The sequence below is a fragment of the Burkholderia sp. MSMB1498 genome (assembly GCF_001526245.1).
Lineage (GTDB): Bacteria > Pseudomonadota > Gammaproteobacteria > Burkholderiales > Burkholderiaceae > Burkholderia > Burkholderia savannae.
This window is the reverse complement of sequence record NZ_LOYJ01000053.1, coordinates 1-57,671: the sequence shown is the minus strand read 5'-3', so window position 1 is coordinate 57,671 and position 57,671 is coordinate 1. Positions and strand designations below refer to the sequence as shown.

The 57,671-nt window shown below is 67.4% G+C and carries 48 protein-coding genes and 2 pseudogenes (1 of these 50 running past the window's edge); 23 read left to right on the top strand and 27 right to left on the bottom strand.

Annotation, left to right across the window (positions count from 1 at the left end; translation table 11 throughout):
- Positions 1 to 105 carry the start of a DUF1840 domain-containing protein gene (locus WS91_RS09365; protein ID WP_038747120.1) on the bottom strand. It extends 219 nt beyond the left edge of the window, so the window shows 105 of its 324 coding nt (coding positions 1-105); the start codon lies at positions 103 to 105; its stop codon lies off the left edge, out of view.
- Between the two features lie 202 nt (positions 106 to 307).
- Between WS91_RS09365 and argS the strand changes: the two genes are divergently transcribed.
- From argS to WS91_RS09345, 4 genes are all read left to right on the top strand, one after another.
- Positions 308 to 2,092, top strand: coding sequence for an arginine--tRNA ligase (gene argS / locus WS91_RS09360; RefSeq protein ID WP_038747117.1), 1,785 nt, complete (start codon positions 308 to 310; stop codon positions 2,090 to 2,092).
- Between the two features lie 78 nt (positions 2,093 to 2,170).
- A complete protein-coding gene (locus tag WS91_RS09355) occupies positions 2,171 to 3,016 on the top strand; it encodes an SPOR domain-containing protein (RefSeq protein WP_059670162.1) in 846 nt (281 codons plus the stop codon).
- A gap of 52 nt (positions 3,017 to 3,068) precedes the next feature.
- Complete coding sequence (dsbA, locus tag WS91_RS09350; protein ID WP_038747112.1) at positions 3,069 to 3,707, top strand: thiol:disulfide interchange protein DsbA; 639 nt, start codon at positions 3,069 to 3,071, stop codon at positions 3,705 to 3,707.
- 19 nt (positions 3,708 to 3,726) lie between these two features.
- Positions 3,727 to 4,506, top strand: a complete 780-nt coding sequence (locus WS91_RS09345) for an SDR family oxidoreductase (RefSeq protein ID WP_038747110.1) — start codon at positions 3,727 to 3,729, stop codon at positions 4,504 to 4,506.
- Positions 4,507 to 4,742: 236 nt separating this feature from the next.
- On the opposite strand, the gene WS91_RS09340 is transcribed toward WS91_RS09345, so the two are convergent.
- Positions 4,743 to 5,456 carry an SDR family oxidoreductase gene (locus tag WS91_RS09340; protein ID WP_038747107.1) on the bottom strand — a complete coding sequence of 238 codons (714 nt, stop codon included), beginning with the start codon at positions 5,454 to 5,456 and terminating at the stop codon, positions 4,743 to 4,745.
- Between the two features lie 282 nt (positions 5,457 to 5,738).
- On the opposite strand from WS91_RS09340, the gene WS91_RS09335 reads away from it, so the two are divergent.
- The 4 genes and pseudogenes from WS91_RS09335 to WS91_RS32670 all read left to right on the top strand — a co-directional run.
- Positions 5,739 to 6,155 carry a MarR family winged helix-turn-helix transcriptional regulator gene (locus tag WS91_RS09335; RefSeq protein WP_038747104.1) on the top strand — a complete coding sequence of 139 codons (417 nt, stop codon included), beginning with the start codon at positions 5,739 to 5,741 and terminating at the stop codon, positions 6,153 to 6,155.
- Positions 6,156 to 6,388: 233 nt separating this feature from the next.
- Entirely contained in the window at positions 6,389 to 7,579 is a 1,191-nt protein-coding gene (locus WS91_RS09330) for an acetyl-CoA C-acyltransferase (protein WP_059670193.1), read from the top strand.
- A 174-nt stretch (positions 7,580 to 7,753) separates the two neighbouring features.
- Positions 7,754 to 9,343 (top strand): ABC transporter substrate-binding protein, encoded by a 1,590-nt coding sequence (locus WS91_RS09325; RefSeq protein WP_038747101.1) that lies wholly within the window; start codon positions 7,754 to 7,756, stop codon positions 9,341 to 9,343.
- A gap of 223 nt (positions 9,344 to 9,566) precedes the next feature.
- Positions 9,567 to 10,188, top strand: a pseudogene (locus tag WS91_RS32670) (ATP-binding cassette domain-containing protein); the annotation flags it as partial.
- A gap of 149 nt (positions 10,189 to 10,337) precedes the next feature.
- Here WS91_RS32670 and WS91_RS09315 read toward each other — a convergent pair.
- Positions 10,338 to 11,417, bottom strand: a complete 1,080-nt coding sequence (locus WS91_RS09315; RefSeq protein WP_059670160.1) for an MBL fold metallo-hydrolase — start codon at positions 11,415 to 11,417, stop codon at positions 10,338 to 10,340.
- A gap of 287 nt (positions 11,418 to 11,704) precedes the next feature.
- On the opposite strand from WS91_RS09315, the gene aceK reads away from it, so the two are divergent.
- The 10 genes from aceK to bioB all read left to right on the top strand — a co-directional run bounded on the left by aceK (position 11,705) and on the right by bioB (position 22,942).
- On the top strand, positions 11,705 to 13,516 hold the full coding sequence (gene aceK, locus WS91_RS09310; RefSeq protein WP_059670159.1) for a bifunctional isocitrate dehydrogenase kinase/phosphatase: 1,812 nt from the start codon (positions 11,705 to 11,707) through the stop codon (positions 13,514 to 13,516).
- A 34-nt stretch (positions 13,517 to 13,550) separates the two neighbouring features.
- Complete coding sequence (gene can, locus WS91_RS09305) at positions 13,551 to 14,321, top strand: carbonate dehydratase (RefSeq protein WP_038747093.1); 771 nt, start codon at positions 13,551 to 13,553, stop codon at positions 14,319 to 14,321.
- Complete coding sequence (locus WS91_RS09300) at positions 14,308 to 15,501, top strand: acetyl-CoA C-acetyltransferase (RefSeq protein WP_038747090.1); 1,194 nt, start codon at positions 14,308 to 14,310, stop codon at positions 15,499 to 15,501. The genes can and WS91_RS09300 overlap by 14 nt, the downstream gene beginning before the upstream one ends.
- Before the next feature lie 34 nt (positions 15,502 to 15,535).
- On the top strand, positions 15,536 to 16,213 hold the full coding sequence (locus WS91_RS09295) for an SDR family oxidoreductase (RefSeq protein ID WP_038747087.1): 678 nt from the start codon (positions 15,536 to 15,538) through the stop codon (positions 16,211 to 16,213).
- Positions 16,214 to 16,246: 33 nt separating this feature from the next.
- Positions 16,247 to 16,699, top strand: a complete 453-nt coding sequence (locus WS91_RS09290) for a YchJ family protein (RefSeq protein WP_038747084.1) — start codon at positions 16,247 to 16,249, stop codon at positions 16,697 to 16,699.
- A 135-nt stretch (positions 16,700 to 16,834) separates the two neighbouring features.
- Entirely contained in the window at positions 16,835 to 18,106 is a 1,272-nt protein-coding gene (locus WS91_RS09285; protein WP_231752008.1) for a dienelactone hydrolase family protein, read from the top strand.
- Between the two features lie 519 nt (positions 18,107 to 18,625).
- The gene (gene bioA, locus WS91_RS09280) at positions 18,626 to 19,972 is read left to right on the top strand and encodes an adenosylmethionine--8-amino-7-oxononanoate transaminase (RefSeq protein WP_038747078.1); all 1,347 of its coding nucleotides are present in this window, start codon (positions 18,626 to 18,628) and stop codon (positions 19,970 to 19,972) included.
- A complete protein-coding gene (gene bioF, locus WS91_RS09275; protein WP_038747174.1) occupies positions 19,969 to 21,153 on the top strand; it encodes an 8-amino-7-oxononanoate synthase in 1,185 nt (394 codons plus the stop codon). The genes bioA and bioF overlap by 4 nt, the downstream gene beginning before the upstream one ends.
- The gene (gene bioD, locus WS91_RS09270) at positions 21,150 to 21,872 is read left to right on the top strand and encodes a dethiobiotin synthase (protein ID WP_038747075.1); all 723 of its coding nucleotides are present in this window, start codon (positions 21,150 to 21,152) and stop codon (positions 21,870 to 21,872) included. Before bioF ends, bioD begins: the two co-directional genes overlap by 4 nt.
- A gap of 59 nt (positions 21,873 to 21,931) precedes the next feature.
- Positions 21,932 to 22,942 (top strand): biotin synthase BioB, encoded by a 1,011-nt coding sequence (bioB, locus tag WS91_RS09265; protein WP_059670192.1) that lies wholly within the window; start codon positions 21,932 to 21,934, stop codon positions 22,940 to 22,942.
- Positions 22,943 to 23,455: 513 nt separating this feature from the next.
- Here bioB and WS91_RS09260 read toward each other — a convergent pair.
- From WS91_RS09260 to WS91_RS09240, 5 genes are all read right to left on the bottom strand, one after another.
- Entirely contained in the window at positions 23,456 to 24,169 is a 714-nt protein-coding gene (locus WS91_RS09260) for a copper homeostasis protein CutC (protein WP_059670157.1), read from the bottom strand.
- 348 nt (positions 24,170 to 24,517) lie between these two features.
- The gene (locus tag WS91_RS09255) at positions 24,518 to 25,327 is read right to left on the bottom strand and encodes a hypothetical protein (RefSeq protein ID WP_059670156.1); all 810 of its coding nucleotides are present in this window, start codon (positions 25,325 to 25,327) and stop codon (positions 24,518 to 24,520) included.
- Between the two features lie 14 nt (positions 25,328 to 25,341).
- Positions 25,342 to 26,745 (bottom strand): alkaline phosphatase, encoded by a 1,404-nt coding sequence (locus WS91_RS09250; RefSeq protein WP_059670191.1) that lies wholly within the window; start codon positions 26,743 to 26,745, stop codon positions 25,342 to 25,344.
- A 65-nt stretch (positions 26,746 to 26,810) separates the two neighbouring features.
- Positions 26,811 to 27,191, bottom strand: coding sequence for a hypothetical protein (locus WS91_RS09245; RefSeq protein WP_059584389.1), 381 nt, complete (start codon positions 27,189 to 27,191; stop codon positions 26,811 to 26,813).
- A 381-nt stretch (positions 27,192 to 27,572) separates the two neighbouring features.
- A complete protein-coding gene (locus tag WS91_RS09240) occupies positions 27,573 to 28,865 on the bottom strand; it encodes an EAL domain-containing protein (RefSeq protein ID WP_038747058.1) in 1,293 nt (430 codons plus the stop codon).
- 312 nt (positions 28,866 to 29,177) lie between these two features.
- Here WS91_RS09240 and WS91_RS09235 point away from each other — a divergent pair, with 312 nt between their 5' ends.
- Entirely contained in the window at positions 29,178 to 30,845 is a 1,668-nt protein-coding gene (locus tag WS91_RS09235; RefSeq protein WP_059670155.1) for a Na+/H+ antiporter, read from the top strand.
- A 270-nt stretch (positions 30,846 to 31,115) separates the two neighbouring features.
- Here WS91_RS09235 and WS91_RS09230 read toward each other — a convergent pair whose 3' ends face one another.
- The 6 genes from WS91_RS09230 to WS91_RS32660 all read right to left on the bottom strand — a co-directional run bounded on the left by WS91_RS09230 (position 31,116) and on the right by WS91_RS32660 (position 40,777).
- Complete coding sequence (locus tag WS91_RS09230; protein ID WP_059670154.1) at positions 31,116 to 34,691, bottom strand: indolepyruvate ferredoxin oxidoreductase family protein; 3,576 nt, start codon at positions 34,689 to 34,691, stop codon at positions 31,116 to 31,118.
- A gap of 236 nt (positions 34,692 to 34,927) precedes the next feature.
- Positions 34,928 to 35,944: an ion channel gene (locus WS91_RS09225; RefSeq protein ID WP_059584261.1), complete on the bottom strand. Its 1,017-nt coding sequence runs from the start codon at positions 35,942 to 35,944 to the stop codon at positions 34,928 to 34,930.
- Between the two features lie 98 nt (positions 35,945 to 36,042).
- Entirely contained in the window at positions 36,043 to 36,447 is a 405-nt protein-coding gene (locus WS91_RS09220; protein WP_038747047.1) for a hypothetical protein, read from the bottom strand.
- Between the two features lie 67 nt (positions 36,448 to 36,514).
- Positions 36,515 to 38,212, bottom strand: a complete 1,698-nt coding sequence (locus tag WS91_RS09215; protein ID WP_059584256.1) for a S10 family serine carboxypeptidase-like protein — start codon at positions 38,210 to 38,212, stop codon at positions 36,515 to 36,517.
- Positions 38,213 to 38,736: 524 nt separating this feature from the next.
- Positions 38,737 to 39,750: a sulfate ABC transporter substrate-binding protein gene (locus WS91_RS09210; RefSeq protein ID WP_038747042.1), complete on the bottom strand. Its 1,014-nt coding sequence runs from the start codon at positions 39,748 to 39,750 to the stop codon at positions 38,737 to 38,739.
- 646 nt (positions 39,751 to 40,396) lie between these two features.
- Positions 40,397 to 40,777 carry a GtrA family protein gene (locus WS91_RS32660; RefSeq protein WP_197422228.1) on the bottom strand — a complete coding sequence of 127 codons (381 nt, stop codon included), beginning with the start codon at positions 40,775 to 40,777 and terminating at the stop codon, positions 40,397 to 40,399.
- Between the two features lie 396 nt (positions 40,778 to 41,173).
- On the opposite strand from WS91_RS32660, the gene WS91_RS09205 reads away from it, so the two are divergent.
- A complete protein-coding gene (locus WS91_RS09205) occupies positions 41,174 to 42,268 on the top strand; it encodes a glycosyltransferase family 2 protein (protein WP_038747039.1) in 1,095 nt (364 codons plus the stop codon).
- Positions 42,269 to 42,304: 36 nt separating this feature from the next.
- Entirely contained in the window at positions 42,305 to 43,537 is a 1,233-nt protein-coding gene (locus tag WS91_RS09200; protein WP_231752007.1) for a glycosyltransferase family 87 protein, read from the top strand.
- Here WS91_RS09200 and WS91_RS09195 read toward each other — a convergent pair.
- From WS91_RS09195 to WS91_RS09140, 12 genes are all read right to left on the bottom strand, one after another.
- Positions 43,510 to 44,523, bottom strand: coding sequence for a pilus assembly protein TadG-related protein (locus WS91_RS09195; protein ID WP_059670152.1), 1,014 nt, complete (start codon positions 44,521 to 44,523; stop codon positions 43,510 to 43,512). The two genes, WS91_RS09200 and WS91_RS09195, sit on opposite strands and share 28 nt — an antisense overlap.
- 62 nt (positions 44,524 to 44,585) lie before the next feature.
- Positions 44,586 to 45,014 (bottom strand): TadE/TadG family type IV pilus assembly protein, encoded by a 429-nt coding sequence (locus WS91_RS09190; protein ID WP_059584247.1) that lies wholly within the window; start codon positions 45,012 to 45,014, stop codon positions 44,586 to 44,588.
- On the bottom strand, positions 45,011 to 45,865 hold the full coding sequence (locus WS91_RS09185; RefSeq protein ID WP_038747030.1) for a tetratricopeptide repeat protein: 855 nt from the start codon (positions 45,863 to 45,865) through the stop codon (positions 45,011 to 45,013). Before WS91_RS09185 ends, WS91_RS09190 begins: the two co-directional genes overlap by 4 nt.
- Positions 45,862 to 46,824 (bottom strand): type II secretion system F family protein, encoded by a 963-nt coding sequence (locus WS91_RS09180; RefSeq protein ID WP_081989503.1) that lies wholly within the window; start codon positions 46,822 to 46,824, stop codon positions 45,862 to 45,864. The genes WS91_RS09185 and WS91_RS09180 overlap by 4 nt, the downstream gene beginning before the upstream one ends.
- Positions 46,821 to 47,795 carry a type II secretion system F family protein gene (locus WS91_RS09175; protein WP_059584244.1) on the bottom strand — a complete coding sequence of 325 codons (975 nt, stop codon included), beginning with the start codon at positions 47,793 to 47,795 and terminating at the stop codon, positions 46,821 to 46,823. The genes WS91_RS09180 and WS91_RS09175 overlap by 4 nt, the downstream gene beginning before the upstream one ends.
- A complete protein-coding gene (locus WS91_RS09170) occupies positions 47,792 to 49,165 on the bottom strand; it encodes a CpaF family protein (protein ID WP_059670190.1) in 1,374 nt (457 codons plus the stop codon). Before WS91_RS09170 ends, WS91_RS09175 begins: the two co-directional genes overlap by 4 nt.
- Positions 49,162 to 50,376 carry an AAA family ATPase gene (locus tag WS91_RS09165; protein ID WP_038747025.1) on the bottom strand — a complete coding sequence of 405 codons (1,215 nt, stop codon included), beginning with the start codon at positions 50,374 to 50,376 and terminating at the stop codon, positions 49,162 to 49,164. The genes WS91_RS09170 and WS91_RS09165 overlap by 4 nt, the downstream gene beginning before the upstream one ends.
- A 27-nt stretch (positions 50,377 to 50,403) precedes the next feature.
- The gene (locus tag WS91_RS09160; protein ID WP_038747022.1) at positions 50,404 to 50,781 is read right to left on the bottom strand and encodes a CpaD family pilus assembly lipoprotein; all 378 of its coding nucleotides are present in this window, start codon (positions 50,779 to 50,781) and stop codon (positions 50,404 to 50,406) included.
- A 16-nt stretch (positions 50,782 to 50,797) separates the two neighbouring features.
- Entirely contained in the window at positions 50,798 to 52,174 is a 1,377-nt protein-coding gene (locus WS91_RS09155) for a type II and III secretion system protein family protein (RefSeq protein ID WP_038747019.1), read from the bottom strand.
- A 48-nt stretch (positions 52,175 to 52,222) separates the two neighbouring features.
- The gene (gene cpaB / locus WS91_RS09150; protein ID WP_059584238.1) at positions 52,223 to 53,215 is read right to left on the bottom strand and encodes a Flp pilus assembly protein CpaB; all 993 of its coding nucleotides are present in this window, start codon (positions 53,213 to 53,215) and stop codon (positions 52,223 to 52,225) included.
- Between the two features lie 18 nt (positions 53,216 to 53,233).
- Positions 53,234 to 53,713 (bottom strand): prepilin peptidase, encoded by a 480-nt coding sequence (locus WS91_RS09145; RefSeq protein WP_059584235.1) that lies wholly within the window; start codon positions 53,711 to 53,713, stop codon positions 53,234 to 53,236.
- 86 nt (positions 53,714 to 53,799) lie between these two features.
- Positions 53,800 to 53,982, bottom strand: a complete 183-nt coding sequence (locus WS91_RS09140) for a Flp family type IVb pilin (RefSeq protein ID WP_038747161.1) — start codon at positions 53,980 to 53,982, stop codon at positions 53,800 to 53,802.
- 934 nt (positions 53,983 to 54,916) lie between these two features.
- On the opposite strand from WS91_RS09140, the gene WS91_RS09135 reads away from it, so the two are divergent.
- Positions 54,917 to 55,366 carry a hypothetical protein gene (locus WS91_RS09135; RefSeq protein WP_100185324.1) on the top strand — a complete coding sequence of 150 codons (450 nt, stop codon included), beginning with the start codon at positions 54,917 to 54,919 and terminating at the stop codon, positions 55,364 to 55,366.
- A 655-nt stretch (positions 55,367 to 56,021) separates the two neighbouring features.
- On the opposite strand, the gene WS91_RS09130 is transcribed toward WS91_RS09135, so the two are convergent.
- On the bottom strand, positions 56,022 to 56,762 hold the full coding sequence (locus tag WS91_RS09130; protein WP_059670150.1) for a hypothetical protein: 741 nt from the start codon (positions 56,760 to 56,762) through the stop codon (positions 56,022 to 56,024).
- 690 nt (positions 56,763 to 57,452) lie between these two features.
- Between WS91_RS09130 and WS91_RS35685 the strand changes: the two are divergent.
- Positions 57,453 to 57,596: pseudogene (locus tag WS91_RS35685) on the top strand (IS3 family transposase); the annotation flags it as partial.
- Positions 57,597 to 57,671: the final 75 nt, after the last annotated feature.

Here is a 57,671-nt window from a genome sequence, read left to right as displayed (position 1 = left end):
CACGCCGCGCTCGCCGAGCTGCTTGCCGACGACGCCGAGCACATAGACCGCGAAATCCTTCAGCACATCCAGATCCTGTGCCGCCTTGCTTTTGAACGTAATCATGACAACTCCCTTTTCATCTTGTCGTGCTCGCCGTACGTCCGCGACGGACGCCCGGCCGGCGCGCTGAACAAACGTCGGGGGCGCTCAGCACCTGAGGGACATATTAGCACCTGTTAAAATTCAGCGATCCCTGAAACGCGCGCCGTGTGGCGCGACGGCGGCCCGGCCAGGCGGGACGCCGCCAACGATATCTTCGACCAGCATGCTGCCTGCTCAAAAACATACTCTCGAAACCCTGCTCGAAAACAGCGTGAAGCAGGTCGTCCAGGCGTCCAAAGGCGACGCCGACGCCACGTTCATCCTCCCCGCGATCGCGCTCGAGCGCCCGAAGGTCGCCGCGCACGGCGACATCGCGTGCAACGTCGCGCTGCAGCTCGCGAAGCCGCTTTCCGCGAATCCGCGCCAGCTCGCCGAGAAGATCGTCGCCGCGCTCACCGCGCAGCCCGAAGCGGCGGGCCTCGTCGACGCGGCCGAAATCGCCGGCCCCGGCTTCATCAACCTGCGCCTCTCGCCCGCGTCGAAGCAGGCGGTGATCGGCGCGGTGTTCGCCGAAGGCCGCGCGTTCGGCGCGTCCGAGCGCAACCACGGCAAGCGCGTGCTGGTCGAATTCGTGTCCGCGAACCCGACGGGCCCGCTGCACGTCGGCCACGGCCGCCAGGCGGCGCTCGGCGACGCGCTCGCGAACGTGCTCGCGAGCCAGGGCTACGCGGTGCATCGCGAGTTCTACTACAACGACGCGGGCGTGCAGATCGGCAATCTCGCGATCTCGACGCAGGCGCGCGCCCGCGGCCTCAAGCCGGGCGACGCGCTCTGGCCGGAGGCCGCGTACAACGGCGAGTACATCGCCGACATCGCGCGCGACTACCTGAACGGCGAGACCGTCGCGGCGAGCGACGGCGAGCCGGTGACGGGCAAGCGCGACGTCGAGGATCTCGAGGCGATCCGCAAGTTCGCGGTCACGTACCTGCGCCGCGAACAGGACATGGACCTGAAGGCGTTCGGCGTGAAGTTCGACCAGTACTATCTGGAGTCGTCGCTCTACACGGAAGGCCGCGTCGAGAAGACGGTCGATGCGCTGATCCGGGCCGGCATGACCTACGAGCAGGAAGGCGCGCTGTGGCTGCGCACGACCGACGAGGGCGACGACAAGGATCGCGTGATGCGCAAGTCGGACGGCACCTACACGTACTTCGTGCCGGACGTCGCGTACCACGTGACGAAGTGGGAGCGCGGCTTCACGAAGGTCATCAACATCCAGGGCTCGGACCACCACGGCACGATCGCGCGCGTGCGCGCGGGCCTGCAGGGCCTGCACGTCGGGATTCCGAAGGGCTATCCCGACTACGTGCTGCACAAGATGGTCACGGTGATGCGCGACGGCCAGGAAGTGAAGATCTCAAAGCGCGCGGGCAGCTACGTGACGGTGCGCGACCTGATCGAATGGTCGGGCGGCGCGACGCCGGGCTCGGAAGTCTCGCCCGACCTGCTCGACGAGGCGACGATCACGCGCGGCCGCGACGCGGTGCGCTTCTTCCTGATTTCCCGCAAGGCGGACACGGAATTCGTGTTCGACATCGATCTCGCGCTGAAACAGAACGACGAAAACCCGGTCTATTACGTGCAGTACGCGCACGCGCGGATCTGCTCGGTGCTCAACGAGTGGAAATCACGCTATGGCGCCACCGACGCGCTGCTGCCGGGCGCCGACCTGTCGCCGCTCGGCAGCAAGCAGGCGACGGCGCTGATGCAGAAGCTCGCCGAGTATCCGGACGTGCTCGCGCACGCGGCGCACGAGCTCGCGCCGCACGCGGTCGCGTTCTACCTGCGCGACCTCGCGAGCGAGTTTCACTCGTTCTACAATGCGGAGCGCGTTCTCGTCGACGAAGAAGCGCCGCGCACCGCGCGCGTCGCGCTCCTCGCGGCGACGCGCCAGGTGCTCGAAAACGGTCTCGCGATGCTGGGCGTGTCCGCGCCCAGCAAGATGTAACGCCGGGACCATCGGCCAAGCGCCGCGGCGCAGCGCGCCGCGGCTGTTTCACGAAATTTTTCGCAGGTGACTCAAGCAATGGCAAAACCACGCCGCACGTCGAAGCAATCGAAACAAGCCGGAGGAACGTTTCTTGGAATCGTGCTGGGCCTCATCGTCGGCCTGGCCATCGCGGTAGTGGTGGCGCTCTATATCACCCGCGCGCCGTCGCCGTTCGTGTCGAAGGTCGCGCCGCCCGCCGACAGCAACGCGAGCCAGCCGCAGCAGTTCGATCCGAACCGCGCGCTGCAGGGCAAGACGCCGGGCCAGCCGGTCACGCCGCAGGCCGCGCAGCCCGCGCCGCCCAACACGGCGCCCGGCCAGGCCGCGAATCCGAGCCAGCCGCCGCTGCTGCCGGAGCCGCAGATCGTCGAAGTGCCGTCGTCGAACAACAACGGCAACGGCTCGTCGAGCGAATCGAACAACGCCGCCGACAACGGCGTCGCGGTCGCGCCGAAGCCCGCCGACATCACGCCGCCGCCCGCGAAGAAGCCGCAGACGGCCGCGAACGGCAGCTCGGCGCCGCACGTCGCGAACAACAACGCGCAGGCGAACGCCGCGACGCCGCCTAAGGCCGCGCAGGCGCCGAAGGGCGCGTCGTCGGCGACGACGGCCGCCGCGAAGCCGACGTCGGGCGCCGACGCGAACACCGGCTACTTCCTGCAGGTGGGCGCGTACAAGACCGAAGCGGACGCCGAGCAGCAGCGCGCGCGCCTCGGCTTCCAGGGGTTCGAATCGAAGGTGTCCAAGCGCGACGTGAGCGGCGTCACCTACTTCCGTGTGCGGATCGGACCGTTCTCGAAATTCGACGATATGAACTCCGCGCGCCAGCGGCTGTCCGATGCGGGAGTCGATACCGCCGTGATCCGCTTTACGAAGCAGTAAGCCGCGCTGCCGTCCGACATCGTTACCCACGCAACCGATTGAACGTTCGAACATGAAAAAACTGCTTAGCACGCTGTTCCTGTCCCTGAGCCTCGTCGCGGGTTTCGCGCAGGCGTCGCCGGCCGCGCCCGTCGCCGGCAAGGACTTCGAAGTGATGAAGTCGCCGCAGCCGGTGTCCGCGCCGGCCGGCAAGGTCGAGGTGATCGAGTTCTTCTGGTACGGCTGCCCGCACTGCTACGAGTTCGAGCCGACGGTCGAGGCATGGGTGAAGAAGCAAGGCGACAAGATCGCGTTCAAGCGCGTGCCGGTGGCGTTCCGTGACGATTTCATTCCGCACTCGAAGCTGTTCTACGCGCTGGCGGCGCTCGGCATCTCCGAGAAAGTCACGCCCGCCGTGTTCAACGCGATCCACAAGGAGAAGAACTATCTGCTGACGCCGCAGGCGCAGGCCGACTTCCTCGCGACGCAAGGCGTCGACAAGAAGAAGTTCCTCGACGCGTACAACTCGTTCAGCGTGCAGGGCCAGGTGAAGCAATCGGCCGAGCTGCTGAAGAGCTACAACATCGACGGCGTGCCGACGATCGTCGTGCAGGGCAAGTACAAGACGGGCCCGGCGTACACGAACAGCCTGGAAGGCACGGCGCAGGTGCTCGACTACCTCGTCAAGCAAGTGCAGGACAAGAAGCTGTAACCCCCCGCCCCGCGCCGGCATGAACGCCCCTCTCCCGCTCAAGGTCTTCATCACCGGCGCGTCCAGCGGACTCGGCCTCGCGCTCGCCGCCGAATACGCGCGGCAAGGCGCGACGCTCGGCCTCGTTGCCCGGCGCGCCGACGCGCTCGCCGAGTTCGCGCAGCGCTTTCCCAAAGCCGCGATCTCGATCTACCCGGCCGACGTGCGCGACGCCGACGCGCTGGCGCTCGCCGCATCGCGCTTCGTCGCCGCGCACGGGTGTCCCGACATCGTGATCGCGAACGCCGGCATCAGCAAGGGCGCGATCACGGGCGAAGGCGATCTCGCCGCGTTCCGCGAGATCATGGACGTCAACTATTACGGAATGATCGCAACGTTCGAGCCGTTCATCGCACCGATGACGGCCGCTCGACGCGGCACGCTCGTCGGCGTCGCGAGCGTCGCCGGCGTGCGCGGGCTGCCGGGCTCGGGCGCGTACAGCGCGTCGAAAGCGGCGGCGATCAGATATCTCGAGGCGCTGCGGGTCGAGCTGCGGCCCGCGCAGGTCGCGGTCGTGACGATCGCGCCCGGCTACATCCGCACGCCGATGACCGAGCACAATCCGTATCCGATGCCGTTCCTGATGGACGCGGACCGCTTCGCGAAGCGCGCGGCGCTCGCCATTTCGCAGAAGACGGCGTTTCGCGTGATTCCGTGGCAGATGGGCGTCGTCGCGAAGCTGCTGCACGTGATGCCGCGCTGGCTGTACGACCGCCTCTTCGAGAAAGCGCCGCGCAAACCGCGGGCGAAGGCGGGCTGAGGCGCACCGCCGCTGACGGCGGCGGCAATGGCGACGGTGGCGACGGTGGCGACGGTGGCGACGGCAGCACCAACGTCGACGTCGACGGCAACGACGAACGTGAAGGCGAAGGCGACGGCGAAGGCGAAGGCGGCAACGCCAGCGGCGACACATCTTGCGCCGTGCCTTTCACTCATCCGTCACGCATCTCTCGCGCAGCCGTCGCACGGGCGCTTCAGCGGCGCTTCAACGAGCCTTCATGCGCCCGTCGGCGGCTGCGTGTAGACCGCCGGATCGGCCGACAATCCCGCCTTGACGCCGCGCGTCAAATCGTCGACGAGCACCTCGTCGCGGCCGGCGGCGAGCGCGTCGAGCGTCTGCCGGACGACGTCCTCCGGACGGTTCTTCGGCACGCCCTGTGCCTGCGCGACCATGTCGGTGTCGATGTACGCGGAATGCAGCGCGAGAACCCGCGTGCCCTGCTCGCGCAGCTCGTTGCGGAGCGCGTTCGTCGCGGCCCACGCGGCGGCCTTCGAAATGCCGTACGCGCCGGCGTTCGGCACGCCGAGCCACGACAGCACCGACAGCACGTTGACGATCGCGCCGCCGCCGTTCTCGCGCAGCACCGGCGCGAACGCGCGCGCCATCGCGAGCAGCCCGAAGAAATTCGTATCGAGTTGCGCCTGCAGCGCGCCGCCGTCCGCATCCGCGACGAGCGAGCCCGTCCGGTAGATGCCCGCGTTGTTGACGAGCAGATTGACGTCGCGCAGGTCACGCGCGGCGGCGGCGACGTCGTCCGCACGCGTGACGTCGAGCCGCACCGGCTGCACGCCGGGCGTCGTTACGCGCGCCGGATCGCGCGCGGCCGCGTAGATCTTCTTCGCGCCGGCCGCCTTCAGCCCCTCGACGAACGCGCGCCCCAGGCCGCGATTCGCCCCCGTCACCAGTACGACAGCATCATCCAGTTTCATTTCGATTCTCGCTGACAAGACCACGGTTACGCACGGCCGCCGCCGCGCACGCGAGCGCACGCGGTGCCGCCACACCCCGAACGAAGCCGCCTCGCCCCGATCGGCGAGCACAACTTTCCGCTCAACCGATGCATGCACATCGGTTCATCCATCAAAACGGCGATCCACGGCACCGATGCGCCACCGCCGATCGACGCAAAATCATGCATATGCATTTTGTAAGTCATAGAATGTTCACTGTCGACGAACGATTCCGAAGGACCCACGATGAGCGACGCTCCAATGAGACTCCTGTGCCACTGCGGCACGCTGCGCCAGGCCACGCGCGCCATCACGTCGCTCTACGACGCGCACCTCGCGAAGCACGGCATCCGCGTCACGCAGTTTACGATCCTCGCGGCCCTGCACGGCTGCGGCACGCTGCCGACGGGCGAGCTGGCGACGCGCCTGCTGCTGGATCAGACCACGCTGAGCCGCACGCTCGCGACGCTGCAGTCGAATCGGCTCGTGCGCGCCGAATCCGGCGACGACCAGCGCGTACGGCTCTGGAGCCTCACGCCGAAGGGCGCCGCGCTGTACAAGGCGTCGCGCGCCGATTGGGAAGCCGCGCAAAACGACGTGTATCGGCGCGTCGGCAAGCGCAACATGCAGGCGCTCGACGCCGAGATTTTCGCGCTCGCCGAGGCGCTGTCGGACTGAGCCTCGCGGTTCGCCGTCCTTCCGCGCGCGTTTCGCGCGCGGCGCTTTCCTCCGCGCGACGCGACCCGCCGCCGCGCGACACGCGCACACGTCGTACCCGCGGCCTCATTCGCCGTTCCCCAGACGTACTCCTCCCATGAGCGCCGCACCTTGCATCGGCAACGCGCCCGACCATAATATATGCATATGCATTCAAATGCCAGGCCGTCTTTTCCCCACGCATGGAGCGCATCATGTCAGCCGATCCGATCGTGATTCTTTCCGCGGCGCGCACGCCTGTCGGCCGCTATCTGGGCAACCTCTCATCGAAGCGCGCAACCGAGCTCGGCAGCGTCGCGATCCGCGCGGCCGTCGAGCGTGCGCGCATCGATCCGGCGCGCGTCGACGAAGCGTACGTCGGCTGCGTGCTGAGCGCGGGGCTCGGGCAGGCGCCCGCGCGGCAGGCCGTGCTCGGCGCGGGGCTGCCGCGCTCGGTCGCGTGCGCGACCGTCAACAAGGTGTGCGGCTCCGGCATGCAGGCGATCCGCTACGCATTCGACGCGCTCGCGAACGGCAGCGCCGACGTCGTCGTCGCGGGCGGCATGGAGAGCATGTCGAACGGGCCGTATCTCGCGCTCGGCGCGCGCGGCGGCTACCGCTCGGGCCACGCGAGCTTCTACGACCACGTCGCGCTCGACGGCCTCGAGGACGCGTACGATCGCGGCACGCCGATGGGCGAATTCGGCGAGCGCTGCGCGGCGGGCTACGATTTCACGCGCGCGGCGCAAGACGCGTACGCGACCGAATCGCTGCAATGGGCGCAGCATGCGCAGCGAAGCGGCGCGCTCGACTGGGAGATCGCGCCCGTCGACATCCGCACGCGTCAAGGCGCGCAAACCATTTCGATCGACGAGCAGCCGCAAACCGTCGACGCCGCGAAAATCCCGACGCTCAAGCCCGCGTTTCGCGCCGACGGCACGATCACGCCCGCGAATTCGAGCCCGCTGTCGGACGGCGCGGCGGCGCTCGTGCTCGCGCGCGCGTCGGTCGCCGAGACGCTCGGCGTGCAACCGCTCGCGACGATCCGCGCGCACGCCGCGCATGCGCAGGAGCCCGAATGGTTCACGACGGCGCCGATCGGCGCGCTGCGCAAGCTGTTCGCGCGCACCGGCTGGCAGCCGTCGGACGTGGACGTCGACTATTACGAGATCAACGAGGCGTTCGCGGTCGTGCCGATGGCGGTGATGCGCGAATTCGGCCTGCCGCGCGCACGCGTGAACGCCCACGGCGGCGCGTGCGCGATCGGCCATCCGATCGGCGCGTCGGGCGCGCGCATCGTCGTCACGCTGCTCGGCGTGCTGCGCGAGCGCGGCGCGCGGCGCGGCGCGGCGAGCCTGTGCATCGGCGGCGGCGAAGCCACCGCGCTGGCGATCGAGCTGACGTAACGCCGCTGCTCCGCGGCGGCGCGCCGCCGCGGCGTCGGTTCCGGCGCCGCGGCATGATGCGTTCCGGCGCCGATTAACATCGGGCGCATATTGACGGTATGCTATCCCGCTGGCGTGCGGCCGCTGCGGCGTTGCCGCCCGCCGTCATCAGAATTACGCCACGTGGGAGATCTCATGCGCTTCACGCTCATCGCCGCCGCCGCGCTCGTCGCCGCCGCCCCCGCCGTCGCCGCCGCGAAACCGTTGACGGTCTGCACCGAGTCGAGCCCGGACGGCTTCGACGTCGTCCAGTACAACTCGCTCGTCACGACGAACGCGTCCGCCGACGTCGTGTTCAACACGCTCGTGTCGTACGACGAAGCATCGAAGAAGGTCGTGCCCGCGCTCGCGGACAAATGGGACGTCAGCGCCGACGGCCTCGCGTACACGTTCCATTTGCGCCCGAACGTCGCGTTCCAGACCACCGACTACTTCAAGCCGACGCGCGCGCTCGATGCCGACGACGTCGTCTTCACGTTCAGCCGGATGCTCGACGACGCGAATCCGTGGCACAAGGTCGCGGGCGCGAGCGGCTTTCCGCATGCGCAATCGATGGGGCTCGTGAAGCTCGTGAAGGCGGTGACGAAAGTCGACGACTCGACCGTGAAGTTCGAGCTGAACGAGCCGAACGCGACGTTCGTGCCGATCCTGACGATGGGCTTCGCGTCGATCTATTCGGCCGAATACGCGGATCAATTGCTGAAGGCGGGCAAGCAGACCGACCTGAACGCGAAGCCGGTCGGCACCGGCCCGTTCGTGCTGAAGAGCTACACGAAGGACGCGGTGATCCGCTACGAGGCGAACCCGACGTACTGGGGGCCGAAGCCGAAGGTCGAGCGCCTCATCTACGCGATCACGCCCGATCCTTCGGTGCGCGCGCAGAAGGTGAAGGCGGGCGAATGCCAGATCGCGCTGTCGCCGAAGCCGCAGGACGTCGCGGCGGCGAAGGCCGACCGCGCGCTGAAGGTCGTCGAGACGCCCGCGTTCATGACCGCGTTCGTCGCGCTCAACACGCAGAAGAAGCCGCTCGACAACGACAAGGTTCGCGAGGCGCTCAATCTCGCGTTCGATCGCACGACGTACCTGAAGGTCGTGTTCGACAACACCGCGACGCCCGCGACGAACCCGTACCCGCCGAACACGTGGAGCTACGCGAAATCGATCGCGCCGTATCCGCACGATCCGGCGAAGGCGAAGCAACTGCTCGCGGCCGCGGGCTTTCCGAACGGCTTCTCGACGACGATCTGGGTGCGCCCGACGGGCAGCGTGCTGAACCCGAACCCGAAGGCGGGCGCCGAGCTGCTGCAGGCCGACCTCGCGAAGATCGGCGTGAAGGCCGACGTGAAGGTGATCGAATGGGGCGAGCTGATCAAGCAAGCGAAGCTCGGCCAGCACGACCTGCTGTTCATGGGCTTTGCCGGCGACAACGGCGATCCGGACAACATCCTCACGCCGCAATTCAGCTGCAACTCGGTGAAGTCGGGGCTCAACTTCGCGCGCTACTGCGATCCGAAGCTCGACAGGCTGATCGCCGACGGCAAGGAAACGGCCGATCAGGCGAAGCGCGCGAAGCTCTACGAAGCCGCGCAGAAGATCATCCACGACGAGGCGCTGTGGATTCCGCTCGGCTATCCGACCGCCGCGGCGATCACGCGTCCGAACGTCGCCGGCTATCGCGTGAGCCCGTTCGGGCGGCAGCACTTCGACGCGGTGTCGGTGCAGTAGCGCTGCGACGCCGCCGCCGCGGCCCGCGCGCAACGACGCGCGCCGGGCCGCCCTTGTCCGCTTCGCGCGGAGCTTGCTAAACTCCGCGCATCTTTCCTCCGACGAATTCCGAGCCGCCAAGTGAACAACTGAGCCTTCCCCGAATGGTTTCGCCGCCGCGCGTTGCACTTCGTGCATCCCGTGCGCGCCGCGCGAAAGTCGCCACCCATTTTCGGAGGTGCTCATGGCCCGAACCGCACCCGCTACCGCGCTCGTCGCGATCCATCGCATTTCCTTCCGCTTCGACGACGGCGTCACGCTGTTCGATTCGCTCGACCTCACGTTCGATCGCACGCCGACCGCGATCGCCGGCCGCAACGGCGTCGGCAAGAGCGTGCTCGCGCACCTGATCGCGGGCGGGCTCGCGCCGACGGCGGGTGCGATCGACCGGCATGCGTCGATCGCGTTCGTCGCGCAGCACGACGCCGGCGCGACACACGACCCACGTTGCACGGCCGCCGCCGTCGCGCATCTCGACGCGCCGCTCGCGGCGCTCGAGCGCATCGCGCGCGGCGACGCGCGAGAAGACGACTTCGGCACGCTCGACGGGCGCTGGGACCTCGCCGAGCGCTGGCGCGCGGCGCTCGACGACGCCGGCCTGCCGATCGACGCCGGCACGCCCGCGCATGCGCTGAGCGGCGGCCAGCACGCGCGCGTCGCGATGATCGGCGCGCTGCTGTCGGGCGCGGAGCTGCTCGTCGTCGACGAGCCGACGAACCACCTCGACCTCGAATCGGTGCGCGCGTTCGAGGCGGCGCTCGCGGATTTTCCGGGGGCGATCATCGCGGTGTCGCACGATGCGGCGTTCATCGACGCGCTCGCGCCCACGCATTCGATGCGTTGGACGGACGAGGGATGGCGCTTCGAGCCCTCGGCGTGGCGCCGGATCGCCGGCGGGCGCGGCCGGCGCGACGGCGGGAATCGGATGTCGAATGCGGAATCGAGCCCGCGCGCCTCAGCCCGCGTGCCGGAACCGGATCACGCCGTCCGCGCCCGTCTCGCGCGCGAGCTCGCCCGCGAGCCACAGCAGATTCAGGTGAGCGATCGCTTCGCCGAGCGCGAAAGTCATCTGATGAATGTCGAGCCCGCCCCGCTTGAACATGATCGGCACGATGTCGGCCGCGCTCATCGGCCGCTCGCGGCACGCGGCGCGCACCTCGGCGAGCCGAGCGTCGTGATGCGCGCGCAGTTGCGCGATGCGCGTGCGCAGCCCGCGAAACGGCTTGCCGTGCGACGGCAGCACGAGCGTGTCGGCCGCCATCGCTTCGTAGCGGCCGAACGAGCCCAGATAAAGCGCGAGCGGGTTTGCCTCCGGCTCGAGGTCGAATACCGACACGTTCGTCGAGATCCGCGGCAACACCATGTCGCCGGAGATCAGCACGCCGTCCGCCGCGCAGTGGAGCGCGCAATGCTCTGGAGAATGGCCGTAGCCCGTGACGACGCGCCATTCGCGCCCGCCGATCGCGACCGCGTCGCTCTCGCGCAGCCGCCGGTAGCGCGGCGGCACCGCGGGCACGAGATCCGAGAAGTAGCTGCGGCGGCTGCGCAGCTTGTCGAGCGAGGCCGGATCGGTCAGGCCGTGCCGCGCGAAATGGTCGGCGGCGCCCGGTCCGCCCGCGTTCGAACCGTTGCCCGCCGCCATCAGGCAGCCGAACAGGTATTCGCCGAGCGTCATCCACAGCCGCACGTTCCAGCGCGCGCGCTCGCCGCCCTCGCACAGCCAGTTCGCGAGTCCGAGATGATCCGGATGACAGTGCGTGACGATCACGCGCAGCACGGGCAGGCCGTCCAGATGCGCGTCGAAGATCCGCTCCCAGTGCGCCTTGATGTCCGACGACGCGATCCCGCAGTCGACGATCGTCCAGCCCGCCTGCCCGTCGATCTCGTCGCGCAACAGCCAGAGATTGATGTGATCGAGCGCGAACGGCAGCGGCATGCGCAGCCAGCGCACGCCCGGCGCGACCTCGACGAAGCCGCCCGGCTCGGGCAGCGTGTCGGCGAACGGATAATCGAGTTGGTGTTCCAGTGCGTTCATCGGGGGTGTCTCGTTGCGTTGTCGTCGGGCCCGCGGTGCGGCGCGAACCGGAACCGATTCTATCGCTCAACGCGAAACCGCGCGCCGCGAGCCTTCGCGCCCCTGAAAAAAAGATCGCGCCACGATCCCGCGCGAACCCCGAGCGTTGCGGGAAGATCCGCGAAACGTCGGCGAACGTCGCTGAACCGTTCGCGCGGGCCGCCTGCGCCGAATCGCCCCGCGTTGCCTAAAGCGCGCCCGCCGGGCGCTAAAATGGCGTGAGCTTCCCGCCCGTGAGCCCGCGCACGATGAATCATTTTCCCAAACTGCTGTCCTCGCAGATCGGCTTCGACGTCGCGCAGACGATCCTCGAGAACTTCGACCGCCACTACCGGATCTTCCGCGAAGCGGCCGTCGAGGCGAAGGACCTGTTCGAGCGCGAGGACTGGCACGCGCTGCAGCGGCTCGCGCGCGAGCGCATCACGTCGTACGACGATCGCGTGCGCGAATGCGTCGAGCTGCTCGAGGACGAGTACGACGCGGAGAACATCGGCAGCGAAGTCTGGCCGCAGATCAAGCTGCATTACATCGGTCTCCTGACGTCGCACCGTCAACCCGAGTGCGCGGAGACGTTCTTCAATTCGGTGTGCTGCAAGATCCTGCACCGCGCGTACTTCAACAACGATTTCATCTTCGTGCGCCCGGCGATCTCGACCGAATACATCGAGAACGACGAGCCCGCCGCGAAGCCGACGTACCGCGCGTACTATCCGGGCAGCGAAGGGCTCGCGGCGACGCTCGAGCGGATCGTCACGAACTTCCAGCTGAACCCGCCGTTCGAGGATCTCGAGCGCGACATCGCGTGCATCATGCAGGCGATTCACGACGAGTTCGGCGCATTCGACGAAGCGGTGAATTTCCAGATCCACGTGCTCTCGTCGCTGTTCTACCGGAACAAGACCGCGTACGTGGTCGGCCGCATCATCAACGGCGATCGCGTGCTGCCGTTCGCGGTGCCGATCCGCCACGCGCGCGCGGGCGTCCTCGCGCTCGACACGGTGCTGCTGCGGCGCGACCAGCTGAAGATCATCTTCAGCTTCTCGCACTCGTACTTCCTCGTCGACATGAACGTGCCGTCCGCGTACGTGCAGTTCCTGCGCTCGATCATGCCGGGCAAGCCGAAGGCGGAGATCTACACGTCGGTGGGCCTGCAGAAGCAGGGCAAGAACCTGTTCTATCGCGATCTGCTGCATCACCTGTCGCATTCGAGCGACCGCTTCATCGTCGCGCCCGGCATCAAGGGGCTCGTGATGCTCGTGTTCACGCTGCCGTCGTTCCCGTACGTGTTCAAGATGATCAAGGACCACTTCCCGCCGCCGAAGGAAACGACGCGCGAGCAGATCATGGACAAGTACCTGCTCGTCAAGCGTCACGACCGTCTCGGCCGGATGGCCGACACGCTCGAATACTCGAGCGTCGCGCTGCCGCTCGCGCGGCTCGACGACGCGCTCGTGCGCGAGCTCGAAAAGGAAGTGCCGTCGCTCATCGAATACGAGGGCGGCAACCTCGTCATCAAGCACCTGTACATCGAGCGCCGGATGGTGCCGCTCAATCTGTACCTGCAGAACGGCAGCGACGCGGAGATCGAGCACGGCGTGCGCGAATACGGCAACGCGGTGAAGGAGCTGATCCAGGCGAACATCTTCCCCGGCGACATGCTGTACAAGAACTTCGGCGTGACGCGCCACGGGCGCGTCGTGTTCTACGACTACGACGAGATCGAATATCTGACCGACTGCAACGTGCGCCGCGTGCCGCCGCCGCGCAACGAGGAAGACGAGATGTCGGGCGAGCCGTGGTACACGGTCGGCCCGCACGACATCTTCCCCGAAACCTACGCGCCGTTCCTGCTCGGCGATCCGCGCGTGCGCGAGTATTTCATCAGGCATCACGCGGATTTCTTCGATCCGCAGCTCTGGCAGGACAGCAAGGACCGCCTGCTGCGCGGCGAGCTGCCCGACTTCTACGCGTACGAGCCGGCGCTGCGCTTTTGCATCCGCTATCCGGAGCGCTTCGCGCCGAGCGACGCGGCCGACGACGGCAAGCGCGCCGCCGCGTGAGCCCTTTTTTTTCATCCCACGGAACTCACTTGAGATGAACACGAACGACCATCCGCTCTCCCATCTGTTCGACAACAACGACGCCTGGGTCAAGCGCAAGCTCGCCGGCGACCCGCAATACTTCTCGCGCCTCGCCGACCAGCAGGCGCCCGAGTATCTGTGGATCGGCTGCTCCGATTCGCGCGTGCCCGCGAACCAGATCATCGGCCTGCCGCCCGGCGAAGTGTTCGTCCACCGCAACATCGCGAACGTCGTCGTGCACACCGATCTGAACTGTCTGTCGGTGATCCAGTTCGCGGTCGACCTGCTGAAGGTCAAGCACATCATGGTCGTCGGCCACTACGGCTGCTCGGGCGTGAACGCGGCGCTGCACAACCGCCGCGTCGGGCTCGCGGACAACTGGCTGCACCACGTGCAGGACGTGCGCGAGAAGCACGCGGCGCTGCTCGACGAATGGCCGCTCGGCGAAGCGCGCTACCGGCGCCTGATCGAGCTCAACGCGATCGAGCAGGTCGTCAACGTGTGCCGCACGACGATCGTCAACGACGCGTGGGCGCGCGGCCAGCCGCTCACCGTGCACGCGCTCGTCTACGGCGTGCACGACGGCCGGATGCGCGATCTCGGAATGGCCGTGTCGCACTCCGAACAGCTCGATGCGACGTACCGCCGCGCGGTCGGCGCGCTCTCGGCAGGAGGCGCGCATTCGGCGGACAATGACGTCGTGGCGGCCGACGCGGCGCAGCTCGCCGGCGCGGTCGATCTCATTGCCCAAACCATCAAGGAGACGAAACATGACGGCTGTTGATCAGGACCCGATCGTCATCGCATCGGCGGCGCGCACGCCGATCGCGGGCTTCCAGGGCGATTTCGCGTCGCTCGCCGCGCCGCAGCTCGGCGCGGTCGCGATCGCCGCGGCGCTCGAGCGCGCGGGCCTGAAACCCGAGCAGATCGACGAAGCGGTGATGGGCTGCGTGCTGCCGGCGGGGCAGGGACAGGCCCCGGCGCGGCAGGCGGCGCTCGGCGCGAAGCTGCCGCTTTCGGTCGGCTGCACGACGATCAACAAGATGTGCGGCTCGGGCATGCGCGCGGCGATGTTCGCGCACGACATGCTCGTCGCGGGCTCGGCCGACGTGATCGTCGCGGGCGGCATGGAAAGCATGACGAACGCGCCGTACCTGCTGCCGAAGGCGCGCGCGGGGATGCGCATGGGCCACGGCCAGGTGCTCGACCACATGTTCCTCGACGGCCTCGAGGACGCATACGACAAGGGCCGCCTGATGGGCACGTTCGCCGAGGAATGCGCGGGCGAATACGCGTTTTCGCGCGAGGCGCAGGACGCGTTCGCGATCGAATCGCTCGCGCGCGCGAAGCGGGCGAACGAAGACGGCTCGTTCGCGTGGGAAATCGCGCCCGTGACGGTGGCCGGCAAGAAGGGCGAGACGGTGATCGCGCGCGACGAGCAGCCGTTCAAGGCGAGCCCCGAGAAGATCCCGACGCTCAAACCGGCGTTCAGCAAGACGGGCACCGTGACCGCCGCGAATTCGTCGTCGATCTCCGACGGCGCGGCCGCGCTCGTGATGATGCGCGCGTCGACGGCGAGCAGGCTCGGCGTCACGCCGCTCGCGCGCGTCGTCGGCCATTCGACGTTCGCGCAACAGCCGTCGAAGTTCACGACGGCGCCCGTCGGCGCGATCCGGCGCCTCTTCGACAAGAACGGCTGGCGCGCGGCCGAAGTCGATCTGTACGAGATCAACGAGGCGTTCGCGGTCGTCGCGATGGCGGCGATGAAGGAGCACGACCTGCCGCACGACAAAGTCAACGTGAACGGCGGCGCGTGCGCGCTCGGCCATCCGATCGGCGCGTCGGGCGCCCGCATCCTCGTCACGCTGATCGGCGCGCTGCGCGCGCGCGCGGCCAAGCGCGGCGTCGCGAGCCTGTGCATCGGCGGCGGCGAGGCGACCGCGATGGGCATCGAGCTGATCTGATCGATTCGACGCGCACTCGAACAGGAGTCCTCCGATGAAGACCGTATTGATCGTCGGCGCATCGCGCGGCATCGGCCGCGAGTTCGCGCGCCAATATCTGCACGACGGCTGGCGCGTGATCGCCACCGCGCGCGACGAGGCATCGCTCGCGTCGCTTGCGTCGGCGGGCGCGCGCGCGATCGCGCTCGACGTCGCGCGGCCGGGCGACGTCGCGGCGTTCGACCGGCAACTGGGCGACGTCGCGCTCGACGCGGCCGTCGTCGTGTCGGGCGTGTACGGTCCTCGCACGGCGGGCGTCGAGCCCGTCAGCGCGGAGGACTTCGACGACGTAATGCACACGAACGTGCTCGGCCCGATGCTGCTCATGCCGATCCTGCTGCCGCTCGTCGAGGAGAGCCGCGGCGTTCTCGCGGTGCTGTCGAGCAAGATGGGCAGCATCAGCGAGGCGACCGGCACGACGGGCTGGCTCTATCGCGCGAGCAAGGCGGCGGTGAACGACGCGCTGCGGATCGCGTCGCTGCAGGCGCGGCATGCCGCCTGCATCGCGCTGCACCCGGGCTGGGTGCGCACCGACATGGGCGGCGCGCAGGCCGCGCTCGAGCCGCAGGCAAGCGTCGCCGGCATGCGGCGCGTGATCGCGCAGGCGGCGGGCGACCGCGAGCAGGCGAACGGCCGCTTCTTCCAATACGACGGCGTCGAGCTCGGCTGGTGAGCCGGCGAGCCGCCCCCTTTTTTTCGAATCACGATGCAAGCCACGAAGCCCGCCTCCGAGCGCCCGCTCGACTGTCCGTGCGGCGGCGCCGCGCCCGGCGCGTTGGCGAACGCGCGCGCGCCGCGCTACGCGGATTGCTGCGCGCGCCTGATCGACGGGCACGCGCGCGCCGCGACGGCGCTCGAGCTGATGCGTTCGCGCTATAGCGCGTACGTGCTCGGCGCGACCGATTATCTGCGCGCGACCTGGGACCCGCGCACCTGCCCGCCCGATCTCGGCGCCGACGCCGCCCGCGCGGACGCGCCGCGCTGGCTCGGCCTTGCGATCAAGCGCCATGCGCAGCTCGACGATACGCACGCCGAAGTGGAATTCGTCGCACGCTACAAAGTCGGCGGCCGCGCGCACCGGATGCACGAAACGAGCCGTTTCACGCGCGACGCGCAAGGCGCGTGGCGCTACGTCGACGGCGATGTAAGCGAGCGCTGAGTCCACGCGGCCCAAGCCGATACCGCGGGTTGGCGATGCAGCTCGCCATGCCGGGTAATTCCGGCATTGCACAACCGGAATTTGTCAGGCTAGGATGGCCGACGTTTGGTGCAATTCGCGTCGGTGGGCTCTGGCATGGCATTCGGCAAGGTGATGACGGGATGGATCGCGGCATGCGTGCTGTCGGCCGCTCAGGCCGGCCCGCTGCCGCCCGACATTCCGTCCGCGCCTGCCGCCGCGAACGCCCGCCCCGGCGCGCACGCGAACGCCGAGCGCTTCGACTACGGCAATTCGGGCCTGCCGCCCGTCGCCGCGAATCTCAACGAAACGATCATCCGCATTCCGGTCGACGCGGCCGGCGCGATCACGCTCGAGGCGACGGTGTTCAAGCCGGACGGCCCCGGCCCCTTCCCGCTCGTCGTCTTCAATCACGGCAAGAACCCCGGCGACCTGCGCGCGCAGCCGCGCAGCCGGCCGCTGTCGTTCGCGCGCGAGTTCGTGCGGCGCGGCTATGCGGTGGTCGCGCCGAACCGCGAAGGCTTCGCGGGCTCGGGCGGCGCGTATGCCCAGGAAGGCTGCGACGTCGAGCGAAACGGCGTCGCGCAGGCGCGCGACGTCGCCGCGACGATCGGCTACATGTCGAGGCTGCCTTACGTCGATGCGAAGCACGTCGTCGTCGCGGGCACGTCGCACGGCGGGCTCGTATCGCTCGCATACGGCGCCGAGGCCGCGCGCGGCGTGCGCGGGATCATCAACTTCTCGGGCGGGCTGCGCCAGGATCTCTGCGAAGGCTGGCAGAAGAATCTCGTCGACGCGTTCGACACGTACGGCTCGCGCACGCATGTGCCGTCGCTGTGGCTGTACGGCGACAACGATTCCGTATGGTCGCCCGCGCTCGTCGCGCAACTGCGCGACGCGTACGTGTCGCACGGCGCGAGCACGCTCTTCGTCGATTTCGGCCGCTATAAGGACGACGCGCACCGGATCATCGTCGATCGCGACGGCGTGCCGATCTGGTGGCCGCCCGTCGCGTCGTTCCTCGCGCAGCTGAATCTGCCGACGTCGGTCCGCTACGCGGTCGCGAATCCGCACGAGCCGAAAGCGAGCGGCTATGCGGCGATCGACGCGGTCGAAGCGGTGCCGTTCATCGACGAGGCCGGGCGCGCCGCGTATCGCCGCTTCCTCGCGCAGCATCCGAGCCGCGCGTTCGCGGTGTCGAGCGAAGGCGCGTGGTCGTGGGCCGAAGGCGGCGACGATCCGATGGCGCTCGCGCTCGATGGCTGCCGCAAGCAGAGCGCGGGGCAGTGCCAGCTGTACGCGGTCGACGATCGCGTCGTGTGGCGCGACGCGATCGCGCAAACGGCTGACGATTCGCCGAACGCCGCGCGCGCACTCGCAAGCCGCTGATCGCCGAGCAATCGATCCGTCCCGCGCTTGGCCGTTCTCGGCCGCACGCCGGCGCACCGCTGCGGCCGGCTCCTCTTCCGCGTTCTCGCGTTTTCCTCACATCGATGACCGCGCGCCGTCCGCGCGCGCCGCCTGTCGGCGCGGGCGACGCACGCGGGCAGCCATTCGATCTCGCCTGAAAGCGCCCTTTTTTCGGCGCTCGCGCTGTTTCGGCCGCGCGCCGCCCGATTTCCGCCCGACGGGTAGCCACTCTTTGCCGTCGTCTTCTGCGCCGTATGCGAACGAACGGGCCCAAACCGTCGCGAGCGGCCGCGAAATGCGCCGAACTCCGCGTCCGTAAAGGCTCCGGCGTTTTGTAACGGGTACTGCAACGAAGCGCAAAACACGCTAATCTCAGCCCCGGTTTTGATTTTGCACACGCGTTTTTCGCCATCCGATCGAGCGCTTTCTCCGCCATCGATCCCGCATGAGCAAGCGGCGCTTCGCACGCCCTCGACGCGTTTTGGTCCCGGAGCAGTCTTGAGCACACACGCAACCGACGATTGGGTCGCGCGCAGCCTTCGCGCGGTCTGGCATCCTTGCACGCAGATGAAGCACCACGAGCGGCTGCCGCTCATCCCGGTCGCGCGCGGCGAACGCGCGTGGCTCTTCGATCGCGCGGGCAACCGTTATCTCGACGCGATCAGCTCGTGGTGGGTGAACCTGTTCGGCCACGCGAACCCGCGCATCAACGCGGCGCTCAAGCAGCAGCTCGACACGCTCGAGCACGCGATGCTCGCCGGCTGCACGCACGAAAGCGCGATCGAGCTCGCCGAGCGGCTCGCCGCGCGCACGCGGCACACGCTCGGCCACGCGTTCTTCGCGTCGGACGGCGCGTCGGCCGTCGAGATCGCGCTGAAGATGAGCTTCCACGCGTGGCGCAACCGCGGCCGCGGCGACAAGCGCGAATTCGTCTGCATCGCGAACGGTTATCACGGCGAGACGATCGGCGCGCTCGGCGTGACCGACGTCGCGCTGTTCAAGGACGCATACGATCCGCTGATTCGCGCGGCGCACGTCGTCGCGTCGCCGGACGCGCGCGGCGCGCAACCCGGCGAGAGCGCCGCCGACGTCGCCGCGCGCGCGCTCGACGACGTGAAGCGCCTGTTCGCCGAGCGCGGCGAGAAAATCGCCGCGCTGATCGTCGAGCCGCTCGTGCAGTGCGCGGCCGGCTTCGCGATGCACGATCCGTCGTACGTGCGCGGCCTGCGCGCGCTGTGCGACGCGCACGACGTGCATCTGATCGCCGACGAGATCGCGGTGGGATGCGGGCGCACCGGCACGTTCTTCGCGTGCGAGCAGGCGAACGTGTGGCCCGATTTCCTGTGCCTGTCGAAGGGCATCAGCGGCGGCTATCTGCCGCTGTCGCTCGTGCTGTCGCGCGACGCGATCTTCGAGGCGTTCTACGACGACGACGTGACGCGCGGCTTCCTGCATTCGCATTCGTACACGGGCAATCCGCTCGCGTGCCGCGCGGCCGTCGCGACGCTCGATCTGTTCGACACCGACGACGTGCTCGCCGAGAACGCGCGCAAGTCCGCGCTGATGCGCGCCGCGCTCGCGCCGCTCGCATCGCATCCGCAGGTGCGCCACCTGCGCGAGCGCGGCACGATCTTCGCGTTCGACGTCGCGCTCGAAGGCGACGCGGCCCGCACATTCCCGCGCCGCTTCTTCGAGCACGCGCTTGCACGCGAGACGCTGCTGCGCCCGATCGGCACGACGGTCTACCTGATGCCGCCGTACATCCTCGACGACGGCGAAATCGAATGGCTCGCGTCGCGCACGCGCGCGACGCTCGACGCAACGCTCACGGAGGCACGCGCATGAACCTGCTCGCCACGCTCGAACGCGGCCTCGCCGACATCGACGCGCAAGGGCTGCGCCGCCGCCGCCGCATCGCGGACACCGCATGCGGCGCGCACATGACGGTCGACGGCCGCGAGATCGTCGGCTTCGCGAGCAACGACTATCTCGGCCTCGCCGCGCATCCGCGATTGATCGAAGCGTTCGCCGAAGGCGCGCGCCGCTACGGCTCCGGCAGCGGCGGCTCGCATCTGCTCGGCGGCCATTCGCGCGCGCACGCGGCGCTCGAAGACGAGCTCGCGGCATTCTCCGGCGGCTTCTGCGACGCGCCGCGCGCGCTCTACTTCAGCACCGGCTACATGGCGAATCTCGCCGCGCTGACGGCGCTCGCGGGCCGCGGCGCGACGATCTTCTCCGACGCGCTGAACCACGCTTCGCTGATCGACGGCGCGCGGCTGTCGCGCGCCGACGTGCGCATCTATCCGCACGCCGACGCCGACGCGCTCGAAGCGCTCCTCGCCGCGTCCGACGCGCCGACGAAGCTGATCGTCTCCGACACCGTGTTCAGCATGGACGGCGACGTCGCGCCGCTCGCTCGCCTCGTCGCGCTCGCGCAAGCGCACGGCGCATGGCTCGTCGTCGACGACGCGCACGGCTTCGGCGTGCTCGGCCCGCAAGGCCGCGGCGCGCTCGCCGCGCACGGGCTGCGCTCGCCGAACCTCGTCTACGTCGGCACGCTCGGCAAGGCGGCGGGCGTCGCGGGCGCGTTCGTCGTCGCGCACGAGACCGTGATCGAATGGCTCGTGCAGCGCGCGCGCAGCTACATCTTCACGACGGCCGCGCCGCCGTCCGTCGCGTGCGCGGTGTCCGCGAGCCTCGGCGTGATCGCGAGCGACGAAGGCGACGCGCGACGCGCGCATCTCGCCGCGCTGATCGAGCGCACGCGCGCGATCCTGCGCGCGACGCCGTGGCGGCCCGTCGATTCGCACACGGCCGTGCAGCCGCTCGTGATCGGCAGCAACGAAGCGACGCTCGCCGCCATGGCCGCGCTCGACGCGCAGAACCTCTGGGTGCCCGCGATCCGGCCGCCGACGGTGCCGGCCGGCACGTCGCGGCTGCGGATCTCGCTGTCGGCCGCGCATTCGTTCGACGACCTCGCGCGCCTCGAAGCGGCGCTCGTCACGCGGGCCGAGGCCGCCGCATGAGCGCGCCGCTTTCGCTGTTCGTGACGGGCACCGACACCGAGATCGGCAAGACCTTCGTGTCGGCCGCGCTGCTGCGCGGCTTCGCGCGCGCGGGGCTGCGCGCGGCGGCGATGAAGCCGATCGCCGCGGGCGCATACGAGCGCGACGGCATGTGGCGCAACGACGACGCGGACCAGCTCGACGCCGCCGCGAACGTCGCGCTGCCCGCCGAGATCCGCACGCCGTTCCTGCTGAAGGCGCCCGCCGCGCCGCACATCGCCGCCGCGCGCGAAGGCGTCGCGCTCGACATCGACGCGATCGTCGCCGCGCATCGCCGTGCATGCGAGGCGGCGGACGTCGTCGTCGTCGAAGGCGTCGGCGGCTTTCGCGTGCCGCTGACCGGCACGCGCGACACCGCCGATCTCGCGGTCGCGCTGGGCCTGCCCGTCGTGCTCGTCGTCGGCGTGCGGCTCGGCTGCATCAGCCACGCGCTGCTCACCGCCGACGCGATTGCCGCGCGCGGCCTGAGCATCGCCGGCTGGGTCGCGAACCGCATCGACGCCGCGATGAACTTCGCCGACGAAAACGTCGACACGCTGCGCGCGTGGCTCGACCGCGAGCACGGCGCGCCACTCGTCGGCGACGTCGCGCACATGAGCCCGCCGTCGCCCGAGGCGGCGTCGGCGGCGCTCGACGTGAACCTGTTGCTGAAAGCGTTGCGCGCCGCCGCGCCGCGCTGACGTTTTACCCGCTTATCGAAGCATTTCCGAATCGATCCCCGTTCCGAAGGATGACCGACATGACTCAAGCCCAAACCGCTCGCGCGACGACCGAAACGCCGGTGACCGCGCCCGTCGCGCCGCGCTGGCGCGTCGCCGACGTGATCGCGCTCTACGAGCTGCCGTTCAACGATCTGCTGTTCCGCGCGCAGCAGGTGCATCGCGAGCACTTCGACGCGAACGCGATCCAGCTGTCGACGCTGCTGTCGATCAAGACGGGCGGCTGCGAGGAGGATTGCGGCTACTGCTCGCAATCCGCGCATCACGAGACCGGCCTGAAGGCGGAGAAGCTGATGGAAGTGGACGCGGTGCTCGCCGCCGCGCGCACCGCGAAGGAAAACGGCGCGACGCGCTTCTGCATGGGCGCGGCGTGGCGCAGCCCGAAAGATCGGCACATCGAACCGATCAAGGACATGATCCGCGGCGTGAAGGAAATGGGCCTCGAAACGTGCGTGACGCTCGGCATGCTCGAGGAGCATCAGGCGAAGGCGCTCGCCGAAGCGGGCCTCGACTACTACAACCACAACCTCGATACGTCACCCGAGTTTTACGGCCAGGTCATTTCGACGCGCACGTACCAGGATCGGCTCGACACGCTCGAGCGCGTGCGCGACGCGGGCATCAACGTGTGCTGCGGCGGGATCATCGGCATGGGCGAATCGCGCCGCGAGCGCGCGGGCCTCATCGCGCAGCTCGCGAACATGAACCCGTATCCGGAGTCGGTGCCGATCAACAATCTCGTCGCGATCGAAGGCACGCCGCTCGAGAACGCGCAGGCGCTCGATCCGTTCGAATTCGTGCGCACGATCGCGATCGCTCGAATCACGATGCCGAAGGCGATGGTGCGCTTGTCGGCGGGCCGCGAGCAGCTCGACGATTCGATGCAGGCGCTGTGCTTCCTCGCCGGCGCGAACTCGATGTTCTACGGCGACGTGCTGCTCACGACCGGCAATCCGCGCGCGGAAGCCGACCGCAAGCTGCTGGCGCGGCTCGGGATGTCGGCGAGCGAAGCGACGCAATTGAGTGCTTGAACGCTTGAACGCTTGAGTGCCTGAGCGCGCCGCCGCGCGTGGCGAACGGCGGCCGCGCGCTCGCGAACATTCGCCGGTGACGGCCGAGCGCTCCCGGCGCGATGCTTTTCGTTTGAAGCTCGAGCGCTGAAAGAGAAGCCGGGCGTCGGATGTCGGATGTCGGATTTCGAACGTCGGGCGTCGATTGCCGGACGTCCGAGGTTCGGCGGGTAACGTCGGATGTCGAATGCGCGATGTGCGATGTGCGATGCCGGGTGTCGGGTGTCGGGTGTCGGGTGTCGGGTGTCGGGTGTCGGGTGTCGGGTGTCGGGTGTCGGGTGTCGGGTGTCGAACATCAAACAATCGGTGCCGAACGCCGAACGCCGAACGCCGAACGCCGAACGCCGAACGCCGAACGCCGAACGCCGAACGCCGAACGCCTTCAATAGTCAAGCAAAAAGCCGGGACGATGTCCCGGCTTTTTTATCGTCGCGCAGCACCTGCCCACGCGTGCGAGCACATGCCTTCGACGCACTACCCTCGCGCCGCCGCGTCGAGCGTCGCGCGCGCCTTCGCGACGAGCCGCTCGTCGATCGGCGCGAGCACCTCGCCGCGCTCGCGCACGCCCGAGCCGAAATGCACGGCCCGCACACCTGTCGCGCGCACGAAATCGCCGACCGCGTCGACGGTGAGCCCCGCGCCCGCGAGCACCGCGCACGTCGAGCCCTCGGCGCGGCGCACCATCCGCGCGACCACGTCGCGCGCGTCGAGCACCGACGCATGCCCGCCCGACGTCAGCACCGACGTGACCGACGGCACGCGCAGCAGCGTATCGAGCGCGGTATTCAGATCGCGCGCGACGTCGAATGCGCGATGGAACGTGAGATCGCGTCCGTCGGCCGCGTCGGCGACGCGCTGCAACGCGGCAAGATCGACGTCGCCGTGCGCGTCGAGCATCCCGAACACGACGCCGTTCGCGCCCGCGGCGACAGCCGCGCGCACGTCGCGCGCGATCGCCGCAAGCTCGTTCGCGTCGTAATGGAACGAGCGGCTGTGCGGCCGCACGATCACGTTGACGGGAATCGGCACCGCGGCGACAACGGCTTCGATCACGCCGACGCTCGGCGTCAATCCGCCTTCGCTGATGGCGGTCACGAGTTCGAGACGATCGGCGCCCGCGCGGGCGGCGGCATTCGCATCGCCGATCGTCGTCGCGATGACTTCGAGAAGGATCGAGGAAGCTGGCATGGAGGCGGCTCGGGTCGAGTTGAACCAGCCCGCATCGTAACCGACGGCGCGAACGCGCGCGCATGGCGGGCGGAATGCGGCGGCGACGGTCAATGGATGACGGACGACGGGCAACGCGCTGCGCTATGTCGCCCGGCCTTGCGCCACCTTCGCCTTGCTTGCCTGCGCCTTGCTTGCCTGCGTTTGCTCGCCGCGCCGCGCGCGACGTTGCTCCGTGCGGCCATCGCCCGCATCGCATCGCTTCGCTTGTGTTGCTCCGCGCCGTCTCGCGTTACGTTGCGTTGCGTTGCTCGGCTTGTCCCGGCATCGCACGCGGGCGCGAACGCGCCACGCATCACGCATCACGCGTCAATCGAGATAGTCCGCATACTCCTTGCGCGCATACGGCTGCAATTGCTGCCAGGGCGGCACCTTCGCGCGCGACGCCGGTGTGAGCGTCAGCTTGCGCGACGCATGGCCGTCCGCGCTGCGATATTCGACGACGAGCGGCGCCTGCAGCGTGTCGCTCCAGAGAATGCGATTGACGCCCTGCGCGCCGACCGTCTGCTCGTACCAGCGCGTGCCGGACACAGGCCCGGGCGTCGACTTCGCCGCGAGCCGCTTCAACCGCGACGGCGGCGTGATGTAGAACGCGTTGTCCCACGAGCCGTCGAAGCCCGTCGTCTCGTACTCGGCGGGCGGCACCGCGACGACGGTACGCTGCGCCGCATCGACGTACTCGATGCGAACCTTCCCGCCTTCGTTCGTCACGTGCCGCGCGGCCGCATCGAAGTCGAAGTGCTTGTGGCCTGCGTGCGCGTCCGTCGAAGTGGCGGCCGCGCGCACGCCGCCGCGCGACTGCGGCGCGTGCGCGGCGTCGTGCGCGTGGCCGTCGCTCGCTTGCCCGTGCTTCGCGCTCGCGGGCAGCACGCGCTCGATCCACACGTGCCCGTCGCGGCGCACCATCCGCTCGCGATACGTGACGGTGCGCGTCACGCCGTCCGCGCTCACCGACGCGCTCTCGTGCAACAGCACCGCGTCGAGATCGGGCGCGGCGGGCGCGGCGAACGCCGGCGCGCCGGCGAACATGGCCGTCGCGCCGAGCGCCGCGCGCACGCGCCGCGCGACGAGCCTTCCGGCGCGTCTTTCCCCGCGCGTTTGCATCGCGAAGGTGCGCATCGCAACCCTCCCGCTCAGAACCCGAACGCCGACTTCACGAGGCCGAACACCTTCGTGTTGTCGAGCGTGCCCTTGAATGCCTTCGCATCGGCGCCGTCGGCGAACAGCATCACGTCGCCGCCGCCGTGCGTCTCGGAGCCCGCACCGCCCATCCGCACGCCGACTTCCTGCAAGTACGCTTCGTTCGTCGCGCTCGCCGAATCCACCGAGGCCCGCGCGTTCGGCCGGTTCGCGCCGTTGCCGAACACGAGCGTCGTGTACGTGTTGCCGTCCGCATCCTTGTTCGGCTGGCCGTCGCGATAGCCACGGCTGATGTCGAGAATCGGATTGCCGCGCTTCGAATAGCCGTTGATCGTCATCGTGTGGTCGTGGTCGGCCGTCACGACGACGAGCGTGTTCGACAGATCCACTTTCGCGAGCGCCGTGCGGATCGCCTCGTCGAACGCGACGGTATCCTCGAGCGCGCGCTTGGCGTTCGTGCCGTGCAGCGCGTGATCGATGCGCCCGCCTTCGACCATCAGGAAATAGCCGTTCGGATTCTTCGACAACACATCGATCGCCTTGGCCGTCATCTCCGCGAGGCTCGGCTGCGTCGCGCCTTCGCCCTTGCCGGCGACGCGATCGAGTTCATACTCGAGATGGCTCGTCGTGCTGAAGAGTCCGATCAGCTTGCCGCCGCCCGCCTGTGCGAGCTGATCCTTCGTCGCGGCGAGCGCGTAGCCCTTCGCCTGCAGCTCGGCGAGCAGGTTGCGCCCGTCCGCGCGGCCGCGCCTGTTCGCGACCGGATCGAACGGCGTCCAGTGATTGCGCCCGCCGCCCATCAGCACGTCGACGCCGTCGCCGAGCGCCGCGTTGTAGCCCGCGCCGCCCGGCACCGCTTGCGCGGCGATCTCGTATTGCGCGTCGCGATGGCAGATGTGCGAGTAAGTCGCGGCGGGCGTCGCGTGCGTGAGCTCGGTCGTCGTGATCGCGCCCACCGCCTTGCCGCGCGCCTTCGCGAGCTCGAGCAGCGTCGGCACGGCCTTGCCGTTGGTCGCGCCGCAATTGTTCACCGTCTTGTTGCCGTTCGCGTCGGAGCCCGGCGCGATCGCGCGCGTGTCGGACGACATCGACAGCACCTCGTTGTTCATCTTCACGCCCGTCATGTACGCGGCCATCGACGGCGCGCTGTCCGTCGTCTGCGCGTCGTTCGAGAAGGTCTTGATGCGCGCGGTGCGCGGCAGCTTCTCCATCGTGAGCTGGCCGGCCTCGCCGACCTTGTAGATGCGGCTCGCGGTCACGGTGGTCGGCCCCATTCCGTCGCCGAGGAAGAAGATCGCCGCGCCGACCGCATACGGCGCGCCCGCGCCGACGAGCAGCGCCGCGCCGCACGCGAGCCGCCGCGGCGTCGCCGGCCGCAACCAGACGACGCACGCCATCGTGCCGACCGCGACGAAGCTGCCGAGCACATGGAACAGCACCGCAACCACGTTGCGCAGCGCGTTCATGCGGCTGCCCGTCTGAAGTATGCGGTTGCGGCCGGGCGATACAGGATGAACAGGAACAGCGCGATCAGCGCGGCGACGACGATCAGCATGCCCTTGAACGGCGTCGTGAATGCGGAGATCGCGAATCCGACGAGCGCAACGACCGCGTACAGGGTGCGCCCCCAGATTTTCCGCTTCAGGATCGCGACGCCGGCGACGAGATGCAGCGCCTCGCTGGCGACGGCGATCGCGACGGTCGCCTCGATCGGCAGCGGCGAGCGGCGCAGGACGGCGAGCGAAAGGGGATCGTGAAGAGAAAACGGCAGCGAGATCAGCCCGATCAGGTTCGAGACGATGACGAACCACGCTAGGACAGTCAGCGAAAGCGGTCTTTTCATGATTTTCTTCGCGTAGTGCCGATGGCGGGATCGCGCGAAGCCGGCCCGGCACCGCAATCCTCGGAGCATTCTCGGCCTCGCGTTCGCAAAATGCAACGCGCGCCGTCGCCGATCGCGCCTGCGGCGACGCGCGCAGGAACCCGCGGCCGTACGCGCACCGCTCGCGGCCTTGGAAAGCCGTACGCACGAACCGAGGCAAGGCAACGTGCTCGCCGCGTATCGCGAGGCGCAACTGCACGCAACGCGCGATGCATTCGCATCGAATCAAAAACTCAACCAAGATTGCAGTTAATTCCGCGGACACATAGCGAACCCGCGTGTGCCGCAGCAACGCCCGCGCGCACCGCCACTCAACACAGCGGCCCGCGGGCCCGCCGACGATCAAGCGCCGGGCGGCGTCTCGCCGTCGATCCAGTCGATGTCGCCGCAGAGCACGCACAGCGCATCGTTCACGCGCACCGCGATCGACAACGTCACGCACGGCAGCGCCTCGTTGATCGACAGATACGGCCGCGTCACCTGCACGCGCTCCGGCTCGGCGATCGCCGAGCGGAAATACGGACGCCGCAGCCAGTTCGCGCCCTGCGCGTCGGCGAGCGGCAGAAAGCGCGTCTCGTGCGACGCGCGGTCCGCACGCAGCACGACGTTGCGGCCCGCCTGCCGCCCGCGCTCGTCGAGCAGGAAGCAGCGCGCCGCGTGATCGAGCGCGAGGAAGTTCCAGCAGACCTCGTCGAGCGGCTCGCCCGCCGCGAGGCGCTCGGCCGCGCGCTCGAACGCGCGCTGGTACGGCGCGAGCCGCTGCGCGTCGCGCCGCTCGGCCGCTTCGGTCTGCTTGCGATAGCGCTCGGTGAGCTCGCCGATGCAGGCGGACGCCGCGGCGCTGTCGGGCAGCCCCGGCGCCGGACGTCCGAAGAAATAGCCCTGCACGAAATCCGCATCGCACGACAGCGCGATCTGCGCCTCGTGCTCGGTCTCGATCCCTTCGATCAGCACGAGCTTGCCCGCCTCGTGCAGCAGCGTGACGAGCCCGTGCAGGATCGCGGTGAGCCCGGTGCGATGCTGCGCATGCGACAGCATGATCCGGTCGAGCTTCACGATGTCCGGGCTCAGTTGCCAGATTCGTTCGATGTTCGAATGACCCGCGCCGAAATCGTCGAGCGCGATCAGAAAGCCCTGCTCGCGGAATTCGCGCACCGCGTCGGCGAGCCGCTCGATGTCGTCGGCGCGCTGCTCGAGCACCTCGAGCACGATGCGCCGCGGCGGGATGTCGAGCCGCTTCAGGTTCGCGAACAGCGCGGCGGCCTGAAACGGATCGGTGAGCACACCGGGGTGCACGTTGAGAAACAGCCATTCGCGCTCCGCGCCGAATCGCGCGAAGTTTTCGAGATGCAGCGCCTGCGCGAGGCGGTCGACCTGCGTCGCCTCGCCGTGGCGCGCGGCTTCACCGAACACGTCGAGCGGCGACACCGGGCGGTCGAGCGCATCGTGCGCGCGCAACAGCGCCTCGTAGCCGACCGCGCGCATGTGCGACAGGCTGAAGATCGGCTGAAACACCGTCGTCAGGGTGAGATCGTGGTGATGCGCGGCGACGCGCTCGAGGCCGGACGTCATCTCCGGCTCGAAGCGATACGGCGACGCGGCGACGGGACGCTCCTGCTGAACGGTCGTGGTCATGCGGCGGCCCTCCTCATGACGAAAACGTCGGCAGGCGAAACGTGCGGCTCGCGGGTTTTCATCGGTGGTCCTCGGTTGTTCGATCGTAGTTGTCTGCAAGCCTCAAGCAAGCTCCGTGCTCACTCGCACGACACCACGCCCAGTCGCGCCATCCCCGGTGCGGATGCGTCGATCGCGCCGCGCCGCGCATGCATGGCGATGGGGATTGTGCGCACCATCACAGTGCGCCGATGCTCGCACGTCGCTTCCCGTCGCGCATTTCGCGCGCACGCTACACTGCGTACCGTCGTTTCTTCCCCGTTTCAATCATCGATGGCAATCGTCTTCACTGTTTTGATTTTGTTGCTCGCGGTCGCGCTGTCGGGCGTCGCGACGCGCGTGCTGCCGCTGCGCCTGCCGTTGCCGCTGATGCAGATCGCGATCGGCGCCGTGCTTGCGTGGCCGAAGTTCAATCTGCACGTCACGTTCGATCCCGAAATCTTCATGCTGCTGTTCATCCCGCCGCTGCTGTTCGCGGACGGCTGGCGCATTCCGAAGCGCGAGCTGTATCTGCAACGGCGCGCGATCCTGATGCTCGCGTTCGGCCTCGTGTTCATGACGGTACTCGCGGTCGGCTACTTCGCGCATTGGTTGATTCCCGGCCTGCCGCTGCCCATCGCGTTCGCGCTCGCCGCGGTGCTGTCGCCGACCGATGCGGTCGCACTGTCCGGCATCGCGGGCAAGGGTCGCATCCCGCCGCAGCTGATGCACATCCTCGAGGGCGAGGCGCTGATGAACGACGCGTCGGGCCTCGTCGCGCTCAAGTTCGCGATCGCCGCCGCGCTGACCGGCATGTTCTCGCTGCGCGACGCGTCGATCAGCTTCGTGATCGTCGCATCGGGCGGCCTCGTGGCGGGCGCGGCTCTCGCGTGGCTGTTCAGCGCGCTGTCGACGCGCTTCCTGAACGCCTCGCAGGAAGGCGATCCCGCGCCCGGCATCGTGATGACGCTGCTCGTGCCGTTCGCGTCGTACCTGATCGCCGAGCATTTGGGATTGTCAGGAATCCTGTCGGCCGTCGCGTCCGGGATGATGATGAACTACACGAGCTTCTCGAAGAGCAGCACGGTCGCCGCGCGAGTGCGCGCGGAAAGCACGTGGGCGATGATCGAGTTCGTGTTCAACGGGATGGTGTTCATCATGCTCGGCCTGCAGCTGCCGCACATCATCGGCCGCGCGCTCCTCGACGCACACCATACGAGCGACGCGCTCGTCGGCGCGATGCTCGGCTACATCGCCGCGATGCTCGCCGCGCTCTACGCGATCCGCTTCGCGTGGGTCTGGCTGCTGCGCTGGATCGCAAGCCGCCGCGCGGCGAGGCAGGGGCTCACCGGCACGATGGCGGGCGTGCGCACGATCGCCGTGATGACGGTGGGCGGCGTGCGCGGCGCGGTCACGCTCGCGGGCGTGCTGTCGATTCCGGTCGCGCTCGGCGACGGCACGCCGCTCGCGGGCCGCGACACCGCGATCTTCGTCGCGTCGGGCGTGATTCTCGGCTCGCTCGTCGTCGCGGTGATCGGCTTGCCGCTCCTGCTGCGCGGCATGCGCCCGATGCGCAATCCGCACGCGGAGGAAGAGCGCGCCGCGCGCGCGGCGGCGGCGCAAGCGGCAATCCGCGCGGTCGACGCGGCGCACGACGCGCTTGCCGTCGATCTCGACGAGACGGCCGCCGCGCGCTGCGCGGACGTGACGGCGCGCGTGATGGACCTGTACCGCCGCCGGCTCGCGGGCCTCGCCGCCGACGGCGCGACGCCGCGCGAAGAAGCGCGGCAGACCGAGAAGATGGAACTGGCGCTGAAGATCGCGGCGATCCGCGCGGAGCGCGCGGTGCTCTACCGGCTGCGCGGCGAGCAGAAGATCAACGACGAAACGCTCGCGAAGCTGATGCGCGAAGTCGATCTGTCGGAGACGGCGCTGTCGACGCGCAAGAAGGGCATCGTCTGACGACGCGCGCTCGCCGGCGCGCGTTCTCGACGCTCGGCGAGCGGGCGGCGCAGTGACGGGCGGGCGTCGCGCGAGACACTCGAGGCGCTCGAGGCGCTCACGACGTACGCAGCACGCGACAGACACGCAGCGCGCGCAACGCTGGAACGCGACGGCGGAGGACCGCTGCGCCATGCCGCGCGCAACCGGCCGCTGCCCGTCGCTCGCCGCTCGCCGCCCGCTGCCCACTGCCCACTGCTCGTCATTCGACGTCCGGCGCTCGCGCCGCGCTCACGATTTCGCGACGACGACCGGAATCCCGCGCAACGCGCCCGCGCCCTTCATCTCGTCGAGCGCGCGCTGCACGGCCGCGCTTGTCGCCGCATCGATCGCGATACGCGCGGCGAGCTCGCGCTCGGCGCGCTTCACGCTCGCGACGTTCGCGAGCTTCACGTGCCCGTAGCCGCGCGCCTTCGCGTGCAGCTCGGCGAGCCGCGCGACCGCGTCGGCCGTCCCGGGCGTCAACGCCGCGAGCGCGCGGCGCATCGTCGCCTCGTAGTCGTCGGCGAGCGCGCGCTCCATCTTGCGCTCGACGGTGCCGCCGAACGGATCGAGCCGCGTGCCGCGCAGGCCGCGCACGCGCGCGAGCACGCCGAGCACCGGCCACAGCCACTGCCCGAACACCTGCTTTCCCGGCGCCGAGCCGTCCCTGCCCGCCTTCGCGGTCGCGGGCGGCGCGAGATTGAACTTCACGCGGAAGTCCTTGCCCGCGGTGCCCTCGAACTGCGCTTCGAGCGCCGCGCGGAATGCGCCGTGCGTGTGGAGCCGCGCCACTTCGTATTCGTCCTTCACCGCGAGCAGCCGGTAGAACGTCGTCGCGACCGCGCGCGCGACGCGTTCGTCGCCCGCCGCGCGCGCCGCGCCGACGAGCGCGCGATAGCGCTCGACGTAGCGCGCGCCGCCGTATTCGGCGAGCCGCGCCTCGCGATCGGCGACGACCGCGTCGAGCGTCTGCGGCGGCAGCGGCTCGTGCGCCGGATGGCGCGCGTCCCACAGCGCGTCGAGCCCCGCCGCGTCGGCGGCCGCCATCCGGCCGATCGCGAATGCGAGCTTGTTCATCGGCACCGCGACGTCGTTCAGCTCGATCGCGCGCATCAACGCGTCGAGCGACACGGGCACGAGCCCCTGCTGCCATGCGAAGCCGAGCATCAGGATGTTCGCGCCGATCGTGTCGCCGAGGAACTTCGTCGCGAGCGCCTGCGCATCGCAACGCGACAGGAAGCCGTCGCCCGCCGCGTGCCGCATCTTCTCGACGAGCGCGTCCGCGTGCAGGCTCGCGTCCGGATCGCGCACGAACGCGGCGTTCGGAATCGCGTGCGTGTTCACGACGATGCGCGTGCGCTCGCGGCGCACCGTCTGCAGCGCGTCGGCGCTCGCGCCGACGACCATGTCGCACGCGAGCAGCAAGTCGGCCTGCTGCGTGTCGATGCGCACCTGATTGAGCCACGCGTCCGACGACGCGACCCGCACGAACGACAGCACCGAGCCGCCCTTCTGCGCGAAGCCCATGAAGTCGAGCACCGATGCGCTCTTGCCCTCCAGATGCGCGGCCATGCTGACGAGCGCGCCCACCGTCACGACGCCCGTGCCGCCGACGCCCGTCACCAGCATGTCGTACGGCGCGTCGGCCAGATGCGTCGCCGGGCGCGGCAGCGCGTCGACGCGCGCGGCGAGCGCGGCCTCGTCGAACGCGGCGCCCGCCGCCTTCTTCAGCTTCGCGCCCTCGACCGTCACGAAGCTCGGGCAAAAGCCGTTCACGCACGAAAAATCCTTGTTGCACGACGATTGATCGATGCGCCGCTTGCGGCCGAGCGCGGTCTCGACGGGCTCGACCGACAGGCAGTTCGACTGCACGCCGCAATCGCCGCAGCCTTCGCAGACCGCTTCGTTGATGAACAGCCGCTTGTCCGGATCGGGGAATTCGCCCTTCTTGCGGCGGCGGCGCTTCTCGGCCGCGCACGTCTGGTCGTAGATCAGCACGGTGACGCCCGGCGTGTCGCGCAGCTCGCGCTGCACCGCATCGAGCTCGCGGCGGTGATGGAACGTGGTGCCCGTCGGGAACAGCGCATGATGGCCGTCGTACTTCTCGGGCTCGTCGGACACGACGACGAAGCGCGACACGCCTTCCGCCTCGACCTGCCGCGCGATCTGCGGCACCGAGATGCTGCCGTCGACGGGCTGCCCGCCCGTCATCGCGACCGCGTCGTTGTAGAGGATCTTGTAGGTGATGTTCGCGCGCGCGGCCACCGCCTGCCGGATCGCCAGGATTCCCGAATGAAAGTAGGTGCCGTCGCCGAGATTCTGGAACACGTGGCGCGTGCTCGTGAACATCGCGTGCGCGGCCCAGTCGACGCCCTCGCCGCCCATCTGGATCAGGCCCGTCGTGTCGCGCTCCATCCACGACGCCATGAAGTGGCAGCCGATTCCCGCCTGCGCGATCGAGCCTTGCGGCACCTTCGTCGACGTGTTGTGCGGGCAGCCCGAGCAGAAGTACGGCGTGCGCCGCACCGCGTCCGCCTCGTTCGACAGGATCGTCGGCGCGACGAGATCGACGACGCGCGCGCGGCGGTCGAGCGCGCGCTTGTGCCGCGCGAGCCAGTCGGCGAACACGGGCAGGATGCGCGACGGGCGCAGCTCGCCGAGCTCGGACAACAGCGGCGCGTGCGCCGCGTCGTGCTTGCCGAGCACGACGGGCCGCGCGCCCGACGCGCGGTTGTAAAGATGATCCTTGATCTGCTGCTCGATCACGGGGCCCTTCTCCTCGATCACGAGCACTTCGGTCAGGCCTTCGACGAACGTGTCGATGCGCGTCATCTCGAGCGGGAACGACAGGCCGACCTTGTAGATCCGCACGCCGGCCGCGTCGAGATCGGCGACCGTCAGATCGAGCCGGCGCAGCGCCTCCATCAGGTCCAGATGCGCCTTGCCGCACGTGACGATGCCGACGTTCGCGTGCGCGCTCTTCGCGATCCACTTGTCGATGCTGTTCGCGCGCGCGAAGTGGCGCACCGCGTCGAGCTTCGCGGCGAGGCGCGCCTCGATCGCGAGGCTCGGCAGGTCCGGCCAGCGGTTGTGCAGGCCGTCCGCGGGCGGCGCGAAGCCTTCGGGCGCGGGCCAGCGCGTCGTCAGCGCATCGAGATCGACGCTCGAGCCGGATTCGACCGTCTCCGAAATCGCCTTGAAGCCGACCCACGCGCCGGAGAAGCGCGACAGCGCCCAGCCGTACACGCCGAACTCGAGCATGTCGGCGATGTTCGACGGATTCACGACCGGCATATGCCACGCGATCATCGCGAAGTCGCTCTGATGCGGCATCGACGACGACACGCAGCCGTGATCGTCGCCCGCCACCACGAGCACGCCGCCGTGCGGCGACGAGCCGTACGCGTTGCCGTGCTTGAGCGCGTCGCCCGCGCGATCGACGCCCGGCCCCTTGCCGTACCACATCGCGAACACGCCGTCGACGGTGCGCTCCGGATCGGCCTCGACGCGCTGCGTGCCGAGCACCGCGGTGCAGCCGAGCTCTTCGTTGATCGCGGGCAGGAAGCGCACGCCGCTCGCATCGAGCTGCTTCTTCGCCTTCCACAGCTGCTGGTCGACCATCCCGAGCGGCGAGCCGCGATAGCCGCTGACGAAGCCCGCGGTGTTCAGGCCCTGCGCGTCGTCGAGCGCGCGCTGCATCAGCAGCAGGCGCACGAGCGCCTGCGTGCCCGTCAGGAATATGCGGCCGCGCGTCGCGCGGAGGTTGTCGGTCAGGCGATAGTCGGCCAACGCGGGCGGGCCGCCGACCGGCAGGCGTGCGTTCATTGTCGTCTCCTCGATGTGCTGTTCGACGTTGCGGCGTCGCCCCGCGCCGGCAAGGCGCGGCCCTGCGTTTCGACGCGCAACTCAATGAACTCTATTTTTTTACGCCAATAGAAGAATTTTTTGCTTATCTTGATATCGATCAGCGTTTCAGCGAAAGACTGCTGAAGCTTTGCTTGCAATTTGAGAGAGATTTCACTCCCGGCCCGCTCGGCTCGCCGGATGGGCCGCGCGCCGCCTCAGGCGGGCGGCGGATTCGGCGTGGCGGCCGGGCCGCTCGCGTCGGGCCCGTCGGGCGAATCGCCCCCGTCGGCCGCCGGCTGCGGCTCGACCGGCTCGACGTCGTTGAAACGCGTGTAGTCGATGTGCGTCATGCCGTCGACCTCGCTCATCAGGTCGACGTAGCGGTAATGCCAGCGGATGTCGCCGTGCTCCCACGCATGGCGCGCCTGCATCACCTGCGCGGTGGTTTCGTCGGAGCCTTCGATCATCACGAGCAGCATCGCGCTGCGCTGCGCGAGCGACTCCGGCGTCTCGCCGAACAGCGGGCTCGATTCGTCGATCACGTGCATCATGTTCCAGCCGAGCAGGAAGATCGGGTGCTCGCTGCGCACGAGCTTCAGATCGTGGATCTTCATCAGCGAATATCCCTCCGACGAATGCTCGCGCCGCATCAGCCGCATCTTCGCGCGCGCCTCGGCGATCACGTTCTGCCGCGCGTTCGCCGCGCGCACCATCAGCGTCATCCGTCCGTTGAGCGAGCGCACGATCGCGTGGCGCGCGAACATGATCTTCGAGCGCGGCCGCGCGAAGCGCGCGAACACGAGCCCTGTCGACAGCGCGATCCCCGACATCCCGACGAAGATCTCGAGCGTCGCGACCGCGTGCGCGTAGATGGTCTGCGGATGCATGTCGCCGTAGCCGACCGTCGCGAGCGTCTCGACGCTGAAGAAGAACGCGCCCATGAAGCCGGGCGGCGACTGGTTCGCGATCGGCGTGCGGCCGAGCAGGTACAGCAGCGCGAACAGCGTGTTGTTGACGACGAACAGCGCGGCGAGCGTCGCGAAGAATACGGGCCAGCTCACCTTGAGCGCCCAGTAATAGAGATCGCGCCACACGGACGCCGGCATGCCGTACGCGATCACCTCGCGCGTGCCGGACCAGATCCGGCGGCCGCCGCGCGGCGGCTTGCGCGCGCGGGCGCCGCCGTCCGCGAAAGGATCGGGGGGGTGCGGGGAAGAGGAATCGACGTTCATCGCAGTCTCGCCGGAGTCGGTGCGGCGAGCGTAGCACGCGGCGCTTGCGATGCGTTCGTCGCGCGGCCGGGCCCGCGCGCCGCGCTCGCGTCAGTCCGTCACTGACGCTGTTGCTCGATGAACTGCTGAACCTGCTTGAGCGTGACCTTGCCGGTGTGCGCGGTGTCGATTTCGTCGAAATGCTGCGCGACGTAGCCGAGGCCGCTCGCTTGCGCCTGCGCTTTCGTGAGCGCCGCGCCGTTGCCGAGCGCGCCGCTCGCGCCGAGGCTCGCGGCGAGTCGGCTTTGCGCCTGCTGCTGCAACTGCGCGCCCGTCGTCGCCGAAGCCGACGCGGGCGCGGCGGAGGCGGCCTTCGGGAAGAACGGGCCGTCGACGCCGCCGTGCAGCGGCGCAGCGGACGAAACGGCCTGCAAGGTCTCGGCGGATGCGCCGATCGTGAACGCCGCGGCAACCGCGAACGCGATCGCCGGAATGATGCGTCGCAACTGAAAAATATGGGACATGACGTAACTCGCAATATCGGGGTTCAACGGAGCGGGCCGCTCATCGCGCGGCCCGCTCGCCGCAATCTCAGCGGGCCGCGGCGGCCCGCGCGATCTTCGCCGTCGGCGTGTTCGCCGGGCTTTCGTCGGGCCACGCGGGCGGCAGCGCCGCGAGCGTCAGCGCGTTCGCCACCGGCTGGTTCTGATAGAACGCGACGAGATCCGACTTCATCTGCGGCCTCGCGACGTCGTCGAGATAGATCATGTGGCCGCCCTGATAGAACGTGACCTGCAGGTTCGGATTGAGGCCGGACACCGTCTGCAGCCGCGCGAGCTCTTTTTCCGTCTCGAAGTACGGCGTCGCGAGGTCATGGTAGCCGTTCGACGACAGTACCTTCAGCTTCGGATTGAGCTGCAGCGCGGCGAGCAGATCCGGGATCGTGTCCGGATACGGCTGGCCCGCATGGCTGAAGTTCCACACGCCGATGATGTTCGGGTTCAGCGTCTGATAGGTCGCGTTCGGCGCCGTGTAGCCGAGATAGTTCGGCATCTGCGAAGCGAGCGCCTTCGTGAACGGCTGCGAGATCAGGATGTCGGACGGATCGTCGTCGCTCGCGAGACGCGAATCGCCGTTCGGCAGCGACACGCGGCCGTCGTAGCGGCCGATCGTATAGCCGGGCACGAGCGTCGTCTGGCCGGGGGAGGCTTCGGTGTCGTAGAAGTACTGGAAGTACGCGCCGAGCGACGCCGTCGTCATGCTCGTCTGCGTCGACCAGGCGGCGAGCGTCGCGGCGTCCGGCGACACGGGCGACGAGGCCGTCGCGTAATGGACGATCGGCGTGTATTGCGCGGTCGTGAAATCCTGAATGCGCTGCGCGTACGCGCCGAGATTCGTCGGCGACGGCGACACCAGGTTGTAATACGCCGCCACCTGCGCATACGACGGGAAGGTGCCGACCGCCTGATCCCCGTTCGCCGCCATGTAGTTCAGGATCGACGACTGCAGCACGATGCCAGTCAGCTGCACGCCCGCCGATTCGAGCGCGAGCGCGAGCATGTCCGTGCGCGGCGTGCCGTACGATTCGCCGTACAGGTAGATCGGCGATCCGCCGCGGCCGTTGACCGACAGATAGCGGCGGATGAAATCGCGCATCACCTTCACGTCGGCGTCCGCGCCCCAGAACGTCTGGTTCGTGTTCGGCTGGATGGCTTCCGACAGGCCGGTGCCGGGCGGATCGATGAACACCATGTCGGTGGTCGCGATCAGGCTGTCCGGATTGTCGACGAGCGGGAAATTCGGCCAGTTCGTCATCAGCGGATCGGGCGTCGCGACGCGCGTCGGCGCGAACGAGCCGAGCCGCAGCCACACCGACGACGAGCCGGGGCCGCCGTTGTAGAAGAACGTGACGGGCCGCGGCGAGCCGTCCTGCGTCGGCACGGTGTACGCGACATACGACATCGTCGCTTCCGCGTTGCCGTTCGAATCGTAGGCCGTCAGATGCCCGGTCGTGCTCAGGTAATCGAGCGTCGCGCCGTTCGACGACCACTGGTGGCTCATCACCGCGGCGCGTTCGGACACCTGCGACGCGGCGAGCCCGTCGCCCGCGTTCGGCGAGTAGGCGGCCGTGTCCGTGTACGGCTGATTGAGCTGCGCGGGCGTCGTGCTGCTCTGCAGATCGTCGCCGCACCCTGCCAGGGCCAGCATCGTCGCGACAACCGCCGCCGCCGAGAGCCGGCCGCGCCATCCCGCCGATCCGGCGTTCCCTCCATCCATCGATTTATTCATTTTCGCTTTCTATTTATTTCAAAGACGTAAGGTATTGCAGTGCAATGCCTTCCTCGATAATGTCTCAATTGATTTATTCAATTTCCGCGCATCCTAATAATGAAAAAATGGCGCGTCAACCACCCGGCCTATCCATTCATTAATCGATCGACAATGCACGTGATACGGCCGCTTTTGCCTCGCCGCCGAAAGCAATTACGCGGCTCGATAGGTTCCGCGTGCATACAGGATGCCCATAATGTGAACATTTGTTGCGCGCGCAACAAACCGGCGGATTGCGACGGGAACGCGATCGGGTGAAGCCGGAACACACCCGGAAATGCCGAAAATCGCGAATGAATTCGGCATCCGAATCGGATAAAGAAAACGAAAACGGGCGCATTCCGGTTCGATGGAATACGCCCGTGAATCCGCGAACGGAAAATGTAAGGTTCGCGCGGCCGGCGAAGCATGCCCCGGCCGCCCGGCGACGACGGCCCGCGCGGATGCCCGGCGGCGCGCTCGCTTCGCCGCCGGGCCGGCGCTTACTTTCGATCGACGATGATCTTGTCGAACGTGCCGCCGTCCGCGAAATGCGTCTTCTGCGCGTTCGCCCAGTTGCCGAAGATCTGCTCGACGCTGAACGTCTTGAGCGGCTTGAACTCGCTCGCATGCTTCTTCAGCACGTTCGCGTCGCGCGGGCGCAGATGGTGCTGCGCGACGATCTCCTGCGCGGCGGGCGAGTACAGGTACTCGAGATACGCCTGCGCCGCGCGGCGCGTGCCCTTCTTGTCGACGACCTTGTCGACGATCGCCACGGGCGGCTCCGCGAGAATGCTCGCCGACGGATAGACGGCGTCGAAGCTCGCGCCCGCCGCGCCCGTGTCGATCAGCGCGACCTCGTTCTCGAACGTGACGAGCACGTCGCCGATGCCGCGCTGCGTGAACGTCGTCGTCGCGCCTCGGCCGCCGGAGTCGAGCACCGGCACGTTGCGGAAGATCGCCTTCTCGAAGTCGAGCGCCTGCTGATCGGTCGCGCCCTTCAGCTTCTGATACCCCCATGCGGCGAGATACGCATAGCGGCCGTTGCCCGACGTCTTCGGATTCGCGATGATCACCTGCACGCCCGGCTTCGCGAGATCGCTCCAGTCCTTGATCCCCTTCGGGTTGCCGTGGCGCACGAGGAACACCATCGTCGTCGAGTACGGCGAGCTGTTGTTCGGCAAACGCGTGCGCCAATCCTTCGGCAGCAGTTGGCCGCGCTCGGCGAGCAGATCGATATCGTTCGGCTGGTTCATCGTCACGACGTCGGCCTGCAGCCCCTGCAGCACCGACAGCGCCTGCGCGCTCGACGCGCCGTGCGATTGCCGGATCGACACCGTCTCGCCCGTCTTCTGCTTGTAGGCGGCGGCGAAGCTCGCGTTGATGTCCTTGTACAGTTCGCGCGTGACGTCGTAGGACACGTTCAGCAGCGACGTGTCGGCATGCGCGGCCGTTGCGAGCAGCGCCGCTGCGATGCCGGCGGCGAGCCGGCGGCCGATCCCTTGGTTGTGCTTCATCGTTGGTGCTCCGCTGGTGGTTCGAGGTGATTCGTCAGGTTTTCGCAAGCGACGATTCTAGCGGCGATCGTCGCGACGCGAGCCAATCCGTCGTGGATAGCGATGCACGAATGCTGATTTGGCTCTGGCGGGGTTGAACGTTCGGCGGGCGGCGATCGAGTGATCGAGTGATCGGGCAGTCGAGCGGTCGAGCGGTCGAGCGGTCGGGCGGTCCGGCAGGTTCGAGGCGGTGAGCGGAGTGCCGCTTCGCTCCGGCTGCTGAAATGCGTTGGCCGGGATTCGCCGATACTCCGCCACGCCGCGCGCCCCACTTCCGATTCGAATGCAAATCCGGGGGCGAGCGGCGAAACCGTTCCTGGAGATCCGGCAAAATCGCCGGCGAGCCGGCTGACCGGCTCGTCCCGATATCGTGAAAGCGCAGCGAGACATCGGCACCGGCCACGTGGCGGCGGCGCGGCCGATGCGTCGACGGGGTCAACGTATTCCGCGACGTATTCCGCGACGGACTCCGCGCGTGCGTAGCTTGCCCGCACCGCATGACGACGCTTCGACGAAAAGCACGATCTCGCCGCATGGCGGACACCGGTTGCGCCCGAGAAAAATCATCAATCTTCGTATGGCGCCGCCGAAAGGGGTCGCTCGCAAACTACCGCTTGAACGACCACGCGGAGTTGGCGAGGTAAGTCGCTCCCAACACGCATCCGGTCGCAACGACTTGAGCCGGCATGAACGGGACATGCAAGCATATCAGCGCGAACATCGCCATGACGTTGATGACGATGCCGGCGAACACCACGGAGAAAAAGCGTGGAACCGCTTGATCATGGGGCCGGGAACGCTTGAACGTAATGTGATAATTGAGAACATAATTCAATAGCGCGCCAACCACCGCTCCCGCCGCCGACGCAAATACCGGGGCCGCGATCGCAGTCGAAACCAGTGTCCATAAAATGACATATTGCGCGGCGGTTCCCGATACGCCGACGCCCAGATAAGTCACGAATCGAAGCGTATGCCGTTGCGTCATTCGCGCTCTCCGCACATCGGTTTTCCGGCCATCGGACCGGCGTTCCGCGACGAACGGCCGGCAATCGGCCAGGCCCGTCGGCGCCCGCTCCTGCGTCACGGCGCAATCCGCACGGCGCATTGCCGCTTCGACATGCGCCGCCCGCGTTGCGTCGCCTCGGCGATGCAGCGCGCCGCTCCCGCGACGGCCACGCCTTCATTGGCCCTCCGACAAACAGGAAAATCAAAATTCATTTTCCATCGCGGATAATGACCTACAATTTATAAGATAGGAATTTAATTCATTTTATCGCCATGATCGCACGCACAATCCACTCATCAAAACCAATTACATTATTCAACTGCGCGCTTCAGCCTGCGCTATAACTTCCGCCACATTGGCGAGTGGAGCGCGTTCATGCGAAGCAGAAAACCTTTGATTTCGCTCGTCGTACCTTTCTACAACGAACACGACACCGTCGACCTGTTCTTCGCCGAGACGATTCCGGTTCTCGATTCGGTTGACTCGGCTCGTTTCGAGATCGTGTGCGTCAACGACGGCAGCAGCGACGGCACCCTCGACAAGCTGATCGCCGCAAGTTCCCGCGATTCGCGCATACGCGTCGTCGATCTGACGCGCCATTTCGGCAAGGAAGCCGCGCTGACGGCCGGCATGGACGAGGCGACGGGCGCCGCCGTCATTCCGATCGACGCCGACTTGCAAGATCCTCCCGGCCTGATTCCGCAAATGATCGATCACTGGCGACGCGGCGCCGAGGTCGTGGCGGCACGGCGAACCGACAGGACGTGCGATTCGTTCGCCCAGCGCATCGCATCGGCGCTCTACTATCGCGTGCACAACGCGCTTTCCGAAGTCGAAATGCCGGCGAACGTCGGGGATTTCCGCCTGATGGACCGGCAAGTCATCGATGCGCTGCGAAGGCTGCCGGAGCGCCGGCGTTTCATGAAAGGCCTGTTCGCATGGGTGGGCTTCCGGACCGTGATCATCGAATATCAGCGCGCGCCCCGTCGGGCCGGCCGCTCGAAATTCTCCGGATGGCGGCTGTGGAATTTCGCGCTCGAGGGCATCACGAGCTTCAGCACCATTCCGCTTCGCAGCTGGACCTACGTCGGGCTCGCCATCGCATTATTCGCGTTTGCGTACGGCGCGTTCATCGTCTTCCGCACCCTTCTGTTCGGAAATCCAGTGCCGGGATATGCATCGCTCATTTCCATCATCCTTTTCATGAGCGGGATCGAGTTGGTCGGCATCGGCGTCGTCGGGGAGTACATCGGGCGCATTTACCATGAATCGAAGCAACGCCCGATCTATCTGATCAGGCAGCGGTATCGCGCGGAAAGCCGCGATAGCGCGGCATTCGTGCTGCACGATCATGCGCATCCGCCTTCCGCGCGGATCGATTCGCCGGCCAAGCGCGCCGCCGCGGCAAGACGTCGGGCGGGCGCACCCGGCTCGGCGCGCCCAGTCCCCACGCACCAGTTCACCGAATAGCGCGCCGCCCGGATCATGTACGTTCCGCGCCCGCGCATGCCCGTGAGCCGCCCCCCCGTGAACGCGTGGCTGACGCAGCGGCGGATCGTTCTCTACAGTAGCGTGACGCTCGCGCTTTACGGGCTGTTCTTCGTCGCCTGGACCGGCATCAACCGCCGCTTCCCCGAGTTCGACGTGGTGCGGCCGGGCCCGGACTTCGCCGTGTTCTGGTCCGCGTCGTACCTCGCGCTGCACGGCTCGCCCTGGCAAGCGTACGACCTTCATCTTCTCGCGGACCTCGTGCTGACGCGGCTTTCGGATTTTCAACGCGAGAATTTCATCGCCTGGCTGTATCCGCCCACGTATCTGCTCATGGTCACGCCGTTGGCGCTGCTCCCGTTTTCCGTCGCCTATCCGTACTTCATCGGCGCGAGTCTACTGGGCTATGTCATTGCCGCACGCCGCATTTCAGGCGCCGCGAGCATCCATCGCACGCCGGGTCTCGGCTGCGTACCGCTCGTCGCCTCCCCGTGCATCTTCGTCACGGCGATCTTCGGGCAGAACGCCATCCTGACGGCCGCTTGCGCCGCCCTCGCGGTGTACTGGGTCGACAAGAAGCCCATCCACGCGGGCATTTGCATCGGATTGCTCAGCGCAAAACCGCAAATGGCGCTGCTGTTCCCATTCGTCCTGATCGCCGTGCGCGCGTGGCGCACGCTCGCGTCGGCCGCCGTCAGCGCCATCCTGTTGGCTGCGATCGCCGTGCTGGTTTGCGGCGTCGAATCGGTGCGCCTGTTCGCCGTCAACGCGGAGCTCGCGCGAACGCTGATCCTCGAGCACGGCGTCGTGTTCTGGTTCGTGTCGCCGACACCGTTCGCCGCGCTGCGCCTGAGCGACGTGCCGCTCAGTTACGCATACGCGTGGCACGGATCGGTTGCCGTCGTGGCCGTCGCCGCGGCATGCAGCGTGTGGAGACGCACGCGCGACACGCGATTGAGAGGCGCAGCGCTGTTCGTCTCCACGCTCATCTCGAATCCGTACCTGTGGCACTACGAACTGGCCTGGCTCGGCATCGCGCTTGCGTGCGTGGTCACGCTCGGCCTGCGCGACGGGTGGTTGCCGGGCGAGCAGGCCGCCGCGATCTGCGCCTGGCTGTTGCCGGTGTACGAGATGCTGAATCCATGGCTCGAGTTCCCGCAAATCGGCCCGATCGTGCTGCTGTTCATGCTTCTCGCCATCCTGCGCCGCACGCGAATCACGGCTCAAAACGCGAGCCTCGGCGGCGCGTAGACGCCGTAGTACGGCCCGACGCCGGTCGCGACGCCAGTCAGCTTGACGCCGCCGACGAAGTGGCCCTGAACGTACTTTCCGCTCCCGCCGACGGACGCGTCGATACGGAAGGCGGCAAATGCAACGATCGCGACATAGCTCTTGGTGGATGTCTGCGTGACGACCGGCAGCACCACGGTCGTCCCGACCGGGACGGAGCTGTAAAGCGCCGTCTTTGCCCCGGTGACGAGCCAGATGCTGTCGCCGATGGCAAGCGACGCCGGGTTGCCGGTCGTCATCAGGTTCGTCATCGTCGTCACGTCGTTCGCGGTCGACTGAAATGAAGTCCATTGACCGGCCGTGCATGACGAGCCGTATGTCTGCCCGTTCGTCACGATGAATTCGTACGGCAGGTTCGTCAACGGATTGACGAGCGGCTGATTGGTCGCCAGATTCCAATATTGGTTGTAGACGCATTGATCGAGCGCGATCGGAAACAACCCGCCCGCGGCGACCGCCCCCGGCGCCGCGATCGCGGCCACGGCGGTCGCGCTGCCGGACACGCTGCCGATCCGGAGCAGGCCGCCCAGCAGCAACGCAATCGCCCCGCCGTTGACGCCCGTCGCGCGCGTCATCGTGACCTGCACGGCCGGCGCGTCGTAGGTTCCGGGCGTAATCGTCGACGCTTGCATGCTGGCCGGGCTGGCGGTCAGGCTCCAGTAGCCCGCGCTGACCGTGCCGGCCGAAAGCTTCACGCCATCGGACGCGTTGAGCGATATCGCCCCGGTCGCCGCCGATGCGGCCTGCGCCCAGTTCGGGCTGGTGCCGCCGGACGGCAGCAACGCCGCGGCGCCCGCCAGCGCCGCCGCATCCGCCGCGTTCTGCAGTTCGTTGCGCACCACCGCCACGCGCGCCACGTCTATTGCGAACGCGCCGAACGACAGCAACGGAATCAGGAACATCAGAAAGAACAGCGCGATCGATCCGCCCTGTCGCCGCGCCGTCATCCCGCCGCGCCGCCGCTCGGGCGCATGTCGATTCGAACGTGTGGTGAGTCGCACGCGCCGCCTCATTCGTAGTTCATGACGGTCGTGGCGGTGATGGTGACGGGCCCCGTCAGTGCGCTGAACGCGGACCCCAGCACGAGACCGGTATAGGTATAGCTGACCGTCACCGACAACGGACTGCCCGAAGACGTCCCGCTCGGCTGACTGACGGTGATCGTGGGCGGGCTCGGCGTGCCGCCGGTGATGAGACTGTTCTGCGCGTACGCCAGCGCGACGCTGCTGATCTGCGCGCTCGTCAACTGCGGCACGTGCAACACGACGCCCGCGCGGGCCGCCTCGCGGCTCGCGTTCGTGATCACCGCCTTGTCGCACAGAACGAAGCTCACGTCGATGATGCCGAGGAGCACCATCAAGAGAAACGGAAGCATCAGAACGAATTCGAGCGAGACGACGCCGCGCTGCCCTCCGGCGAACCTCGCGCGTCGCGTCATTTTTTCGCCCTCGGCCCGGAATGCGCGGCGCCCGGCCGGACATCGCTCGCCGACGGCGGCGCTTCCGGCAGATCGCGCGACGCGAACTTCGCGCGCACGGCCCGATAGACGCGCAAGTTGTCGGCCACGGCCGAAGGCGGAAGCTCGGACGACAGAATCCGCTTGGCCGAATCCGCGTTGCCGAGAACGCCGTACGCGAACGCGAGGCTTTGCCGCGCCTGCCAAGGCGCGTCCGGCAGGCCCGCGACATCGAGCAGGACGTTCACGCCTTCGCGCGAGCGGTTGCTCAGCACGAGCGACAACCCGAGATTGATGCGCAGCCCCTGCTCATCGGGATGCGCGAGCAATGCATTGCGATAGACCGCCTGCGCGTCCGCGTGCCGCCCGTCCATGTCGAGCGCCGTGCCGAGCCCTTCGGCCACGAGCGGGTTGCCCGGTTGCTCGGCGAGCAACGCGCGATACAGGCGAAGCGCATCGTCGAGACGGCGCTGCCGCAGCGCGACGCGGGCAAGGCCGAGCCGCGCGCCGAGCTGGGCCGGCGCCTGCTCGGCGGCCTGCGAATACAGCACTCGCGCACGCTCCAGGTTGCCGGATCGATAATAGACGTCGCCCAGGCCGAGCCTTGCCGCCAGCGAATCCGGATGCGCGTCGAGCACCTTTTCGTACAGCGTGGCGGCAAGATCGACGTTGCCGCCGGACAGCGCGCTGTCCGCAATGCGCAGATCGGCCGCCGGATCGTCGATCCGATGCGACAGCGCCGGGCGCGGTTGGAATCCCGGCTGCGTGCATCCCGCAAAGACGATCGGCAAGGCGATCGCAAGCCAGGCCGTTTGCAAGATCGAATGTCTCATTTGAATATCGTGAGCAGGCGTATCACCGCGGGGCCGCCCGCGATCAACGCAACGGTCGGCAGAATGAACACCATCATCGGCAGCGTGATTTTCGGCGCGAGCTTCGCGGCTTTCTCTTCGAGCGCAAAGAGCTGCTCCGCCCGTTCGGCCCGAGACAGCGTGCGCAATGCCTGCGTGATCGGCGTGCCGTATTGCTGGGATTGAATCAGCGTCGCGGCGAGGGATCGCGCGGACGGAAGGTCGACTCGCGCGGCGAAGTTGACCAGCACGACGGCACTGCCTTCCCCGATCGTCATCTCGTCCGCGCAAACGGACAATTCGTCGGCAAGCGGCGGGCAGATGCGCACCAGTTCGAGCGCGACGCGCTTGATGCTGGTCACGAGACTGTTGCCCGCCATCGTGCAAACGACGAGCAGGTCGAGCGCGTCGGGCAGGCACGCGGCAATCTTCCGGCGACGGCGGGCGATCAGCGCGGCGAGGACATACTCCGGCACGATCAGGCCGACGACGAAGGCGCCCGTCATCGCCAGCAAACGAATGACGACATACGCGCCGAAGCGGGGGATGAACGGGCTCAGGAGAAGCGCGGCGCCCGCGAATAGAAGGCCGCTCGACAACTTGATCCCGATCATCGACGACACCGCGCGACGATCGCGCAAACCCGCCCGAGTCAATTGGCGGCCGAGCTTCACGCGCTGCATCGGATCGAATTCCGGCAACCGCTCTCCGAGCTGCGCCAGCCGCCGCGACAGCCCCTGACGAAGATCCCCGGCCTGGAACATCGTCATTCCGGACGTCGCGCCCGCCTGCCCGGTCGCGCGCCGCACGCGCTCGGCGATCCTAGCGCGCGTCCGCGCGCCCGGGTCGGCGAGCGCGACGGCGACACAGCCCAGCACGAGCAGCAACGCGAATCCGCGGCTGAGCAGGAACCACGCGGAGATGCCGGGAAAGGCTGTCATCTTGACGTATCCAGTTTCGACAATTTCCGGATCAGCACGAGCCCGATCGCGAGCATCACGGCGGCCGTCGTCAGCATCGTGTGGCCCGCATCCGTCTCGAACAGCAGTTCGACGTATGCCCGGTTCACGATGTAGAGCACGCCGATGATGACGAACGGCATCGCCGAAATGATGTTGGTCGTGATGCGCCCTTCGGCGGTCAACGCCCGGGATTTCAGCCGAATGTCCCGCCTGGTGCGGATGATCGCCGACAGCTCATCCAGGGTTTCGCCGAGGCTTCCTCCTGTCTCGCGCTGCAGCAGCAAGTACACGGCGAACAGCGAAAAGTCCGCGATCAGGAGCCGCCCCGCCGCCTGGCTCAGCACGTCCTTCAGCTCCACGCCCAGCCGCAGGCGGTCTCCCATGACGCGAAACGTCGAGCGCACCGGCTCGGCCGCGGCCTCGCCCGCGGTGCTGATCGCCTGCGTGACCGGAATGCCGGCGCGGGCCGAGCGCACGATCAAATCGATCGTATCGGGAAAGGCCTCCAGAAATCGGGTGCGAAACCGCGAGATCAACGCGCGATAGCTGAGCCTCACCGCAAGAAGCGGCAACCCCAGATAAATGAACGGACGCATCGCGCCGGGCGGGTCGAAGAACGCGATGACCGACGCCGCGGCGATCACGCCGGCCACCGCGCTCGCGCCCACGATGCGCAGGCCGCCGCTGCCGGCCACGGTACGAACGCGCTGGACGTATTGCTGAAGCCACGATCTAAGCCTGCCGCGCCGCTGTTCCAGGTTGAGCAGCGCGGTTCCGGATTCCGCCCGGGCGAGCGCCGCGCCGCCCGCATCGGCCGGCACGATTCGATGAAGCCGTTCGCTTATCAGGCGCTGCGGCGAATTGCGCACGCGATCGCGCAGCGACATCAGCGCCAGGCCGATCGCCACGATCACGAAGAATGCACAGACGGCAAAGACATTCGCCGTCATGATCGGAAGACCTCGTCCAACGAACCCTCGAGGCCGAAATAGGCGGCGCGCGCCGCAAACGCCGGCCGCAGCGACGTCGTTTCGAAACCGCCCTTGACCGTCTCTCTCGACGTGTCGGCATCCTGACGAAACAGGAACAGGTCCTGCGTGATGACCACCTCCCCCTCCATGCCGACGATCTCGGTGACTTTCGTCACGCGACGCACGCCGTCGCGCATCCGTTCGATCTGGATGATCAGATTCACGGCGCTCACGATCTGGCGGCGGATCGACAGAAGCTGGAGATTGGCGTTCGCCATCATGACCATGCTCTCGAGCCGGTTGATCGCGTCGCGCGGGGAGTTCGCGTGGATCGTCGTCATCGAGCCATCGTGGCCGGTGTTCATCGCTTGCAGCACGTCGAACGCTTCCGGGCCGCGAATCTCGCCAAGAATGATTCGGTCGGGCCGCATTCGCAGCGCGTTGCGCACGAGATCCCTTTGCGAAATCTCGCCCAGCCCCTCGGTGTTCTCCGGGCGCGTTTCCAGGCTGACCACGTGCGGCTGAAGCAGTTGCAGCTCGGCGGCGTCCTCGATGGTCACGATGCGCTCGTGCTCCTCGATATGCTGCGACATCGCGTTGAGCAGCGTCGTCTTGCCCGAGCCGGTGCCGCCTGAAATGACGACGTTCAGCCGGCATGCGCATGCGAGCTTCAGCGCCTGGAGCATCGTCGGCGAGAGGTTGCCCTGCTGCGCCATGCGCGCGAGCGTGATGTCGCGCTTCGCGAACTTGCGGATCGAAATCGACGGGCCGCGCATCGCAATGGGCGGCAGCACGACATTGACCCGGCTGCCGTCGGCGAGCCGCGCATCGACCATCGGGCTGCTTTCGTCGACCCGCCGGCCCACGGCGGCCGCGATCCGCTGCGCGACGCCGATGACGTGCGCATCGTCGCGAAACTTCAGCGACGTGAGCTCGAGGCGTCCGCTGCGCTCGACGTAGACCTGATCGGGGCCGTTCACCAGAATGTCGGTGACGGCGTCGTCCGCGAGCAGCGGCTCGATCGGCCCGACGCCGAACATGTCGTTCAGGATCGCGTCGACGATCAGCACCTGTTCGCCCGCGGTGATTTTCAGTTGCTCGCGCTCGGCCGTATGCGCGGCGACCTGTTCGATTCCCGCGCGCACCTCGTCGCGCGTCTTCATGAGCGCGGCGGACATGTTCATCGACGCGAACACCGCCGAGCGGATCACATCGAACTTGCCGGATCGAATCAACGCTTCGTGGCTGTCGGCGGCGGGCGCCGGAACGCGAACGGCGGGCTGCGCCGCAGCCGGCTTCTCGGGCGGCTTCGGCCGGGCGGGTTCGCTATTTCGCGTGCCGAACGTCACGATCCTCTCCTCCACTTCACGAACCGCGCATACCACGCCTCGGCGACAGACATCGGCTCGCCGGTGATGCCGTCCGCGAGCCGGCGGATTTCGTGCAGGAAGCCGACGCGTTTCGCATCGCCGACGGGTTCGGCGAGATTCTCCGCGACAGCGAGCGTCTGAGGTTCGTGCGGCAGCTCGCGCACGTTGATCCGTTCGAACGCCTGCGCGAATTCGGCGGGCTGAACGCGGCCGGCCACCGGTTCGAGCGGATTGTTCAGGAGTACCGACACGCTCCGCTCGCCGGGCAGTTGCTGCGCGAAGCGCACGAGGCGGGCGCATTCGTACGCGGCGTGAACCGAGCGATCCGCGACGATGTAGACGAGATCCGACGCGAGCAGCGCGTCCTCGATCAGCTCGCTAGCCTGAACCGGAACGTCGAGCAGCACGTAGTGGTACTTGCCCTTCAGCGTGTCGACGAGATCCGCGATGGCGCCCGCGCGCACCGGCGCAGCCGCTGCGTACGGCAGCTCGGCTGACAAAATGCTCAGCCGGTCGCCCTTCGCGACGGACATGCGCTCGATGAACGCTTCATCGGGACGTTGCTCCATTTGCAGCAGCTCGGTCAGCCCGTTGTTGCTGCTGAGGCCGAGCAGCGAATTGGCCGCGCCGCCGTGCAGGTTCAGATCGACATAGGCGACCCGGCGCAGCTTCTCGTCCGACAGGCAGCGGGCGAGGCAAACCGCGATCGTGGTCGTGCCCACGCCGCCGCGCGCGCCGACGAAGCTGACCGTCTTGCCGGTGCGGACCTGCGCGATGGCCTCGTCGGTCGTCAGCGCGCGCCGCAACAGTTCGACCGTGATCGGCTTGACGAGATAATCGTGCACGCCGATCCCGAGCAGATTGCGAAACAAGCCGACGTCGTTTCGCGTGCCGATCGCCACGACGCGAACCGACGGATCGCACATCTTCGCCAGGCGCATCAGATCGGAAACGGGCATCGCGCAATCCGATATGTCGACGACGAGTTGGCGCGGCGAGCGTTCGCTCTGCTGCAGCAGCCTGATCGCATCGTCGAATTGCCCGATCTGCAGATGCATCCGCGTGATGGCCAGATCCTGCGCGAAGCGGCGGATGACATCCTCGCTTCCCGGATCGGACACGACTGCGACGAAGTCCACCGTCCTCGCGGCGGCGGTGCGTTTGAAGGGGCGACGTTCCAGGACTTTCATGTGCGTGGGATCGGCATTCGATCGGAGTCAGTGAGCAATCGTCGTCGTGTTCGATCTTGCGGACGTGGGCTGCTTCACGCGGTCCTCCATGAACCGGCGAACGGCGTCGGCCGCGAACGCCGCGTCCGCGCCGGCGTAGGGCACGGGCGCGACGAGATCCTCGGGCCGCGCCAGCATCGCGGCAAGATTCCTGTACGTCGCGCATCCGAACGCGACGCTCGGCCGCCGGTATCCCGCGTCGACGAAATGCGACGGCTCCGCCAACCGGCCGCAGTCGGGCGGCACCGCGCGCACGCCGTCGAAGCCGATCGCCGACGCATCCGGCAGATCGAGCGGCGGCGGCGCCGACAGACAGCTCGCCAGCGCCAGCGGCGTCAGCGCGAAGGCGATCGTTCGAACGCGCATCGTGGCCTCCCGACAGTCAATAGACAAAGCCCGCCGCGCCGACGAGCCGCGGCGTGTCGCCCGTCAACAAATCCAGCCCCAGATTGCGCTGGAGCGCGAACTCGAGATCGCTGCTCGGCCGCGTGACGCTGTCGATCGCGTGCTCGAGCTGGCCGGGGCCGGCCGGCTGAACGATGTACGGCGTGACGATCACGACGACCTCGGATTTGTTGTCCTGAAAACTCTTCGACGAAAACAGCCGGCCGATCACGGGCAAGCGCCCGAGCCCCGGCAGTTGAGAGACGATGTCGCTCGTCTCGCTCTGCAACAGGCCGCCGATCGCGAAGCTCTGCCCGCTCGACAGCTCGACCGTCGTCTCGACGCGCCGCACGGTGAGCGCCGGCACCCGGACGCCGCCCGTCGTCACGCTGTTCGCCGGATCGATCTCGCTGACTTCCGGCCGCACCTTCAAGCTGATCCGGTTGTCGGCCAGGACGGTCGGCGTGAAGTCGAGCGACACGCCGAACGGCTTGAATTCGATCGTGATCGCGCCCGTGTTGTTTTGCGCGATGGGAATCGGTATCTCGCCGCCGGCGAGAAAGCTCGCCGTCTCGCCGGACATCGCGGTGAGGTTGGGCTCGGCAAGCATCGTGATCAGCCCTTCCTGATCGAGCGCGTCGAGCACGACGTCGATCGACCATCGCGACGTATGGAAACCGCCGCGAACGGAGAACGCGCCCGTCGGCGAAAGATTGAACTGGTTGGTCGTCGGGTCGAACAGCGTGCGCCCGTTAAACAGGCCGCCGACGAAATTGCCGACGTTGCCGAGCGAGCTCCAGTTGATGCCGAGCTGCTGCGTGATGTTGCGATCGACCTCCGTCACCCTCACCCGCAAGTTCACCTGAACGGGCCGGGACAGGGTCAGCCTGTTGACGATTTTCTCCTTGTCGCGCAGGTAGGGCGTGAGCGATTGCATCACGGCGTCCGCGTCCGCCGCGCTGGGTACGCGGCCGCTCACCATCAGCGACCCGGGCGCGCCGGTCACGGTCACGCCCAGTTGCGGGAACCGGGTGTCGAGCACGCGCTGCAGCGATTGCGTATCGACCTGGACCACGATCGTCTTGCGCAGGATCGTCCGGTTGTTCGCGCCGAGCGCGATCAGCGTCGTGGTGCCGGCCTTCTTGCCGAGCACGAACACGGTGCGCGGCGTCGGCACCTGAACGTCGGCGATGGCCGGGTCCGCGACGAACATCGCGACGGCCGGCTCCGGCAGCGACAGCATCTCGCCCTTGCCGCTCGCGACGATCAGCGTCGAACCCGAATCCTGCGCGAACGCGCCGAGCGCGCACGCGATCCCGAATCCGGCGATTCCCAGCCGACAGCAGCAAGCGAGCGAGCGGACTATGCGCAACATTCGTGTCCCCGTCAGAAGCCGAACGGCGATTGAGTGAAATCCAAACGGTCACTGCGTCGTCGCCCGAGGCGGCGTCGCCCCCTCGGCCACCCCGCCGCTGCTCGCCAATCCCGGCGGCAGCGGCGGCAAGCCGGGCGTGCCGGTATTTCCGGCCGGCGCGCTGTCGGCGATGCTCGAACCGCGATAGATGACCACCGACTGCAACGGCAACTGCTGCCGGGCGAAGTCTCGCGACGAAGCCTGCGAGCGCGCCGAATCGCGAAACGCGCGCGACACGTCGCCCGCCCAGACGGGCGGCGTATCGGACTCCATCTCCTCGCCGCCCGCCGGATGACGGCGGTCGCTCGTCGCGAAGCTGCGCAGCGCGAGCGACAACGCGCCGAGACGCGTCGCGACCGATACCACCTGCGCCGTGCGCGGACTGACTTCGAGCGTCACCGTTCGCGCCCGCGCGGTCGACTCGGCCGCGTTGGACGCCTTCGGCCGCTGGAACTCGGAACCCACCGCGAGCACGCGGATGCGGGTGACGACCGTTTCCGACTCGATCGCGCGCTCGAGCGGAACGGACGCCGCGGCGTTGCCTCCGATCTGCTGGGTCAGGAGCACGTCCACGTAGTCACCCGGCTGGATCAGGCCGGCGTTGCCGGAGACGTCGTCGATCGGGACCGAGATCGCACGCATGCCCGGCTTGAGCGCGGCGGCGAGAAAATCGGGCGCGCCTGCCGGTATGACGTTGTCGACGCGAAGCGGCGTACCTGCACTGACCCGGCTGCGCAGCAACGCGCCTTTGAGATCGGCGCCGGGTTGCGTCTCGACGAACGCGCCGGCCGGAATCTGGGTGCGCGGCATGCTTTGCCAGGCAAGGTCGTTGTCGCGCAGCAAGAGCCCCTCGGGCAAATCGGCCGCCGCGACGCGCACGCGCTCGAGCGGCGCCGGCTCGGCCGCCTTCTGAACCGATGCGGCCACATACAGTCCGCGCAGCACGAAGGCGCCGATACCTGCGGCGATGAGGAGCGCGGCCATTCTGATTGACTTTGGCATGACGACGGGCACGCGACGCTAATTGATGGAAGCGCTATTCGCCACCGGCGCCCATATCGCAAAGGCGCCGCCCAATGCGAGCGCAACGCCGTACGGCACGCCGCGCGCCGAGATGCATGGCGATGCCGTCGCCCCGCGCCGCCACGCAACGGCGGCGGCGATCGCGAAGCCGAGCAGCAGCCCGCCCGCCCCGACGATCAGCATCACGGGGAACACCAACGCCGGTCCCGCCCAGAGGAATATCGCCGCCGCCAGCTTGACGTCGCCTCCGCCGATCCAGCCGAGATGTCGCAATGCCCCGAACAGCGCCAACATCACCGCCGCGATGGCGGCGTGGCTCGCCACCGACGCGGAGCTGTCGCGAATGAGCGCCGCGTCCGCGAAGTAAAGCGTCGCGAGCGCGAGCACCGCGCCGTTGGCTAAACGCCGAACGCAAATGTCCTGCGCCGCGAGCAGCGCCAGAATTAGCGTAGCTGCCGCCTGTACATAGCTGGCCATAAAGAGCGCCGTCCGTTCGCGCGCCGCGACAGGGCGTCCGACCTCGCCGAATCCGTGTCGTCCCCGGCAACACGCGAAAAAAGGATTTAGATCAGGCCCGTGACTTTCGCAAGCAAAGTCGAAAAGACGTTCGGAAGCCCGGTGGACGTGCTGCTCAGAATGGTGCCCACCGCCGCGAGCGCGACAACGACGATGCCGCCGAGGACGACGTACTCGAGTGCGCTCACACCCCGTTCGTCATGCATCAGGGATTTGAAGTAGCGAATCATCAGAACCTCCATCTCACGCGATCGGACATCGATCCTTTGGCGAAGAGAACTGCGCCACCGTCACCCCGGAGGCGGCCCGGCACATCAATGGCACGAAAAGTGCGAAAACGCGCTTCGCATTCTGCGGCACGATCATTCATGCAAGAATAATTTGCATTTTTCACCAAATCACAATCGACCGAACCCGAAAACTCCCTCGCGAATTAACGGATGGATATCGCGCCACCAATATTTATATATGACGCTGAAGCCGGATTTGCAAAATATTCATGTTTGAGCCGGAATTTAAAATTAATCGCCTTTTTGTAGCGCAACTTGCTCTGTACCTTGCGCGGCGCCGGCGTTCATTGAGCCCCGTTTGATAGCGATGCGCGATGCGCCTCTCTTCGCATCCGCAAGCGTATCGCGCGCCCCGACCCGGCATCTCCGCGCCGCTCGCGAGAGAAAATGAATTTCTCTGCCGGCGAATGCCGCGAGCCGAAGCAAATAACCACTTATTTATAAATAAATCCATCCGTCCGGATCGACCTGAAAACGAATTGAATGACAAGGGGAAATTTTTAATTCCATCTTTCCGTCTTGTGGATTTCGTGAGCGATATGCTTATTGGGCGCTCGCCTTTCGGTTCCTGAGTTTGACGGCGCCGTCGGATGTTCCCATCGCCCATCGGCGATGCTTTTCCAGTCAATTTCCTTCAAACCTTCGAAAGCAACCGATTCCATCAGACGGCAATCGCCGCCGCGACGCGTTTGGATCGCTTCGTCACGAACGCGGCTCGGCGCTGCGTTCCGTTATTGGGCGAGCCGCCGCCATGCGATCTCGCGCTCGGCGCGTTCGGCTTCGCGCCGGGCCGTTCACGCATCGCGCGTTTTCGGCGATGGCCATCGGATCACCCGGCCGTGCGTGCCGCATGGATCGGAGGTGCCGTCTCGCGATGTCGAACGTGCGGCTCACCGCCCGGTTGCCGCACGGCAGCGACGCCGCCCCCACCGCCAACGCATGCAGCGCCCGGGCGTGGCGGCCGTGGATGGCCGGCTTTTTCGTCATCTGCATCGCAGTTGCCACGATCACGCGCTCGCCGGCTGCGGGCAACCCGTGGCGACGGCCGCCGAAACTGTTTGAATGCCGATTTCGATTCGAACGCGCCACGTCAGAGAAAGGCCATGCCGCGAGATATTTCGACAAGCGCATTGCCAAATATGTCGATGGCCGACGGATCGCGCATGTCCGGCATGGCGTCTCGATCGCGCGAGCGGCGGCCGCGTGCACGCGCGAGCGAAACAAGGGTGCAACCGTCAGTTTCGGCATTCGGCCGCACGGCGATAACGGCTTGGCGCGGAATCCTTCCGATCAAGGCACGCGCCATGCCGTCCGCTTCCGATGAGCTGAAACGCGCGCGGCTTGCTGCGCGGCACCACCCGCATTCGCCGGGCGACGACGCGAGCGCATTGACTACGCAAAGTTCATCCGCACCGGGAATGGGTCGCGGATCAAGCGACAACACGCTTCGCGCGGGTCGCGCGACGACGCGTCATGTTGCGTTGCTCGCGACGTCGATGTGCTTGGCTTGGCCCGCGTATCGAGGTGCTGTCGTCCGCGGCGACAGTGCGGCCGTTATTGGCGGCGGCGGCAGCGCGATCCATATCGCCCTCGTCATGACCGTGCCGAACGCGCGCCTATGCAGGTGATCATCAAGCAAGAAGAGCAGCCGAATTTTCATCCGCTCGGCCGGCCTCGTCACGCGGGCGCGGCCCCTCGCACCTCGCCTTTCGGCGCTCATGCGCGGTGCCGTCCGGGTTCTGCTGCGCTCGCCGAAAAATGCGACCGCGTTCGCGCAGCGTTTGACCTCGGGCGGCCGGCGACAGCTTCGCGGAAAGCGGCAGGCTCGTTATTCGACCGCTTGAAGATCGTCCGCTGCGGTTGCGGAGCGCCTGTCGTCTGCTGTCTGCTGTCTGTCGTTCGGCCTCGGCGCTTGCGCAGCTTCCCGCCAATCCGGCGATATTTCGGACGAACAATCATGGGGAGATGCGACAGCGCATCTAGTGCGATGCCGCAATATCGGCTGCGAGCCGGTCCGCTTCAATTGCAAATATCGCATCGAGATCAATGTCGAAATCCAGATCATCAATCGCACTATGCAGCCGGACCAATCGTTTATCCATGTCAATTTCCAATAGCCGGCCCTGCTCGATATTATAATTAATTGAATCTCTAAAATCCCCGTATAGCGTTACCTGTTCTCCAATGGGAATCGCCATCAGTTTCTCCTCGATCGACTCCCGGGGAAATTTTTCGCTCTGCACGTGGCCATCGTGTTTGATCGAATAGACATATAGTGCTATCTGCCGAATGATTTCATCGTCTTTTATTCTAAGCGCAGCCTGGAGGGTTCGAACGGCGTCTATCCAGCGATCTATTTTCGTCCTGGTCGCTTGGTTTGCGCCTGATTTTCCATACAAGAACCGAAAATGCAGCGGGGTAATCGTGCGCTGCCACGGCGTCAAGAACTCTCGCCTCACGCGCTCGATCAATTTTTCATCATGAAGCGAGTCGATCTCGATCTTGAAATTGTCGACGTCTGCGGGGCGCGGCCTGACGCTGATCGCCATTATTTTATCGACGAATATATCGCAATATTTATCATGGCCGCGCCTGACCGTTATCGTCCTGCTTTCCTGATCCAGGCTGTGGACAATGCCTGAGATCGTTTGTCCGTCATTGATTATGGCACTAATAATACAGCCGCTCTCAATGAGGGAGATGCACTGTTTCCGGTCCATGATTTCTCCCGAAGCTGGACGGCATATTAATGCTACCGCACGCCATCAAACGGGTAAACATCGGATTGCCTCCCCGTCGTCGTTTTGATTTTGTGCTCGAATTTCGTGATTAAACGCGGCGAACCCATCCGGGTTCGCCGCGGATTGCACATGAATTCGCAACCGATAGCGAAATTGTTTGTTCATGCGGCCATGCATCGCTTGCGCCGTCGTCTTTCTCCACGGTTCGATTGTCGTTTTCGTCGGCCTCTGTCGCGACGAGCGCCGATCCGCTGAGTTACGACACGATGCGCATGGTGGACAAAATCAAGACCGCTGATTGGCTAGCCGAAGGTACGATCTGCCGAGAAATCGGTCACCGCAATTTGAGGCGCATGAATCCGCCCCACAGTGCATCAAAACACACGATTTTCGCGCGCCGTGAAACGGACGACACCGCGCGCCATACGGGCTGGCGAGCGGGCTGGACGGTTGCAAACCGTCCGATCAAGCGAAGCCCGCAGGCGAGGAAGGGACCGCGCGGCAGGCAAGATGCCGGTGGACATGATGCAACCCTCCTCGCGTCAGCCCATCGGCCGGAACGCGAGAGGACTCAACCACCGCAACGGCATCAGCCCCAAGACGGTCCTGACACCCAACGGCGAACTGAAACGGAATATTCCGCGCGATCGGCAGGCGACGTCCGAGCCACTGCGCTTCGGCACCACGCAGGCCGCGCAGCCCATCGAATGGCTGTCGGACAACGGTTCGGCCTACATCGACCACCGCACACGCAGCTTCGCTCGGGAACTGGGCCTTGAACCGCTGACCACGCCGGTCCGTTCGCCGCCGAGCAAGGAGTAGGTTTCACATTGCACCTTGTCCGGTAGTTGGAGCGGCGATGAAGGTTGCTTGTGTTGCTTTGCGTCC

Coding starts and splice junctions, on each gene's coding strand:
- argS (WP_038747117.1), top strand. CDS start 308: ATGCTGCCTGCTCAAAAACATACTCTCGAAACCCTGCTCGAAAACAGC.
- WS91_RS09355 (WP_059670162.1), top strand. CDS start 2,171: ATGGCAAAACCACGCCGCACGTCGAAGCAATCGAAACAAGCCGGAGGA.
- dsbA (WP_038747112.1), top strand. CDS start 3,069: ATGAAAAAACTGCTTAGCACGCTGTTCCTGTCCCTGAGCCTCGTCGCG.
- WS91_RS09345 (WP_038747110.1), top strand. CDS start 3,727: ATGAACGCCCCTCTCCCGCTCAAGGTCTTCATCACCGGCGCGTCCAGC.
- WS91_RS09340 (WP_038747107.1), bottom strand. CDS start 5,456: ATGAAACTGGATGATGCTGTCGTACTGGTGACGGGGGCGAATCGCGGC.
- WS91_RS09335 (WP_038747104.1), top strand. CDS start 5,739: ATGAGACTCCTGTGCCACTGCGGCACGCTGCGCCAGGCCACGCGCGCC.
- WS91_RS09330 (WP_059670193.1), top strand. CDS start 6,389: ATGTCAGCCGATCCGATCGTGATTCTTTCCGCGGCGCGCACGCCTGTC.
- WS91_RS09325 (WP_038747101.1), top strand. CDS start 7,754: ATGCGCTTCACGCTCATCGCCGCCGCCGCGCTCGTCGCCGCCGCCCCC.
- WS91_RS09315 (WP_059670160.1), bottom strand. CDS start 11,417: ATGAACGCACTGGAACACCAACTCGATTATCCGTTCGCCGACACGCTG.
- aceK (WP_059670159.1), top strand. CDS start 11,705: ATGAATCATTTTCCCAAACTGCTGTCCTCGCAGATCGGCTTCGACGTC.
- can (WP_038747093.1), top strand. CDS start 13,551: ATGAACACGAACGACCATCCGCTCTCCCATCTGTTCGACAACAACGAC.
- WS91_RS09300 (WP_038747090.1), top strand. CDS start 14,308: ATGACGGCTGTTGATCAGGACCCGATCGTCATCGCATCGGCGGCGCGC.
- WS91_RS09295 (WP_038747087.1), top strand. CDS start 15,536: ATGAAGACCGTATTGATCGTCGGCGCATCGCGCGGCATCGGCCGCGAG.
- WS91_RS09290 (WP_038747084.1), top strand. CDS start 16,247: ATGCAAGCCACGAAGCCCGCCTCCGAGCGCCCGCTCGACTGTCCGTGC.
- WS91_RS09285 (WP_231752008.1), top strand. CDS start 16,835: ATGGCATTCGGCAAGGTGATGACGGGATGGATCGCGGCATGCGTGCTG.
- bioF (WP_038747174.1), top strand. CDS start 19,969: ATGAACCTGCTCGCCACGCTCGAACGCGGCCTCGCCGACATCGACGCG.
- bioD (WP_038747075.1), top strand. CDS start 21,150: ATGAGCGCGCCGCTTTCGCTGTTCGTGACGGGCACCGACACCGAGATC.
- bioB (WP_059670192.1), top strand. CDS start 21,932: ATGACTCAAGCCCAAACCGCTCGCGCGACGACCGAAACGCCGGTGACC.
- WS91_RS09260 (WP_059670157.1), bottom strand. CDS start 24,169: ATGCCAGCTTCCTCGATCCTTCTCGAAGTCATCGCGACGACGATCGGC.
- WS91_RS09255 (WP_059670156.1), bottom strand. CDS start 25,327: ATGCGCACCTTCGCGATGCAAACGCGCGGGGAAAGACGCGCCGGAAGG.
- WS91_RS09250 (WP_059670191.1), bottom strand. CDS start 26,745: ATGGCGTGCGTCGTCTGGTTGCGGCCGGCGACGCCGCGGCGGCTCGCG.
- WS91_RS09245 (WP_059584389.1), bottom strand. CDS start 27,191: ATGAAAAGACCGCTTTCGCTGACTGTCCTAGCGTGGTTCGTCATCGTC.
- WS91_RS09240 (WP_038747058.1), bottom strand. CDS start 28,865: ATGACCACGACCGTTCAGCAGGAGCGTCCCGTCGCCGCGTCGCCGTAT.
- WS91_RS09235 (WP_059670155.1), top strand. CDS start 29,178: ATGGCAATCGTCTTCACTGTTTTGATTTTGTTGCTCGCGGTCGCGCTG.
- WS91_RS09230 (WP_059670154.1), bottom strand. CDS start 34,691: ATGAACGCACGCCTGCCGGTCGGCGGCCCGCCCGCGTTGGCCGACTAT.
- WS91_RS09225 (WP_059584261.1), bottom strand. CDS start 35,944: ATGAACGTCGATTCCTCTTCCCCGCACCCCCCCGATCCTTTCGCGGAC.
- WS91_RS09220 (WP_038747047.1), bottom strand. CDS start 36,447: ATGTCCCATATTTTTCAGTTGCGACGCATCATTCCGGCGATCGCGTTC.
- WS91_RS09215 (WP_059584256.1), bottom strand. CDS start 38,212: ATGAATAAATCGATGGATGGAGGGAACGCCGGATCGGCGGGATGGCGC.
- WS91_RS09210 (WP_038747042.1), bottom strand. CDS start 39,750: ATGAAGCACAACCAAGGGATCGGCCGCCGGCTCGCCGCCGGCATCGCA.
- WS91_RS32660 (WP_197422228.1), bottom strand. CDS start 40,777: ATGACGCAACGGCATACGCTTCGATTCGTGACTTATCTGGGCGTCGGC.
- WS91_RS09205 (WP_038747039.1), top strand. CDS start 41,174: ATGCGAAGCAGAAAACCTTTGATTTCGCTCGTCGTACCTTTCTACAAC.
- WS91_RS09200 (WP_231752007.1), top strand. CDS start 42,305: ATGCCCGTGAGCCGCCCCCCCGTGAACGCGTGGCTGACGCAGCGGCGG.
- WS91_RS09195 (WP_059670152.1), bottom strand. CDS start 44,523: ATGACGGCGCGGCGACAGGGCGGATCGATCGCGCTGTTCTTTCTGATG.
- WS91_RS09190 (WP_059584247.1), bottom strand. CDS start 45,014: ATGACGCGACGCGCGAGGTTCGCCGGAGGGCAGCGCGGCGTCGTCTCG.
- WS91_RS09185 (WP_038747030.1), bottom strand. CDS start 45,865: ATGAGACATTCGATCTTGCAAACGGCCTGGCTTGCGATCGCCTTGCCG.
- WS91_RS09180 (WP_081989503.1), bottom strand. CDS start 46,824: ATGACAGCCTTTCCCGGCATCTCCGCGTGGTTCCTGCTCAGCCGCGGA.
- WS91_RS09175 (WP_059584244.1), bottom strand. CDS start 47,795: ATGACGGCGAATGTCTTTGCCGTCTGTGCATTCTTCGTGATCGTGGCG.
- WS91_RS09165 (WP_038747025.1), bottom strand. CDS start 50,376: ATGAAAGTCCTGGAACGTCGCCCCTTCAAACGCACCGCCGCCGCGAGG.
- WS91_RS09160 (WP_038747022.1), bottom strand. CDS start 50,781: ATGCGCGTTCGAACGATCGCCTTCGCGCTGACGCCGCTGGCGCTGGCG.
- WS91_RS09155 (WP_038747019.1), bottom strand. CDS start 52,174: ATGTTGCGCATAGTCCGCTCGCTCGCTTGCTGCTGTCGGCTGGGAATC.
- cpaB (WP_059584238.1), bottom strand. CDS start 53,215: ATGCCAAAGTCAATCAGAATGGCCGCGCTCCTCATCGCCGCAGGTATC.
- WS91_RS09145 (WP_059584235.1), bottom strand. CDS start 53,713: ATGGCCAGCTATGTACAGGCGGCAGCTACGCTAATTCTGGCGCTGCTC.
- WS91_RS09140 (WP_038747161.1), bottom strand. CDS start 53,982: ATGATTCGCTACTTCAAATCCCTGATGCATGACGAACGGGGTGTGAGC.
- WS91_RS09135 (WP_100185324.1), top strand. CDS start 54,917: ATGTCGAACGTGCGGCTCACCGCCCGGTTGCCGCACGGCAGCGACGCC.
- WS91_RS09130 (WP_059670150.1), bottom strand. CDS start 56,762: ATGGACCGGAAACAGTGCATCTCCCTCATTGAGAGCGGCTGTATTATT.